At 72.4% G+C, this 55326-nt stretch carries 55 protein-coding genes (2 of these 55 running past the window's edge); 26 read left to right on the top strand and 29 right to left on the bottom strand.

Features of this window, described 5'->3' with window-relative positions; genetic code table 11:
* From ACGFYQ_RS22165 to ACGFYQ_RS22155, 3 genes are all read right to left on the bottom strand, one after another.
* Positions 1 to 559, bottom strand: the 5' end (the start) of a protein-coding gene (locus ACGFYQ_RS22165; RefSeq protein ID WP_393746416.1) for an ROK family transcriptional regulator. The gene continues 599 nt to the left of window position 1, outside the view; only the first 559 of its 1158 coding nucleotides appear in the window; the start codon lies at positions 557 to 559; its stop codon lies off the left edge, out of view.
* A 101-nt stretch (positions 560 to 660) separates the two neighbouring features.
* The gene (locus tag ACGFYQ_RS22160; protein ID WP_393746414.1) at positions 661 to 1311 is read right to left on the bottom strand and encodes a response regulator; all 651 of its coding nucleotides are present in this window, start codon (positions 1309 to 1311) and stop codon (positions 661 to 663) included.
* A gap of 4 nt (positions 1312 to 1315) precedes the next feature.
* Complete coding sequence (locus ACGFYQ_RS22155) at positions 1316 to 2494, bottom strand: sensor histidine kinase (protein ID WP_393746412.1); 1179 nt, start codon at positions 2492 to 2494, stop codon at positions 1316 to 1318.
* A gap of 108 nt (positions 2495 to 2602) precedes the next feature.
* On the opposite strand from ACGFYQ_RS22155, the gene ACGFYQ_RS22150 reads away from it, so the two are divergent.
* Genes ACGFYQ_RS22150 through ACGFYQ_RS22140 form a run of 3 tightly spaced genes read left to right on the top strand, consistent with a single transcriptional unit; the run spans position 2603 to position 4775 of the window.
* Positions 2603 to 3514, top strand: a complete 912-nt coding sequence (locus ACGFYQ_RS22150; RefSeq protein WP_393746410.1) for an ATP-binding cassette domain-containing protein — start codon at positions 2603 to 2605, stop codon at positions 3512 to 3514.
* Between the two features lie 30 nt (positions 3515 to 3544).
* On the top strand, positions 3545 to 4297 hold the full coding sequence (locus tag ACGFYQ_RS22145) for an ABC transporter permease (RefSeq protein WP_393746408.1): 753 nt from the start codon (positions 3545 to 3547) through the stop codon (positions 4295 to 4297).
* A gap of 40 nt (positions 4298 to 4337) precedes the next feature.
* Positions 4338 to 4775, top strand: coding sequence for a hypothetical protein (locus tag ACGFYQ_RS22140; protein ID WP_393746406.1), 438 nt, complete (start codon positions 4338 to 4340; stop codon positions 4773 to 4775).
* On the opposite strand, the gene mug is transcribed toward ACGFYQ_RS22140, so the two are convergent.
* The 5 genes from mug to ACGFYQ_RS22115 form a co-directional block, all read right to left on the bottom strand.
* On the bottom strand, positions 4772 to 5320 hold the full coding sequence (gene mug / locus ACGFYQ_RS22135; protein WP_393746553.1) for a G/U mismatch-specific DNA glycosylase: 549 nt from the start codon (positions 5318 to 5320) through the stop codon (positions 4772 to 4774). The genes ACGFYQ_RS22140 and mug overlap by 4 nt on opposite strands.
* Positions 5317 to 6750 (bottom strand): adenylosuccinate lyase, encoded by a 1434-nt coding sequence (gene purB / locus ACGFYQ_RS22130; protein WP_393746404.1) that lies wholly within the window; start codon positions 6748 to 6750, stop codon positions 5317 to 5319. The genes mug and purB overlap by 4 nt, the downstream gene beginning before the upstream one ends.
* A 71-nt stretch (positions 6751 to 6821) precedes the next feature.
* A complete protein-coding gene (locus ACGFYQ_RS22125; RefSeq protein ID WP_393746402.1) occupies positions 6822 to 7613 on the bottom strand; it encodes an SGNH/GDSL hydrolase family protein in 792 nt (263 codons plus the stop codon).
* 72 nt (positions 7614 to 7685) lie between these two features.
* Positions 7686 to 8711, bottom strand: coding sequence for a hemolysin family protein (locus tag ACGFYQ_RS22120; protein ID WP_393746400.1), 1026 nt, complete (start codon positions 8709 to 8711; stop codon positions 7686 to 7688).
* A complete protein-coding gene (locus tag ACGFYQ_RS22115; protein WP_393746398.1) occupies positions 8708 to 10156 on the bottom strand; it encodes a hemolysin family protein in 1449 nt (482 codons plus the stop codon). The genes ACGFYQ_RS22120 and ACGFYQ_RS22115 overlap by 4 nt, the downstream gene beginning before the upstream one ends.
* 215 nt (positions 10157 to 10371) lie before the next feature.
* Between ACGFYQ_RS22115 and ACGFYQ_RS22110 the strand changes: the two genes are divergently transcribed.
* Positions 10372 to 10806 carry a GNAT family N-acetyltransferase gene (locus ACGFYQ_RS22110; protein ID WP_393746396.1) on the top strand — a complete coding sequence of 145 codons (435 nt, stop codon included), beginning with the start codon at positions 10372 to 10374 and terminating at the stop codon, positions 10804 to 10806.
* On the opposite strand, the gene ACGFYQ_RS22105 is transcribed toward ACGFYQ_RS22110, so the two are convergent.
* The 4 genes from ACGFYQ_RS22105 to bioB all read right to left on the bottom strand — a co-directional run bounded on the left by ACGFYQ_RS22105 (position 10778) and on the right by bioB (position 15227).
* Positions 10778 to 11449 carry a class I SAM-dependent methyltransferase gene (locus tag ACGFYQ_RS22105; protein WP_393746551.1) on the bottom strand — a complete coding sequence of 224 codons (672 nt, stop codon included), beginning with the start codon at positions 11447 to 11449 and terminating at the stop codon, positions 10778 to 10780. The two genes, ACGFYQ_RS22110 and ACGFYQ_RS22105, sit on opposite strands and share 29 nt — an antisense overlap.
* Positions 11450 to 11821: 372 nt before the next feature.
* Positions 11822 to 12655, bottom strand: coding sequence for a dethiobiotin synthase (bioD, locus tag ACGFYQ_RS22100; RefSeq protein ID WP_393746394.1), 834 nt, complete (start codon positions 12653 to 12655; stop codon positions 11822 to 11824).
* A gap of 9 nt (positions 12656 to 12664) precedes the next feature.
* On the bottom strand, positions 12665 to 13987 hold the full coding sequence (locus ACGFYQ_RS22095; RefSeq protein ID WP_393746392.1) for an adenosylmethionine--8-amino-7-oxononanoate transaminase: 1323 nt from the start codon (positions 13985 to 13987) through the stop codon (positions 12665 to 12667).
* Entirely contained in the window at positions 13980 to 15227 is a 1248-nt protein-coding gene (gene bioB, locus ACGFYQ_RS22090; RefSeq protein ID WP_393746390.1) for a biotin synthase BioB, read from the bottom strand. The genes ACGFYQ_RS22095 and bioB overlap by 8 nt, the downstream gene beginning before the upstream one ends.
* Positions 15228 to 15383: 156 nt before the next feature.
* Between bioB and ACGFYQ_RS22085 the strand changes: the two genes are divergently transcribed.
* On the top strand, positions 15384 to 16556 hold the full coding sequence (locus ACGFYQ_RS22085) for an 8-amino-7-oxononanoate synthase (RefSeq protein WP_393746388.1): 1173 nt from the start codon (positions 15384 to 15386) through the stop codon (positions 16554 to 16556).
* 6 nt (positions 16557 to 16562) lie between these two features.
* Here the strand turns inward: ACGFYQ_RS22085 and ACGFYQ_RS22080 are convergent, their stop codons facing one another.
* The gene (locus ACGFYQ_RS22080; protein WP_393746386.1) at positions 16563 to 16784 is read right to left on the bottom strand and encodes a DUF397 domain-containing protein; all 222 of its coding nucleotides are present in this window, start codon (positions 16782 to 16784) and stop codon (positions 16563 to 16565) included.
* Between the two features lie 12 nt (positions 16785 to 16796).
* Positions 16797 to 17681: a helix-turn-helix domain-containing protein gene (locus tag ACGFYQ_RS22075; RefSeq protein WP_393746384.1), complete on the bottom strand. Its 885-nt coding sequence runs from the start codon at positions 17679 to 17681 to the stop codon at positions 16797 to 16799.
* Positions 17682 to 17878: 197 nt separating this feature from the next.
* Between ACGFYQ_RS22075 and ACGFYQ_RS22070 the strand changes: the two genes are divergently transcribed.
* The 8 genes from ACGFYQ_RS22070 (at position 17879) to ACGFYQ_RS22035 (ending at position 25137) form a co-directional block, all read left to right on the top strand.
* Positions 17879 to 18328: an ATP-binding protein gene (locus tag ACGFYQ_RS22070; protein WP_393746382.1), complete on the top strand. Its 450-nt coding sequence runs from the start codon at positions 17879 to 17881 to the stop codon at positions 18326 to 18328.
* 317 nt (positions 18329 to 18645) lie between these two features.
* Positions 18646 to 18948 carry an urease subunit gamma gene (locus ACGFYQ_RS22065; protein WP_100580260.1) on the top strand — a complete coding sequence of 101 codons (303 nt, stop codon included), beginning with the start codon at positions 18646 to 18648 and terminating at the stop codon, positions 18946 to 18948.
* A 14-nt stretch (positions 18949 to 18962) separates the two neighbouring features.
* Complete coding sequence (locus ACGFYQ_RS22060) at positions 18963 to 19274, top strand: urease subunit beta (protein WP_393746379.1); 312 nt, start codon at positions 18963 to 18965, stop codon at positions 19272 to 19274.
* Complete coding sequence (locus ACGFYQ_RS22055) at positions 19267 to 20988, top strand: urease subunit alpha (protein WP_393746377.1); 1722 nt, start codon at positions 19267 to 19269, stop codon at positions 20986 to 20988. The genes ACGFYQ_RS22060 and ACGFYQ_RS22055 overlap by 8 nt, the downstream gene beginning before the upstream one ends.
* Positions 20989 to 21004: 16 nt before the next feature.
* A complete protein-coding gene (locus ACGFYQ_RS22050; RefSeq protein WP_393746375.1) occupies positions 21005 to 21679 on the top strand; it encodes an urease accessory protein UreF in 675 nt (224 codons plus the stop codon).
* Between the two features lie 120 nt (positions 21680 to 21799).
* Positions 21800 to 22495 (top strand): urease accessory protein UreG, encoded by a 696-nt coding sequence (gene ureG / locus ACGFYQ_RS22045; RefSeq protein ID WP_393746374.1) that lies wholly within the window; start codon positions 21800 to 21802, stop codon positions 22493 to 22495.
* Positions 22492 to 23289 (top strand): urease accessory protein UreD, encoded by a 798-nt coding sequence (locus ACGFYQ_RS22040; RefSeq protein WP_393746372.1) that lies wholly within the window; start codon positions 22492 to 22494, stop codon positions 23287 to 23289. Before ureG ends, ACGFYQ_RS22040 begins: the two co-directional genes overlap by 4 nt.
* A gap of 249 nt (positions 23290 to 23538) precedes the next feature.
* Positions 23539 to 25137, top strand: a complete 1599-nt coding sequence (locus ACGFYQ_RS22035) for an alpha/beta hydrolase (RefSeq protein WP_393746549.1) — start codon at positions 23539 to 23541, stop codon at positions 25135 to 25137.
* Positions 25138 to 25217: 80 nt separating this feature from the next.
* Here the strand turns inward: ACGFYQ_RS22035 and ACGFYQ_RS22030 are convergent, their stop codons facing one another.
* The 6 genes from ACGFYQ_RS22030 to ACGFYQ_RS22005 all read right to left on the bottom strand — a co-directional run bounded on the left by ACGFYQ_RS22030 (position 25218) and on the right by ACGFYQ_RS22005 (position 30505).
* Positions 25218 to 25928, bottom strand: coding sequence for a lysophospholipid acyltransferase family protein (locus tag ACGFYQ_RS22030; RefSeq protein ID WP_393746370.1), 711 nt, complete (start codon positions 25926 to 25928; stop codon positions 25218 to 25220).
* 115 nt (positions 25929 to 26043) lie between these two features.
* Positions 26044 to 26202 (bottom strand): hypothetical protein, encoded by a 159-nt coding sequence (locus ACGFYQ_RS22025; protein WP_393746368.1) that lies wholly within the window; start codon positions 26200 to 26202, stop codon positions 26044 to 26046.
* 32 nt (positions 26203 to 26234) lie between these two features.
* The gene (locus ACGFYQ_RS22020) at positions 26235 to 27191 is read right to left on the bottom strand and encodes a cytochrome c oxidase assembly protein (protein ID WP_393746366.1); all 957 of its coding nucleotides are present in this window, start codon (positions 27189 to 27191) and stop codon (positions 26235 to 26237) included.
* Positions 27192 to 27280: 89 nt separating this feature from the next.
* Positions 27281 to 28306, bottom strand: coding sequence for a 6-phosphofructokinase (locus ACGFYQ_RS22015; RefSeq protein ID WP_362399809.1), 1026 nt, complete (start codon positions 28304 to 28306; stop codon positions 27281 to 27283).
* A 201-nt stretch (positions 28307 to 28507) separates the two neighbouring features.
* Positions 28508 to 29236 carry a type 1 glutamine amidotransferase gene (locus tag ACGFYQ_RS22010; protein WP_393746364.1) on the bottom strand — a complete coding sequence of 243 codons (729 nt, stop codon included), beginning with the start codon at positions 29234 to 29236 and terminating at the stop codon, positions 28508 to 28510.
* Positions 29237 to 29266: 30 nt separating this feature from the next.
* Complete coding sequence (locus ACGFYQ_RS22005) at positions 29267 to 30505, bottom strand: MurT ligase domain-containing protein (protein WP_362399803.1); 1239 nt, start codon at positions 30503 to 30505, stop codon at positions 29267 to 29269.
* 123 nt (positions 30506 to 30628) lie between these two features.
* Between ACGFYQ_RS22005 and def the strand changes: the two genes are divergently transcribed.
* The gene (gene def, locus ACGFYQ_RS22000) at positions 30629 to 31183 is read left to right on the top strand and encodes a peptide deformylase (protein WP_393746361.1); all 555 of its coding nucleotides are present in this window, start codon (positions 30629 to 30631) and stop codon (positions 31181 to 31183) included.
* Positions 31184 to 31348: 165 nt separating this feature from the next.
* On the opposite strand, the gene ACGFYQ_RS21995 is transcribed toward def, so the two are convergent.
* A complete protein-coding gene (locus tag ACGFYQ_RS21995) occupies positions 31349 to 31993 on the bottom strand; it encodes a TetR family transcriptional regulator (protein ID WP_393746359.1) in 645 nt (214 codons plus the stop codon).
* A gap of 206 nt (positions 31994 to 32199) precedes the next feature.
* On the opposite strand from ACGFYQ_RS21995, the gene ACGFYQ_RS21990 reads away from it, so the two are divergent.
* Complete coding sequence (locus tag ACGFYQ_RS21990) at positions 32200 to 33432, top strand: acyl-CoA dehydrogenase family protein (RefSeq protein ID WP_393746357.1); 1233 nt, start codon at positions 32200 to 32202, stop codon at positions 33430 to 33432.
* Positions 33433 to 33475: 43 nt separating this feature from the next.
* On the opposite strand, the gene ACGFYQ_RS21985 is transcribed toward ACGFYQ_RS21990, so the two are convergent.
* Both ACGFYQ_RS21985 and ACGFYQ_RS21980 read right to left on the bottom strand, forming a co-directional pair.
* Entirely contained in the window at positions 33476 to 34228 is a 753-nt protein-coding gene (locus tag ACGFYQ_RS21985; protein ID WP_393746356.1) for a hypothetical protein, read from the bottom strand.
* Positions 34229 to 34295: 67 nt separating this feature from the next.
* The gene (locus ACGFYQ_RS21980; protein ID WP_393746355.1) at positions 34296 to 34733 is read right to left on the bottom strand and encodes an SRPBCC family protein; all 438 of its coding nucleotides are present in this window, start codon (positions 34731 to 34733) and stop codon (positions 34296 to 34298) included.
* Between the two features lie 156 nt (positions 34734 to 34889).
* Here ACGFYQ_RS21980 and ACGFYQ_RS21975 point away from each other — a divergent pair, with 156 nt between their 5' ends.
* On the top strand, positions 34890 to 35075 hold the full coding sequence (locus ACGFYQ_RS21975; protein WP_393746353.1) for a DUF5999 family protein: 186 nt from the start codon (positions 34890 to 34892) through the stop codon (positions 35073 to 35075).
* Between the two features lie 146 nt (positions 35076 to 35221).
* Here the strand turns inward: ACGFYQ_RS21975 and ACGFYQ_RS21970 are convergent, their stop codons facing one another.
* Together ACGFYQ_RS21970 and ACGFYQ_RS21965 are read right to left on the bottom strand one after the other, a co-directional pair.
* Entirely contained in the window at positions 35222 to 37321 is a 2100-nt protein-coding gene (locus ACGFYQ_RS21970) for an ATP-binding protein (protein WP_393746351.1), read from the bottom strand.
* 62 nt (positions 37322 to 37383) lie between these two features.
* On the bottom strand, positions 37384 to 38331 hold the full coding sequence (locus tag ACGFYQ_RS21965) for a fibronectin type III domain-containing protein (protein ID WP_393746349.1): 948 nt from the start codon (positions 38329 to 38331) through the stop codon (positions 37384 to 37386).
* Between the two features lie 166 nt (positions 38332 to 38497).
* Between ACGFYQ_RS21965 and ACGFYQ_RS21960 the strand changes: the two genes are divergently transcribed.
* The 7 genes from ACGFYQ_RS21960 to ACGFYQ_RS21930 all read left to right on the top strand — a co-directional run bounded on the left by ACGFYQ_RS21960 (position 38498) and on the right by ACGFYQ_RS21930 (position 45693).
* Positions 38498 to 40096: an ABC transporter substrate-binding protein gene (locus ACGFYQ_RS21960; protein ID WP_393746347.1), complete on the top strand. Its 1599-nt coding sequence runs from the start codon at positions 38498 to 38500 to the stop codon at positions 40094 to 40096.
* Between the two features lie 11 nt (positions 40097 to 40107).
* Positions 40108 to 41076 carry an ABC transporter permease gene (locus ACGFYQ_RS21955; RefSeq protein WP_393746345.1) on the top strand — a complete coding sequence of 323 codons (969 nt, stop codon included), beginning with the start codon at positions 40108 to 40110 and terminating at the stop codon, positions 41074 to 41076.
* Positions 41069 to 41944 carry an ABC transporter permease gene (locus ACGFYQ_RS21950; RefSeq protein ID WP_393746343.1) on the top strand — a complete coding sequence of 292 codons (876 nt, stop codon included), beginning with the start codon at positions 41069 to 41071 and terminating at the stop codon, positions 41942 to 41944. Before ACGFYQ_RS21955 ends, ACGFYQ_RS21950 begins: the two co-directional genes overlap by 8 nt.
* 104 nt (positions 41945 to 42048) lie before the next feature.
* Positions 42049 to 43050 (top strand): ABC transporter ATP-binding protein, encoded by a 1002-nt coding sequence (locus ACGFYQ_RS21945; protein WP_393746547.1) that lies wholly within the window; start codon positions 42049 to 42051, stop codon positions 43048 to 43050.
* Positions 43043 to 43702 (top strand): ABC transporter ATP-binding protein, encoded by a 660-nt coding sequence (locus tag ACGFYQ_RS21940; protein ID WP_393746341.1) that lies wholly within the window; start codon positions 43043 to 43045, stop codon positions 43700 to 43702. Before ACGFYQ_RS21945 ends, ACGFYQ_RS21940 begins: the two co-directional genes overlap by 8 nt.
* A 98-nt stretch (positions 43703 to 43800) precedes the next feature.
* Positions 43801 to 43995 (top strand): hypothetical protein, encoded by a 195-nt coding sequence (locus tag ACGFYQ_RS21935; protein WP_393746339.1) that lies wholly within the window; start codon positions 43801 to 43803, stop codon positions 43993 to 43995.
* Between the two features lie 129 nt (positions 43996 to 44124).
* Positions 44125 to 45693, top strand: coding sequence for a hypothetical protein (locus ACGFYQ_RS21930; RefSeq protein WP_393746337.1), 1569 nt, complete (start codon positions 44125 to 44127; stop codon positions 45691 to 45693).
* 84 nt (positions 45694 to 45777) lie between these two features.
* Here ACGFYQ_RS21930 and ACGFYQ_RS21925 read toward each other — a convergent pair whose 3' ends face one another.
* Together ACGFYQ_RS21925 and ACGFYQ_RS21920 are read right to left on the bottom strand one after the other, a co-directional pair.
* Positions 45778 to 49593 carry a helix-turn-helix domain-containing protein gene (locus tag ACGFYQ_RS21925; protein WP_393746335.1) on the bottom strand — a complete coding sequence of 1272 codons (3816 nt, stop codon included), beginning with the start codon at positions 49591 to 49593 and terminating at the stop codon, positions 45778 to 45780.
* Between the two features lie 55 nt (positions 49594 to 49648).
* Positions 49649 to 49882 carry a hypothetical protein gene (locus ACGFYQ_RS21920; protein WP_393746333.1) on the bottom strand — a complete coding sequence of 78 codons (234 nt, stop codon included), beginning with the start codon at positions 49880 to 49882 and terminating at the stop codon, positions 49649 to 49651.
* 182 nt (positions 49883 to 50064) lie between these two features.
* On the opposite strand from ACGFYQ_RS21920, the gene ACGFYQ_RS21915 reads away from it, so the two are divergent.
* Both ACGFYQ_RS21915 and ACGFYQ_RS21910 read left to right on the top strand, forming a co-directional pair.
* Complete coding sequence (locus ACGFYQ_RS21915; RefSeq protein ID WP_393746331.1) at positions 50065 to 51126, top strand: nitrous oxide reductase family maturation protein NosD; 1062 nt, start codon at positions 50065 to 50067, stop codon at positions 51124 to 51126.
* Positions 51127 to 51161: 35 nt separating this feature from the next.
* Entirely contained in the window at positions 51162 to 52238 is a 1077-nt protein-coding gene (locus tag ACGFYQ_RS21910; RefSeq protein ID WP_393746329.1) for a methyltransferase, read from the top strand.
* An 86-nt stretch (positions 52239 to 52324) separates the two neighbouring features.
* Here ACGFYQ_RS21910 and ACGFYQ_RS21905 read toward each other — a convergent pair whose 3' ends face one another.
* A complete protein-coding gene (locus ACGFYQ_RS21905) occupies positions 52325 to 52582 on the bottom strand; it encodes an acyl carrier protein (RefSeq protein ID WP_393746327.1) in 258 nt (85 codons plus the stop codon).
* A 12-nt stretch (positions 52583 to 52594) separates the two neighbouring features.
* Positions 52595 to 53719, bottom strand: a complete 1125-nt coding sequence (locus tag ACGFYQ_RS21900) for a SchA/CurD-like domain-containing protein (RefSeq protein WP_393746325.1) — start codon at positions 53717 to 53719, stop codon at positions 52595 to 52597.
* A 148-nt stretch (positions 53720 to 53867) separates the two neighbouring features.
* Here ACGFYQ_RS21900 and ACGFYQ_RS21895 point away from each other — a divergent pair, with 148 nt between their 5' ends.
* Positions 53868 to 55326 carry the 5' portion of an FAD-dependent oxidoreductase gene (locus tag ACGFYQ_RS21895; RefSeq protein WP_393746323.1) on the top strand. Its footprint extends 182 nt past the window's final position, so 1459 of the gene's 1641 nt are visible here — the first part of the coding sequence; its start codon is at positions 53868 to 53870; the stop codon falls past the right edge of the window.

Raw genomic sequence — 55326 nt, 5'->3', positions numbered from 1 at the left:
GGAACGAGCGCCGCAGCCGTTCCCCGAGTGGCAACCCGGTCCAGCCGGGCAGCGCCGTGCCGAGGCGGACCGTGCCGTCCGCCTCCACGATGCCGGGGCTGCCCACCCCGACCGCCCGCAGGGAGTCCCGCGGCACGCCGGTCCGGCGCAGCAGGTCCGCGACCGCCGCCCGTACGCGCTCCAGCCGCTCGTCGGCCGAGGCCGCCTCGGTGACGTCCTTGGTACCGGCGCCGATGACCCTGCCGTCCAGCCCGGACAGCAGGACCGCGATCCGGTGCGAGCCGATCTCGATGCCCAGCAGGTGTCCCGCCTCGGCCCGGAACCGGAACCTTCGCGCGGGGCGCCCCTGCCGTCGCGCGCCCTCCTCGGCATCGGCCTCGACGACGAGTCCGGTCCCCATGAGTCCCTCGACGACCCCCTCGACGGTCGGCCTGGAGAGCCCGGTCACCCGTGTGAGATCGGTGAGGGTCGGCGATTCGGCCGCCCGCAGTGCCCGGAGCACCACGGCGGAATTGATCCGCCGGAGCAGAGAGGGGTCCCCGCCGGTCAGCTGCCCCAACGTGTGTCCTCCCAGGTAGCGAGCTTGTCAGCCGGATCGTACTGCCCACCCGCCGCGACGGCGAGAAGCAGCCCCCCGACGGCCGGAATCAGCCGCTCCCCTCAGGCCGGGGCGACGAAGCCCGACTCGTACGCTGTGATCACCGCCTGGGTCCGGTCCCGCGCCCCCAGCTTCGCCAGGATCGCGCTGACATGGGACTTCACCGTCTCGGCGCCGATGATCAGCTCGCCGGCGATCTCCACATTGGTCAGCCCCCGGGCCATGAGCCGCAGCACCGACTCCTCCCGCTCGGTCAGGGCGGCCCGCTCCAGCACTGCCTTGGCCTGTCGGTTGCCGTACTCCGCTGCCAGCGCCCGCACGGCGGCCGGGAAGAGCAGCGTCTCGCCCTCCGCCACCAGCCGTACCGCGTGCACGATTTCCGAGGGCCGCGCCCGCTTGAGCAGGAACCCGTCCGCACCGGCCCGCAGCGCCTGGTAGACGTACTCGTCGTTCTCGAAGGTGGTCACCACGAGGATCTTCGGCGGGGAGTCCACCGACCGCAGGACCGCCCGGGTCGCCTCGATCCCGTCGAGCAGCGGCATCCGCACGTCCATCGCCACCACGTCGGGCCGCAGTTGGCGCACGAGCGGGACGACCGAGGCCCCGTCGGCGGCCTCACCCACCACTTCGATGTCGGGCTGGGCCTCAAGGACGGCGCGCAGACCCGCGCGCACCAGGGGTTCGTCATCGACGAGCAGTACGGTAACCGGCATCCGGTCAGCGTATTCGCTCCAGCGGAAGCCGCGCGCGCACCCTCCAACTGCCCTCGTACGGACCGGTCTCGGCCTCGCCTCCCAGCAGTGCGGCACGCTCCCGCATACCGCGGAGCCCGCTGCCCGTGCCCGTCATCAGCGCGGGACCGTCCGGCAGCGGATTGACGACCTCCAGATCCAGTCGCCCCACGGCCGCCTCGATCCGTACCCGGACCGGCACCGGGCCGCAGTGCCGCAGCACATTGGTCAGCGCCTCCTGCAGGATCCGGTACCCCTCGCGCGTGACGGGCCCGGGCAACTGCTCAAGCGGACCAGAAAGTTCGGCGTCGACCGTGGACCCGGAGGCCCGCGCCGAGTTCAACAGCCGGTCCGCGTCCGCCAGGGTGGGCCGCTGCGAAGGAGGCTGGGCGGACTCCCGGAGCACCAGCAGCACCCGCTCCAGATCCTCCAGCGCGGCCCGGCCGGTCTCCTCGATCGCGCACAGCGCGCGCTCGGTGAACTCCGCGTTCCCCGCCGCCCGGGCGGCTCCCGCCTGGACCACCGCGACGGTGAGCGCGTGCCCGATGGAGTCGTGCAACTCCCTCGCGATCCGCGTCCGTTCCAGCAGCTGCTCGGTACGCGCCTCCAGGGCGGTGAGGCGCTCGGCAGCCGAAGGCCCCAGCAGCCTGGCGGCGATGGCCGTGACGGCTTCGCCGAGCAGGACCACCACGACCAGCAGCAGGAGCAGCGGTACGGGCACGAGGAGGACGGCGGCCCAGCGCGGCGGGATGAACGGCAGGATCACATCATCCCCGCCAAGAGACTTCCCCGCCCCGGTGAACACGAGCTCCAGTGTCATGACCGGCAGCCACACAGTGGCCACCATCGCCACTCCGGCGAGCAGGAGACGTATCTCCAGCCAGGCGACCGTCCGCCAGCGGTCCCCCCACCGGGCCGAGGGCGCGGTGCTTATGGATCCGTCGTGGTCGCCGCGCTCGTGCGGGGTCAGCAGGAACTGGGCTTGCAACCCCTCGGCCAGCCGCACCCAGGGGATGAGCCCGAACGGCGCGACGATCAGGGCGGGCATCCATGGCCATGCCGGCTCTATGAACAGCCAGATGGACACGATCAGGATCGGGACGAGCAGATGCAGCCAGCGGGTGTACGTGACCCCGCGAAGGGGCGCACGGAGCAATCGGTACATGTCCTCATCCTGGCAGTCGGCCGTGGGGTGGCGTCTCCCCCACGCGGGGGAGACGATCCCCCCGCGTGGGGGAGGGCAGGGGGTGGGGCCGGCGGCGAATCTTGAGTCATGAACACGATCGAGATCCGAGACCTCACCAAGGAGTACGGCACCCACCGTGCGGTGGACGGCCTCACCTTCGATGTCCTGCCCGGGCGGGTCACCGGATTCCTGGGCCCCAACGGCGCCGGGAAGTCCACCACGATGCGCCTGCTGATGGGCCTGGACCGGGCCACATCGGGTACGGCCACCATCGGTGGCCGGAGCTACGTGGACTTCCCCGACCCGCTGCACCGGGTCGGCGCCCTCCTGGACGCGCAGGCGGCGCACGGAGGGCGCACCGCCCGGGACCACCTCCGTCTTCTCGCCGCGGCCGGCCGTGTGCCGATGCGCCGGGTGGACGAGGTCCTGGAGCAGGCCGGGATAGCCTCCGTGGCCAAGCGGCGGATCAAGTCCTTCTCGCTCGGCATGCGCCAGCGCCTGGGCATAGCCGCAGCGTTGCTGGGCGACCCCGGAGTGCTCCTGCTGGACGAGCCGACCAACGGCCTCGACCCCGAGGGCATCATCTGGATCCGCGAGTTGATGCGCGGTTTCGCCGCCGAAGGCCGCACCGTCCTGGTCTCCAGCCACCTGATGTCGGAGACCTCGGCGCTCGCCGACCACCTGGTCGTGCTCGGCAACGGCACGCTGCTGGCCGATACCTCGATGAAGGAGTTCATCGACGCCCGCAGCACCCAGAGGGTGCGCCTGCGCACCTCCGACCCGATCCGCCTGCGGGCAGCCCTGGCCCGGGACGGCTTCGAGCTGGTGAATGCGGACGACGGGCGCTGGACCGTCGAAGGCATGCGGGCCGAACAACTCGGCGGCCTGGCCGCCCGCGAAGGCATCCCCATGCTGGAACTCTCCGACGAGCGCGCCTCACTGGAGCAGGCCTACCTCGACCTCACTGCCGATCACGCGCAGTTCACCGCAACCCGCTGAGATACCGACCCCTTGTCCGGAGGCTTTGCCATGAGCGTCGCTCTGCCCACCCTGCCCGTGCTGCACTCCGAATGGATCAAGATCAGATCGCTTCGCGGTACGTTCGGCGCCCTGATAGCGATCCTCGTCACCACCGTCGGCATCCAGGCGTTCACCGCCTGGGCGATCGGGACGGCGGAGGAAGGGAGCATGGGCGACGATCCACTCTTCGCTGCGTACTACGCCATCAACTTCGGCCAGATAGCAGCCATCGCCTTCGGGGCCAATGCCTTCTCCGCCGAATTCCACAACGGAGCCCTGCGCACCAGCTTCGCCGCGGTGCCGAACCGTACGCGGTTCTATCTGTCCAAGATGGCCGTGGTCGGCGGACTCGCCTTCCTGGCGGGCCAGGTGACGGGGCTGCTCACCTTTGTTGCCGGGCAGGCGTTCATGGGTCAGTACGCCCTGGAGCTTGGTGCCCCGGGCACCGTGCGGTCCATCGTCGGATGCGGTCTCTATTTGACGGTCATCACGTTGTTCGCGGCCGGCCTGGCAGCGATATTGCGTAGTGGTGTCGCCGTGCTCAGCATCCTCGTCCCCTTCGTTCTGCTGGTCTCCTTCGTCATCAGCGGAGCCGCCAGCGACATCGGTCAGTTCATGCCGGACAAGGCCGGGCAGATGGTGCTGCGGAGCGAGTCGATCGGCGGCGTGCTCGGCCCGTGGACCGGGATGGGAGTGGCGATGCTGTGGGCCGCGGCTGCGGTGTTCGGCGGCTGGCTGGCGGTGCGGCGCCGGGACGCGTGACTGCGGGCCAGTTGTCAGTGGGGGTCGGGATACTGACGGTATGACCACGGCAGAGCATCTCGACACGATCGACCGGCTCCGGGCGCGGGAGTTCCCGGCCGAGCCGGTCCGGTCCGGCGGGCAGAGCAGCGGCCCGGGTTACCACTTGGTCCGGGTCGGCCGGACCGCGGACTTCTGGGAGGACGACGGTTCGGGGCGGGTCGAGGCGGCCGACCAGATCAACGCCGAATACGGGGCGCTCACCCAGGCCCTGACCGACCGGTGGGGGGAGGCGCAGATCTTCAGCCTCGTGTCGCTGCTGGACCGAGGGCTCGACGGGGAGGAGATACCGGAGCCGTGGGACGAGATGAGCAACACCACCGACCACGTGCACCTGTGGCGGGCCGAGGAGCAGTGGCTGGTGGCCTATGTGGCGCAGTGGGACTCGGAGGACCCCTACCTGCTGATGGCAGGGGTCACCGTGATCGACCCGCCCTAGGGTCCGTCGGGGGATTCGGCGGCCGCGCGAAGGCGGGCGTACTCCTGGGCCATGGACTCGGCGGTCCAGTGGGCATTGAGGCCGCTGGGGTTGGGGAGGGCCCAGACGCGGGTGGAGCCGATGGTCCGCTCCTGGGGGCCGATCTGGGCCTTCCGCTCGCCGAAGGCGGTGCGGTAGGCCGTGACGCCGACCACCGCCAGCCATTGGGGGCGGAGCAGTTCCACCTTGGCCGTCAGGATGCGGCCGCCCTCGCGGAACTCCTCGGCGCTCAGCTCGTCGGCGCGGGCCGTGGCACGGGCCACGACGTTGGTGATGCCGAGGCGGTAGGTCAGCAGTTCTTCCTGCTCCGCGGGGTCCAGGCGCCGCGGGGTGAAGCCCGACAGGTGCAGGACGGGCCAGAAACGGTTGCCGGGGCGGGCGAAGTGGTGGCCCGTCGCGGCGGAGAGGAGACCCGGGTTGATGCCGCAGAAGAGCACACGCAGACCGCCCGCGACCACGTCCGGGAGGACGCGGTCACGGGCGGCGTTCAGCTCGTCGGGGGTCAGAGGATCGACCCCGGCGCGTACCCGGCGGCCTCCGGGTGCTGCTTGGCGATCGCCTCGATACGCGAGACCACCGCCGCGACCTGGTCACCCGCGGCGCCGGTGAAGGACAGCTTGTCGGCCATGAGGGCGTCGAGCTGGGCCCGGTCCAGCGGCATCCGCTCGTCGGCGGCCAGCTTGTCCAGCAGCTCGTTGCGCTCGGCACCCTGCTCGCGCATGGCGAGCGCGGAGGCCACCGCGTGCTCCTTGATGACCTCGTGGGCTGCCTCGCGGCCCACCCCGGCCCGCACCGCGCCCATCAGGACCTTGGTGGTCGCGAGGAACGGCAGGTAGCGGTCCAGCTCGCGGGCGACGACCGCCGGGAAGGCGCCGAACTCGTCCAGGACCGTCAGGAAGGTCTCCAGCAGGCCGTCGAAGGCGAAGAAGGCGTCCGGCAGGGCCACGCGGCGCACCACGGAGCAGGAGACGTCGCCCTCGTTCCACTGGTCGCCGGCCAGCTCGCCGGTCATCGAGGCGTAGCCGCGCAGGATGACCATCAGGCCGTTCACGCGCTCGCAGGAGCGGGTGTTCATCTTGTGCGGCATCGCGGAGGAGCCGACCTGGCCGGGCTTGAAGCCCTCGGTGACCAGCTCGTGGCCGGCCATCAGGCGGATCGTCTTGGCGATCGACGACGGAGCGGCGGCCAGCTGCACCAGGGCGGTGACCACGTCGTAGTCGAGCGAGCGCGGGTAGACCTGGCCGACCGAGGTGAAGGCCTGGGCGAAGCCGAGGTGGGCGGCGATCCGCTGCTCCAGGTCGGCGAGCTTGGCCGCGTCGCCGCCGAGCAGGTCGAGCATGTCCTGGGCGGTGCCGACCGGGCCCTTGATGCCGCGCAGCGGGTAGCGGCCCAGCAGGTTCTCGAGGCGGTCGTAGGCGACCAGCAGCTCGTCGGCCGCGGTCGCGAAGCGCTTGCCCAGCGTGGTCGCCTGCGCGGCGACGTTGTGGGAGCGGCCGGCCATGACCAGCTCGGCGTGCTCGCCGGCCAGCTTGCCGAGGCGGGCCAGGACGGCGACCGTGCGGTCACGGGCCAGTTCCAGCGAGAGCCGGATCTGCAGCTGCTCGACGTTCTCGGTGAGGTCGCGGGAGGTCATGCCCTTGTGGACGTGCTCGTGACCGGCGAGGGCGTTGAACTCCTCGATACGGGCCTTCACGTCGTGCCGGGTGACCTTCTCGCGCTCCGCGATGGAGGCGAGGTCGACCGTTTCGAGGACGCGCTCGTAGTCGGCGAGGGCCGCGTCGGGGACCTCGATGCCGAGGTCCTTCTGGGCGCGCAGCACGGCGAGCCACAGCCGCCGCTCCAGCGTCACCTTGTACTCGGGGGACCACAGGACGGCGAGCTCCGCGGAGGCGTAGCGGCCGGCCAGGACATTGGGGATGCGGGGCTTGGCAGTCACGTGGAGGGATTCTACTTGGGCTGCCGCTGTGTGTTTACGCAGGTAGGGACCCCAACCCCGATTGTGCCTTGCTACGAGAGCAGATCGCCCGCGGCCGGCTCGTACGGGAGCAGCTCCGGGCGCTTGGCCGGGCGGCCGTCCCCGGAGGAGCGGCCCGTCAGGCGACGGCCGACCCAGGGGAGCAGGTGCTGCCGGGCGAAGCTCAGGTCCTGGGACCGGCGTACCGCCCAGCCCGGGGGGACCGCGGCGGGCAGTTCGGTGCGCCAGTCCTGCTCGGCGGGCAGCCCCAGGGTCTGCCAGACGGCCTCCGCCACCCGGCGGTGGCCTTCGGCAGTCAGGTGCAGCCGGTCCACGTCCCACATCCCGGGGTCGGCGAGCGCCGGCGCCCCGTACAGGTCCACCACCAGGGCGCCGTGCCGTTCCGCGAGCTCCTCGATGATCGCGAAGAGCTCTTCCATCCGGGGCCGGAAACGGTCCATCACCGGCCCGTTGCGCCCCGGGGAGCGCATGAGGACGAGGTGTTTGCAGGAGGGGGCGAGGAGTTCCACGGCCGCCTCCAGGTGGCCCCGGACGCGGCCCATGTCCACCTTGGGGCGCAGCGCGTCGTTCAGCCCGCCGACCAGGGTCACCACGTCGGCGCCCATGGCCGCGGCCGCCGCAGCCTGCTCCTCGGCGATCTGCCCGATGAGCTTCCCGCGGACCGCGAGGTTCGCGTAGCGGAAGCCCGGCTCGCGCGCCGCGAGGCGGGCGGCCAGCAGGTCGGCCCAGCCCCGGTAGGAGCCGTCCGGCAGCAGGTCGGACATGCCCTCGGTGAAGGAGTCACCGACCGCGACAAAACTGTTGTACGACGCATTCATATCCATGGCGGGAGCGATGTTACCGCGCGGTACCCCGGCCCCGCAGGGCCGGGGACCGTCCCGCTCCCGGCCGACGCGCTACGCGGAGGCCGGGCGGCCGAACAGCTCGCGCAGGACGTCCTCCATCGTCACCAGACCTGTCATGGCGCCGTCCGGCCCCAGCACCGCGGCCAGGTGCGTACGGCTGCGCCGCATGGCGGTCAGCACGTCGTCCAGCGGGGTCTCCGCCCGTACCTGGGCGATCAGCCGCAGCGCCGACACCGGGAACGGCTCGTCCCGCGCCTCCGCGTCCGCGTCCAGGGCGTCCTTGACGTGCAGGTAGCCCAGGATCCGGTGCTGGGCGTCGATCACCGGGAACCGGGAGTACCCGGTCTCGGCCGACAGCTGCTCCAGTCCCGCCGGAGTGATCCCCTCCCGGGCCGAGACCACCCGGTCCGCCGACAGCACCACGTCGGTGACCGGCCGGCGGCCCAGCTCCAGGGCGTCGTGCAGCCGCTCGCTCGCCCGGTCGTCGAGGAGCCCCGCGTCACTGGAGTCCTTGACCATCCGCGCCAGCTCGTCGTCCGTGAAGGTCGCCGCGACCTCGTCCTTCACCTCCACCCGCAGCAGGAGCAGCAGGGCGTTGGCGAAGGCGTTGATGGCGAAGATCACCGGACGCAGGGCCCGCGCCAGGGTCACCAGCGGGGGCCCCAGCAGCAGCGCGGTGCGCACCGGTTCGGCCAGCGCCACGTTCTTCGGCACCATCTCGCCGAAGAGCATGTGCAGGTACGTCGCCAGCGCCAGCGCCACCGCGAAGGAGATCGCGTGCGTGAGGGCGACCGGCACCCCGAACAGTTCGAACAGCGGGGTGAGCAGGTGCGCGATCGCCGGTTCGGCCACCACGCCCAGGACCAGGGTGCACAGGGTGATGCCGAGCTGGGCCGCCGCCATCAGGGCCGATACGTGCTCCAGACCCCACAGGACCGCGCGGGCCCGCCGGTCGCCCTGTTCGGCGTACGGCTCGATCTGGCTGCGCCGGACCGAGATCAGCGCGAACTCCGCGCCGACGAAGAAGGCGTTGACGACCAGGGTCGCCAGGCCGATCAGCAATTGGATCGCGGTCATCGGCCCTCCTCCCCGTCGCTGCGCCTGCGCTTGTCCTTATGTCTGTCCCTGTGTCTGATCTTGTGCTTGTCCCCGTGCTTGTCCCTGGGCTTGTCTCCGTGCTCGTGCCAGCGGGCGTCCCCGCCCCCGTCGTCACCCGGTTCAGCCGGCACGTGCAGCAGCACGCGCGCGGCCCGCCGCCCGCCGGCGTCCACCACCTCCAGCTGCCAGCCGTCCAGCTCCAGGCTGTCGCCGACGGCCGGAATCCGGCCCAGTTCGGTCGCTATCAGACCGGCCAGGGTCTCGTACGGGCCGTCCGGCACGCGCAGTCCGATCCGCTGGAGCTGGTCGGTGCGCGCGGCGCCGTCGGCCGAGTACAGACGGCGTCCGGCATCGTCCGTACCGGCCGGGGCCAGGTCCGGGGTCTCGTGCGGGTCGTGCTCGTCGCGGACCTCGCCGACCACCTCCTCGACGATGTCCTCCAGCGTGGCCACACCGGCCGTGCCGCCGTACTCGTCGATGACCACGGCCATGGTCTGCTTCCCGGACAGCCGGTCCAGGAGCCGGTCCACGGTCAGGGACTCCGGTACGAGCAGGGGCTCGCGCAGCACCTGCGACACCGGGGTCCGGCGCCGCTCCTCGGCGGAGAGCGCCAGTACGTCCTTGATGTGGACGGTGCCTACGACGGAGTCGAGGCTGCCCCGGTAGACCGGGAAGCGGGACAGGCCGGTGGCCAGCGTCGCGTTCGCCACGTCCTCGGCGGTGGTCTGCAGGTCGAGGGCGGTGACCTGGACGCGCGGGGTCATCACGTTCTCCGCGGTCAGGTCGGCGAGGTTCAGGGTCCGCACGAACAGCTCGGCGGTGTCCTTCTCCAGCGCACCCGCCTTCGCCGAGTGCCGCGCGAGGGCGACCAGCTCCTGCGGGGTGCGCGCGGAGGCCAGCTCCTCGGCCGGTTCCATGCCGAGGCGGCGGACCATGTGGTTCGCGGTGGTGTTGAGATGGCTGATCAGGGGCTTGAAGGCCCGGCTGAAGACCCGCTGCATCGTCGCCACGCGCTTGGCGATCGCCAGCGGGGAGGAGATCGCCCAGTTCTTGGGCACCAGCTCGCCGACGACCATCAGGACGACGGTCGACACGACGGTGCCGAGGACCAGTGCGGTGGAGGAGGCGGCGCCGGCCGACATCCCCAGGGACTGGAGCGGGTCCTGGAGCAGGGCGGCGATCGACGGCTTCGAGATCATGCCGATGACCAGGCCGGTCACGGTGATGCCGAGCTGGGCGCCGGAGAGCTGGAACGTGAGCGTCCGGACGGCCGCCAGGGCGCTCTCGGCCCCGGCCTCGCCGCGGTCGACGGCTTGCTCGAGCTCGCTGCGTTCGACGGTGGTCAGCGAGAACTCGGCCGCGACGAAGGCTCCGCAGGCAATGCAGAGCAGCAGTGCCACGACGAGCAGGATCACCTCGGTCATCGGTCGATCACCTCCGTTCCATGATCGGCCAGGAGGCGGGGCATCGCGCGATGTCGCGAGGGAGAACAGCGGAAATGTCGTGGACTGGGAGGCTCGCCCATGGGCGGACGCTCACACCTTTCACTCAGGAGGAACCTTTGCCCACAGGGTAAAGGAGGGGCAAAGAGAACGGATCATTCTTTTGGCGGAGTGTGGCCGGATGATGGGATCCGGACATGAACGATCTTCACATCGGTCCTGCCGCGGCGGCCGATCTCAGCGCCGTCCTGGACTTCTGGAAGACCGCCGCCGAGGGAACGAGTATCAGCGACGATCTCGCGGGGGTCGAGCGGCTCCACGCGCGCGACCCGCAGGCACTGCTGCTCGCCCGGCGCGGCGGGGAGCTCGTCGGCACGGTGATCGCCGGCTTCGACGGCTGGCGGTGCCATCTTTACCGGCTCGCCGTGCACCCCGGGCACCGCAGGCAGGGCATCGGGGGCGCGCTGCTGGCCGCCGCCGAGGAGCGCTTCGTCGCCCTCGGCGGGCGGCGCGGGGACGCCATGGTGCTCGACCGCAACGAGCGGGCCCACCGGGTGTGGGACGCGGCCGGGTACGGGCCCGAGGAGCAGTGGACGCGCTGGGTCAAGCCACTCGGCGGGCCGACCCGATGACGCAGTAGGAGGTGGGGAGGGCCGGGCCGCGCTCGGGCAGCCGGAAGCCGCGCTGCGAGACGATCCGGAAACCGGCCGCCTCGACCGCGGCGAGCGGGTCGCGCGCGGTGTGACAGCCGCCGAAGAGGAACGGCCAGACGGTACGGTCCAAGGCGCGCTGGACGGCGGCCATGCCCGGGCCGGGGGCCAGGCCGTGCTCGAAGAAGCGCAGCTCGGCGTCGGGGCGGAGCACGCGGTGCAGCTCCGCGAGGGAGCGGGGCAGGTCCCGTACGGTGCACAGCACCAGCGAGGTGACGGCGGCGTCGAAGGCCTCGCTCTTGACCGGGAGGGCCTCGGCGGCGCCGGGCACGATGTCCACGGGGACCTCGGCGCGCAGGGCGGCCGTGGCCGCGCGGCGGCGGAGGGTGCGCTCCGGTTCGACGGCTACGACCTCGGATACGGCGCGGGGGTAGTGCGCGAAGTTCAGGCCGTTCCCGGCGCCGATCTCGATGACCCGGCCGGTCACTCCGTGGAGGAGCTCGGTGCGGAGGGCGGCGATGCCGCCGCGGGTCTCGGCGGTTTCGCTGGCGCGGGCGTAGACGCGGGCGAAGAGGGGGTGGTGGACGGGGTCGTGGGGCGGGGCGGTGCGGCGGCGCGGCAGCATGGCGGACCTCCGGGGCGGGGGCGGCGTACGGAGCCGTACCTCCAGCGTGCCCGGTTCGCCGGCGCTCATCCCTGGCCGTAGGGTGCGGAGCCGCCGCTTCGCTCCGCCTCGGACTCCGCGCCTCAAACGCCGGCGGGGCTTGAAGATCGGGGCTCCGCCCCGCGCCCCGCGCCTCAAACGCCGGCGGGGCTGGGTGGTGCCCGGTGGGGCTTAGAGATCGGGGCTCCGCCCCGGACCCCGCGCCTCAAACGCCGGCGGGGCTGGGTGGTGCTCGGTGGGGCTTAGAGGTCGGGGCTCCGCCTCGGACTCCGCGCCTCAAACGCCGGCGGGGCTGGGTGGTGCCCGGTGGGGCTGGGTGGTGCCCGGCGGGGCTTAGAGATCGGGGCTCCGCCCCGGACCCCGCGCCTCAAACGCCGGCGGGGCTGGTTGGTGCCCGGCAGGAGTGGGTGGTGCGGCAGGGGTGGGTGATGCGGTGGGGATGAACGGGGGTGGGGACCAGGTGGTCAGGAAGGAGTCCGGGGACCAGGTGCCCGCGAGGGTGGGGGCGAGCCAGGTGGGGGACGTGGTGCGGAAGAGGGGCGGGGGGAGGGTGCCCGAGCCGGCCGGGATCGCACCCAGGAGGGGGAGGCCCGAGGACTTCGGGAGGTCCGCCAGGTTGCAGCGGCAGGCCAGGTCCGGGGTGTCCGGCCAGCTGCCGACCACCACGCCCAGCGCGGTCAGGTCCCGGGCCCGGAGGGCTTCCGCAGACAGGACGGTGGAGTTGAGGGTGCCCAGTCCCGCCGGGGCGACGAGCAGGGTCGGGGCGTCGAGCAGGCGGGCCGCGTCGGCCAGGGTGTGGCCCGCCTCGTCGAAGCGGACGAGCAGCCCGCCCGCGCCCTCCACCAGGACCAGGTCGTGCGACAGGGCGAGCCGGTTCGCCGCCTCCGCGACGGCGGCCGGGGAGACCGTGGGCAGGCCCGCGCGACGGGCGGCCGTGTCCGGGGCCAACGGCTCCGGGTAGCGGGCCAGTTCCACCGCCGTGACGGAGGGGCCGGCCAGCCGGACCACCTCCGCGGCGTCCCCCGGCTCGTCCGGGCCGACGCCCGTCTGGGCGGGCTTCAGCACCGCGACCGAGCGGCCGGCCGCCACGGCGGCGGCCGCGATCGCCGCCGTGACCACGGTCTTGCCGATCTCCGTGCCCGTGCCGGACACGATCAGTACGGACATGTCGGTTTTTCAGCCTTCCTGCGCCGCCGCGACCACCGCGCGGCAGATCCGGGCCACATCGGTGTCGCCCGTGACGAACGGCGGCATGGTGTAGATCAGGTCGCGGAACGGGCGCAGCCACACGCCCTCGCGCACCGCCGCCCGGGTGGCGGCCGCGACGTCGACCTCGTGGTCCAGCTGGACCACGCCGATCGCGCCGAAGACGCGTACGTCCCGTACGCCGGGGATCGAGGCGGCGACCGCGAGACCTTCGCGCAGGCCCGCCTCGATCCGTTTGACCTCGGTCGCCCAGTCCTGGCCGAGGAGGAGGTCGATCGACGCGAGCGCCACGGCGGTGGCGAGGGGGTTCCCCATGAAGGTCGGCCCGTGCGCCAGCACCGGGACCTCGCCCTGGGAGATCCCGTCGGCGACCCGCGCCGTGCAGAGGGTCGCGGCGAGGGTGAGGTAACCGCCCGTCAGGGATTTGCCCAGGCAGATCACGTCCGGGGTGATCCCCGCGTGGTCCGCGGCGAAGAGGGCGCCGGTGCGGCCGAAGCCCGTCGCGATCTCGTCCAGGATGAGGAGGACGTCGTACTCGTCGCACAGGTCGCGCAGCACCCGCAGGTACGCCGGGTTGTGGAAGCGCATGCCGCCCGCGCCCTGCACCACCGGCTCCACGATGACGGCGGCCAGCTCGTCGGCGTGCGCTGCGATCAGGGAGCGCAGGTGGTCGGCGTACGCCGGGTCCACCAGGGTATCGAAGCCGCCGGGCGGCGCGTCCGCGAAGACCTGCCGCGGCAGGTGACCCTGCCACAGCTCGTGCATGCCGCCCTCGGGGTCGCAGACGGCCATCGGCTGCCAGGTGTCCCCGTGGTAGCCGCCGCGCCAGGTCAGCAGCCGGGTCTTGCCCGTCCGCCCCAGCGAACGCCAGTACTGCAGGCACATCTTGACCGCGACCTCGACGGACACCGAGCCCGAGTCGCAGAGGAAGACGTGCTCCAGTCCCGGCGGGGTGATCTCGACGAGCTTCGCCGCGAGCCGCACGGCGGGCTCATGGGTGAGCCCCCCGAACATCACGTGTGACATGTGGCCCAGCTGCGCGGTCGCGGCCTCGTTCAGCACCGGGTGGTTGTAGCCGTGGATCGCCGACCACCAGGAGGACATGCCGTCCACCAGCTCGTCGTGGCCCTGCCCCTGGGACGGGTCGGCGAGCCGCAGCCGCACCCCCGAGGCGGACGCGATGACCAGCGGATCCTGCCGCCCGGGCATCGGACCGTACGGGTGCCACACGTGCTGCCGGTCCAGCGCGAGCAGTTCCGCGCCGGCCGACAGGGGGTGGAGCCGATCAGGCATTGGGGGCGACGTCCGTTCCCGCGCCGCGGCGGCGGACCGCCACCAGGTCCGAGCGGACCTCACCGGCGTCCGCCTGCGCCGGAACGGGTGCGGCCTCCGCGTGCCCGGAGCAACCGCCGCAGGCCGAGCCGCAGCCGGCGTCCCCGGCGGTGTCGCCGGAGCCCGCGGTACCGCAGACCGAGCCGGCGCCGGCGTGCGAACCGCAACCTCCGCCGGTGGCCGCGGCCGCCACGTCGGAGCGGTGCGCGGGCAGGGTCGTCGTACCGGCGCCCTCCACCTCGAAACCGGCGTCCGCGATCATGTCGAGGTCGGCCTGCCCGGCCTGGCCCTCACTGGTCAGGTAGTCGCCCAGGAAGATCGAGTTGACCAGGTGCAGGGCCAGCGGCTGCATGGAGCGCAGGTGCACCTCGCGCCCGCCCGCGAGCCGGACCTCGACGTCGGGGCAGACGAAGCGCACCATCGCGAGGATCCGCAGGGCGCGCTGCGGGGTGAGGTTCCACTCCTTGGCGAGCGGGGTGCCCTCGAAGGGGATCAGGAAGTTGACCGGCACCGAGTCCGGGTCCAGCTCGCGCAGCGAGTAGACGACGTCGACGAGGTCCTCGTCGCTCTCGCCCATGCCCGCGATCAGACCGGAGCAGGCCGACAGGCCGGCGGCGTGCGCCTTCTGCACCGTGTCGACCCGGTCCGCGTAGGTGTGGGTCTTGGTGATCTGTCCGTACGTGGCCTCGGAGGTGTTGAGGTTGTGGTTGTACGCGTCCGCGCCCGCGTCGCGCAGCCGCTCCGCCTGGCCGTCCGAGAGCAGACCCAGGCAGGCGCAGACCTCGACGCCCTCGTTCTGCTCCTTGATCGCGGCGATCGTCTTGCCGACGCGGTCCACGTCCCGGTCCGTCGGCCCGCGGCCGCTCGCGACCAGGCAGACCCGCTTCGCGCCGCCCGCGACACCGGCGGCCGCGGCCTGGGAGGCCTCCTCCGGCTTCAGCCACGTGTACTTGAGGATCTCGGCCTTGGAACCCAGGCGCTGGGAACAGTAGGAGCAGTCCTCGGGGCACAGGCCCGACTTCAGGTTGACCAGGTAGTTCAGCTTGACTCGACGCCCGAACCACTGGCGGCGCACCTTGCCGGCCGCGGCCACCACGTCGAGCAGTTCGTCGTCAGAAGTCGCCAGTACGGCGAGCGCTTCTTCGCGGGTCGGCAGCTCGCGCCGCAGCCCCTTGTCCACCAGGGTGTTCAGCAGGTCCATGCATCCGATCCTGTCCCACACGACCACTCCCGGCCAAGGAGAGATCGCACAACATGGCCGGATGGGTGTGTGTGTATCGCCACACCTGACGCACAAGTCACGGCAGCTAGGGTCGGGCAGGTCTGTGGACTGCCGACAAAACACGAGGACCTGCCGATGCCCCAGCACTCTCCCGATCCTGTGGACGTCTTCTCCTGGATCGATGCCGCGGAAAGCGCCCGTGAACAGGCCGGACTGGTCCGTACACTGCGCCCGCGGCCGGCGTCCTCGCCGCTGCTGGACCTCGCGAGCAACGACTACCTCGGTCTGACCCGGCACCCCGAGACGATCCGGGGCGCGCAGGAGGCGGCCGAGCGATGGGGAGGCGGAGCCACCGGTTCCCGCCTCGTGACGGGCACGACCGAGCTTCACGCGGAGCTCGAGCGGGAGCTCGCGGCCTTCTGCGGATTCGAGGCCGCGCTCGTCCTGTCCTCCGGGTACGCGGCCAACCTCGCCGCCGTCACCGCGCTCAGCGACCGGGGCACTCTGGTCGTCTCCGACGCCGGGAACCACGCCTCGATCGTCGACGGCTGCCGCCTCTCGCGCGCCGAGACCGCCGTGGTCCCGCACTCCGACCCGGACTCCGCGCGCAAGACGCTCGCCACGCACGAGGGCCGGGCGCTGCTGGTCACCGACTCGGTGTTCTCCGTGGACGGCGACGCCGCGCCGCTCGCCGGCTACGCCGCCGCCTGCCGGGACGAGGGCGCGGCCCTGGTCGTGGACGACGCGCACGGCCTGGGCGTGCTGGGGGAGGGGGGCCGCGGTGCGCTGCACGCCGCCGGACTCGCGGGGGCGCCCGGCGTGGTCGCCACCCTCACCCTCTCGAAGTCGATGGGCAGCCAGGGCGGCGCGGTACTCGGTCCGGCCAAGGTGATCCGGCACCTGATCAACACCGCGCGGACCTTCATCTTCGACACCGGGCTGGCCCCGGCCGCCGCGGGCGCGGCGCTGGCGAGCCTGCGGCTGCTCCAGCGGGAACCGGAACGCGCCGCCCGCGCCCGCGAGGTGGCCGCCCAGCTGTACGAGCGGCTCACCGCGTCCGGCCTGACCGCGGCCCGGCCGGACGCGGCCGTGGTGTCGGTACGGGCCCCGTCGGCTTCGGCGGCACTGCGCTGGGCCGCCGACTGCCGCGAGGCAGGTCTGTCCGTGGGGTGTTTCCGGCCGCCGTCCGTGCCGGACGGCATCTCCCGGCTGCGGTTGACCGCACGGGCCGATCTCACGGGGGACGAGATCAACCGGGCTGTCGGGACGATCCTTGCGACCGCACCCGCCGGAGCCACGGACCGGTAGGCGGAGTTACGGGAGCTGGTCCGCCCGGACGGAGGCGAGGAAGCCGTCCCAGGCCGGCCCGGTGAAGAGCACGGCCGGGCCGTCCGTCCGCTTGGAGTCGCGGACGGCCAGCAGACCGCCGCCGAGGGCGGCCGCTTCCACGCAGTTGTTCATTCCGGTACTGCGGCTGCTCCGCCGCCACCGCGCGCTGATCAGAAGTCCGCTGGTGGATAAGGGGGTTGCGGACACGGGGGTGCCTCCTTACGCGTCGTCAGCGAGTGAGCTGATGAGATCCGACGAGTCCTGGGGCGGGAGGGCGTGCGCCTGAATGGTGCGGAACGCGGCGCTGTACGCCTCAAGGTCTTCCTTCCGCTCCAGATAGAGGCTACTCGTCAAATGGTCGAGTACCACCACATCCAGATCGGCGATGTTCGGAAATGAGAAGATGACGAAGGGTCCGGTGAGGCCGAGATGGCCCCCCACGCTGAACGGCAGCACCTGTAGCCGTACTTGAGGCAACCGCCCCACCCGAACCAGGTGCCGCAACTGCTCCGCCATCACCCCGGGCCCGCCGATCTGCCGGCGCAGCACCGCCTCGTCCAGTACGGCGCTCAGCTCCAGCGGCGGATCGGCCCGCAGCACCGCCTGCCGTGCCAGCCGTACCTCGACCAGCGCGTCCACCTTCGGCTCCGGCAGCCCGCCCAGCGCGGCCCGCGTCACCGCCCGCGCGTACTCCGCCGTCTGCAACAGCCCGGGAACCACGGACAGTTCCACCGTGCGCGCCGCCCGGGCGCCCGCCTCCAGGCTGATGAAGTCCCGGTACTCCTGCGGCAGCAGCCCCCGGTAGTCGTGCCACCACTGGCGGCCCCGCCCGGTGCCGCCCCCCGGGCCCGGTCCCGCCGCCGAGGCCGACAGCGCCTCCAGCAGCGCGCGCTGCTCGGGGCTCACGATGTCCCCGTAGGCGTCGAGGAGCAGCCGGATGTCCTCCGGCTTGACCCCGCTGCGCCCCGTCTCTATGCGGCTGATTTTCGACTGGTGCCATCCCACGATCCGGGCGGCCTCACCACTGGTGAGTCCGGTCCGGTCACGCAGGGCACGCAGTTCCTCGCCGAGCTTGCGCCGACGCACCGCGGGACCGTGCTGCACACCCGCCTCCTTCCACCGGCACAGCTCGCACCAGTCTGCCGTCCAAATACGCTCTTCCGTAGCAGAGTTCACCGCATTGAGCGACAGATATATGCACATCTTGGGGGATCGGCGCAAACGGCGGCACGATGGGTGGCACTCTGGCGTCCAGCACAGATCCGGGGCGGCTCGACCCCGGTGGGAAAGGGATCGTCGCCATGGCAGACCACCAGGAAGCATCCGTCACTCTGCCGAGCGATCCCGCCTCGGTCGCCACCGCCCGTCGCTATGTGGCGGAGGTGCTGGGTGAATGGGGACTGCCCGACGACGCCGACACCGCCGACAGCGTCCGGCTGATCGTGTCGGAGCTCGCCACCAACGCCGTACAGCACACTTTCGGCCAGTCGCCCACCTTCACCGTCGACGTCAGGCTGGAGCGCGAGGAGTGGCTGCGTGTCGGCGTGACCGACAGTCACCCGCGCTGGCCCAAGAGGCTCCCGGCGGCGGTCCAGCAGGACAACGGCCGGGGCATGGTCATCATCCGCTGGCTCACCGCCGAAGCGGGGGGCCGGCTGTCGGTCACCCCCACCGAGGACGGGGGCAAGACGGTCTGGATCGCGCTGCCCTGGACGGTCGGCGCCCCGGCCAAGAGCGTCACCGGCTGCTGAGCCGTATCGCCGCTGAGCCGTATCCGGCCGCTGAGCCGTATACGGAACCAGGATCCCGGGGCCCGTGAGTTGAACCGGGTGCCTTCCCGAAACGTGGGTTAACGCGACGGAAAAGCGCGGCGCCTAGCGTGGCACCACGTTCGTCCGCCAATGATCACCCATGATCCGGTAAAGCGGCGGTGGTCGGGACGGAAAGCCTTTCTCTGCGTTGGGCAAGACTCGCTTGGCTCGGATATGTGCAGGTCAACAAAGTGTTGACGGCCAGTAGGGTCGCCCCGGCGCGCTGTTGATCTTGTCCCGGAAACTTGGTGATACCTGTGCAACTGACACCGCACGAGCAGGAGAGACTGCTCATCCACGTGGCGGCCGACGTGGCCGAGAAGCGAAAAGCGCGCGGGGTACGCCTCAACCATCCCGAGGCGATCGCCCTGATCACCTCGCACATCCTCGAAGGCGCCCGCGACGGGCGGACCGTGGCCGAGCTCATGGCCTCCGGCCGCACCGTGCTGGGCCGCGAGGACGTCATGGAGGGGATCCCGGAGATGATCCACGACGTCCAGGTCGAGGCCACCTTCCCGGACGGCACCAAACTCGTCACCGTCCACGACCCGATCGTCTGAAGGGGAGTGCCCGCATGATCCCCGGCGAAATCGCCTACGGGGACGGCCCGGTGCTCCTCAACGAGGGCCGCCCCGTCACCCGCCTCACCGTGCTCAACGCCGCTGACCGGCCCGTCCAGGTCGGCTCCCACTACCACTTCGCCGAGGCCAACCCCGGCCTCGACTTCGACCGCTCCGCCGCCCGCGGACTCCGGCTCAACATCGCCGCGGGCACCGCCGTGCGCTTCGAGCCGGGCATCCCGGTCGCGGTGGAACTCGTACCGCTCGGGGGCTCGCGCACCGTACCGGGGCTGCGCGGGGAGACCGGAGGGCCGCTCGATGGCTGAGATCTCCCGCCGGGTCTACGCCGACCTCTTCGGGCCAACCGCGGGTGACCGGATCCGGCTGGCCGACACCGACCTCTTCGTCGAGATCGAGCAGGACCTCAGCGGCGGCCCCGGCCGCGCGGGCGACGAGGCCGTCTTCGGCGGCGGCAAGGTGATCCGCGAATCCATGGGGCAGGCCCGCACCACCCGGGCCGAGGGCGCTCCCGACACCGTGATCACCGGGGTGGTCGTCCTCGACCACTGGGGCATCGTCAAGGCCGACGTCGGCATCCGCGACGGCCGGATCTGCGGCATCGGCAAGGCCGGCAACCCCGACACCATGGACGGGGTGGAGCCGACCCTGGTCATCGGCCCCGAGACCGAGATCATCGCGGGCAACGGGAAGATCGTCACGGCCGGTGCCATAGACGCCCACGTGCACTTCATCTCGCCGACGGTCATCGAAGAGGCCCTCGCCTCCGGCATCACCACCCTCGTCGGCGGCGGCACCGGACCCGCCGAGGGCACCAAGGCCACCACCGTCACCCCCGGACCCTGGCACCTGGCCCGGATGTTCGCGTCGCTGGAGGCCTACCCCGTCAACATCGGCCTGCTCGGCAAGGGCAACACCATGTCCCGCGAGGCCATGCACTCCCAACTGCGCGGCGGCGCCCTCGGCTTCAAGATCCACGAGGACTGGGGGTCCACCCCCGCCGTCATCGACGCCTGCCTGAGCGTCTGCGACGAGACCGGCGCCCAGGTCGCCATCCACACCGACACCCTCAACGAGGCCGGATTCGTCGGCGACACCCTCGCCGCCATCGCCGGGCGGACCATCCACTCGTACCACACCGAAGGCGCGGGCGGCGGGCACGCCCCCGACATCATCACCGTGGTCTCCGAGCCGAACATCCTGCCCAGCTCCACCAACCCGACCCGGCCGCACACCGTCAACACCGTCGAGGAACACCTCGACATGCTGATGGTCTGCCACCACCTCAACCCGGCCGTCCCCGAGGACCTCGCCTTCGCCGAGTCCCGGATCCGGCCCTCGACCATCGCCGCCGAGGACGTCCTGCACGACCTCGGAGCCATCTCGATCATCTCCTCCGACTCCCAGGCCATGGGCCGGGTCGGCGAGGTCGTCCTGCGCACCTGGCAGACCGCCCACGTGATGAAGAAGCGGCGCGGCTTCCTCCCCGGCGACGGGCCCGCCGACAACCACCGCGCCCGCCGCTACGTCGCCAAGTACACGATCAACCCCGCGGTCGCCCAGGGCCTCGCCCGCGAGATCGGCTCCGTCGAGACCGGCAAACTCGCCGACCTGGTGCTGTGGAGCCCCGCCTTCTTCGGGGTCAAGCCCGAACTGGTCATCAAGGGCGGCCAGATCGCCTACGCGCAGATGGGCGACGCCAACGCCTCCATCCCCACCCCGCAGCCGGTGCTGCCCCGCCCGATGTTCGGCAGCCACGGCCGCGCGCCCGCCCTGAACTCGCTGAACTTCACCGCGCAGGCCGCGCTGGACGACGGACTGCCCGACCGGCTCGGCCTCGGCAAGGCCTTCGTGGCCATCGAGAACACCCGCAAGGTCGGCAAGGCGGACATGCGCAACAACGACGCCATGCCCAGGGTCGAGGTGGACGCCGACAGCTTCACGGTCACCATCGACGGCGAGGCCGTGGAACCGGCGCCGGCGGCCGAACTGCCCATGGCACAGAGATACTTCCTCTTCTGATGAGGGGTCTCTTCCGATGAGCCTCGCCGCGCTGCTCGTCCTCGCCGACGGCCGCTTCCCCGCCGGGGGCCACGCGCACTCCGGCGGGGCCGAGGCCGCTTGCAAAGCGGGCCGGATCCACGACGCCGTCACCCTGGAGGACTTCTGCAGGGGCCGCTTGCACACCGCCGGACTCACCGCCGCCGCCCTCGCCGCGGCCGCCGCCCTCGGGCTCGACCCGGCGGAGCTCGACGCCGCCGCCGACGCCCGCACCCCCTCGCCGGCCCTGCGCACCGCCGCGCGGCGCCTGGGCCGCCAGCTGCTGCGCGCCGCCCGGGCCACCTGGCCCGCCCCCGAACTGGAGGCACTGGCCGCCGCGTTCCCGCGCGGCGCCCACCAGCCCGTGGTGCTCGGCCTCACCGCCCGGGCGGCCGGGCTCGGGCCGTCCGACGCCGCGCACGTGGCGGCGTACGAGGCCGTCGGCGGCCCGGCGACCGCGACCGTGCGGCTGCTGGGCCTGGACCCCTTCGAGGCGAGCGGGGTCCTGGCCCGCCTCGCCCCCGAACTCGACGCCGTCGCGGCCCGGGCGGCCGAGGCCGCGCGGCGGGCCCTCACGGAGGGCGTGGACGCGCTGCCCGCGGCCTCCTCGCCCCTGCTGGAGATCGCGGCCGAGGTCCATGCCGACTGGCCGGTACGCCTCTTCGCGTCCTAGGGGGTGTCTTGCCGATCGGGCCGGATCAGGGCGCGGTGCCAGACACCGCGAGCCCGGCCTGATCGGCAAGACACCCCCTAGGCCCGACCGGCCATCCAGACCACCCCAAGGAGAACCCCCATGCATCTCGACCACGGCGTGACCTACCCCCACCGGCACACCCACGGCGCCGCCCCGGTACGCGCCGACGGCACCCGGCGCGCCCTGCGCATCGGACTCGGCGGACCCGTCGGTTCCGGCAAGACCGCCACCGTCGCCGCCCTGTGCCGCGCCCTGCGCGCCGAACTCTCCATGGCCGTCGTCACCAACGACATCTACACGCGCGAGGACGCCGAGTTCCTGCTCCGTGAGGCCGTCCTGCCGCCCGAGCGGATCGCCGCCGTCGAGACCGGGGCCTGTCCGCACACCGCCATCCGCGACGACATCTCCGCCAACCTGGAGGCCGTCGAGGAACTGGAGGACGCCTTCCGGCAGAGCGGCCCGCTCGACCTGATCCTCGTCGAGTCGGGCGGGGACAACCTCACCGCCACCTTCTCCCGGGGGCTCGTCGACGCCCAGATCTTCGTCATCGACGTGGCCGGCGGGGACGACATCCCGCGCAAGGGCGGCCCCGGCGTCACCACCGCCGACCTCCTCGTCGTCAACAAGACCGACCTCGCCCCCCACGTCGGCTCCGACCTCGGCCGGATGGCCCGCGACGCCGCCGAGCAGCGCGGTGAACTGCCCGTCGCCTTCCAGTCGCTGCGCAGTCCCGAGGGCGTGGCCCCGGTGGCCGCCTGGGTGCGCGAGCGGATCGCCGCCTGGGTCGTACGGTGACCGGCGCGGCCCCCGTCACCCTGCCCCCGGCCGGCCTGCGGGCCACCGCCCGCATCCGCGCCGAGGCCGACGGGCGGGGTGGCACCGCGCTGCCGCTGCTCGCCGGGGAAGGGCCGCTCGCCCTGCGCCGCACCCGGGGGACCGCCGCCGAGGCCGGGGTCATGCTGGTCGGCGCCATGAGCGCCCCGCTGGGCGGGGACCACCTCACCGTCGAGGCCGCCGCCGGACCCGGAGCGCACCTCGCCCTCGCCTCGGCGGCGGCGACCCTCGCCCTGCCCGGCCGGGGCGGTGAGCCCGCGCGGTACGACGTACACCTGACCCTGGAGGACGGCGCGTCGGTGCGGTGGCTGCCGGAGCCGCTGGTCTCCGTGCGCGGCAGCGACCTGCGGGTGCGCACGCGGGTCCAACTGGCCCCGACGGCCCGGCTGGTGCTGCGCGAGGAACAGGTACTGGGCCGCTGCGGGGAGGTCCCGGGCCTGCTGCGCAGCCGGCTCACCGCCACCCGCGGCGGCCGCCCGCTCCTGGACCAGGAGCTCGCCTGCGGACCCGGCGCGCCCGGCGGCTGGGACGGACCGGCGGGACTCGCCGGGCACCGGGCGCTCGGCCAACTCCTCGTCGTCGACCCGGCCTTCGCCCAGGCCCCGCCCTCGGCGGCGGTGCTGGGGGAGTTCGCCGTGGTCACGCCGCTGGCCGGCCCGGCCGTCCTCGTGACGGCCCTGGCCCCGGACGCCCTGCGGCTGCGGGAGCTGCTGGACGAGGCCGCCCGTACCTACGGCCCGCCGCCGCAGGGGTAGTTCCGGGACGAATCAGACACCGCTCAGCGGTACTCACGTCTCCGGTTATCGGGTTGGCAAAGAAGTCGACCCTGCTCTGTTGCCCGGTCCAGGTCAGGCGCAAGGATCCCCCTGCACGCCGACGACCGAATCGGACCGAATCCGGCCGCCCACGGCGGCGACTGACGCAGGGGGAACAACCACGTGATACGCAACGCGGCGCTGGGGAGCGCCGCCACACTGATCACCGGCACGCTGGCGGCGGGCCTGATGCTCGCGCCGTCCGCCTCGGCGGCCTCGGCCGGCCGTGACAACGGGGCCGCGGAGGCGGTGGGCGTCCAGATCGCCGCCGCCCGCGCCGCCCGCACCGGGATCGAGTGGAAGGACTGTCCCGCGGACTGGGGCTTCGAAAAGCCCATCCAGTGCGGCTGGGTGAAGGTCCCGCTCGACTACACCAAGCCGTTCGGCAAGACCATCGAGCTCGCTGTCGACCGCATCGGCAGCACGGGCACCAAGGAGGAGCGCCAGGGCGCCCTCGTCTACAACCCCGGCGGCCCCGGCGGCTCCGGCATGCGCTTCCCGCGCCGGGTCACCACCAAGAGCCCGCTGTGGGTCAACGCCTCCAAGGCGTACGACTTCGTGGGCTTCGACCCCCGCGGCGTCGGCCACTCCGCGCCCATCTCCTGCATCGACCCGCAGGAGTTCGTCAAGGCTCCCAAGGCCGACCCGGTCCCGGACAGCGAGGCCGACAAGCGCGCCCAGCGCAAGCTCGCCGCCGAGTACGCGGACGGCTGCAAGGAGCGCAGCGGCGAGATGCTGCCGCACATGACCACGCCGAACACCGCGCGCGACCTCGACGTCATCCGCGCCGCCCTCGGCGAGCAGAAGCTGAACTTCCTCGGCGTCTCCTACGGCACCTACATCGGCGGGGTCTACGCGACCCTGTTCCCGACCCACGTGCGCCGCATGATCGTCGACAGCGTGGTCAACCCGGCGCAGGACAACATCTGGTACGAGGCCAACCTCGGCCAGGACGTCGCCTTCCAGACCCGCTGGAACGACTGGCAGGACTGGGTCGCCAAGAACGACGCGGTCTTCCACCTCGGCGACACCCGCGCCAAGGTCGAGGCCAAGTACCAGGAGCTGCGCGCCAAGGCCAAGGCCAACCCGATCGGCGGGGTCGTCGGCCCGGCCGAGCTCATCGGCTTCTTCCAGGGCGCTCCGTACTACGACTCCTCCTGGGTGCCCGTCGCCCAGACCTTCGCCGCCTGGGCGGCCGGTGACGAGCAGGCGCTCGTCGACGCCATCGCCCCGGACATGTCGGACACCAAGGGCAACGCGGCGTCCGAGAACGGCAACGCCGTCTACACCGCGGTCGAGTGCGCCGACGCCAAGTGGCCCACCAGCTGGGCCAAGTGGGACCGGGACAACACCAAGCTGCACCAGAAGTACCCGTTCCTGACCTGGTCCAACGCGTGGATGAACCTGCCCTGCGCGACCTGGAAGTCCAAGCAGAGCACCCCGATCGAGGTCGGTGCCAAGCGCGGTCTGGCGCCGGTGCTGATCGTCCAGTCCGAGCGGGACGCGGCCACGCCGTACGACGGCGCGGTCGAGCTGCACCGCCGCCTCGCCGGTTCGCGTCTGATCACCGAGCAGAACGCCGGCTCGCACGGCGTCACCAGCCTGGTGAACCCCTGCATCAACACGCGGGTCGACACCTACCTGCTGACCGGCAAGGTCGACGCCAAGGACGTGAAGTGCGCCCCGCACGCCACTCCGGTCGCCCCCGCCCCGGTCGCCGCGAAGTCCCTCGCCGAGGTCCCGGGCGCCGGGCTCCCGGCGCTTGAGGAGCTGCCGGCCGTCCGCTAGGGAGTGTCGTCAAAGTGCCACCAGCCAGACGGGACTTTGACGACACGACCTAGGACCCCGGGGACGTGACAGGAGAAGGCTCAGCGCGATCGGCGCCGGGCCTTCTTCCGTTCCTCCTCTTCCTCGGCCTTCACCTCGGCCGCGTACCGGTCGACGTACTCCTGGCCGGACAGTCCGAGGATCGCGTACATGATCTCGTCGGTGACGGCCCGCAGGACGGCCCGCTCGCCCTCCAGCCCCGCGTACCGGGAGAAGTCCATCGGCTCGCCGAAGCGGATCGTCACCCGCCGGATCTTCGGGATCTTCTTCCCGGGAGGCTGGATCTCGAAGGTGCCGACCATCGCGCACGGTACGACGGGCACCCCGGCCCCCAGGGCCATCGCGGCCACGCCCACCTTCCCCTTGTACAGCCGCCCGTCGTGCGAGCGCGTGCCCTCCGGGTAGATGCCCAGCAGCTCGTCCTTGGCGAGCACCCCGAGCCCCTCGCGCAGGGCCGCCTGGCCGGCGTTCTTCCCGGAGCGGTCCACGGGGATCTGCCCCGCGCTGCGGAAGAAGGCGGCGGTGAGCCGCCCCTTGAGCCCGGGGCCGGTGAAGTACTCGGCCTTGGCGAGGAAGGTGATCCGCCGCTTGAGGATCGCGGGCATCAGGAAGTGGTCGGAGAAGGACAGGTGGTTGCCCGCGATGATCGCGGCCCCCTCCGCCGGGATGTTCTCCAGACCCTCGATCCGCGGCCTGAACAGCAGCCTGAGCAGCGGACCGAGCAGTACGTACTTGAGCAAGTGGTAGAACACCAGGCCGCTCCCGTCGATGTCCCGTTGTCACGGCCATCGTACGGACAGTCAGGGCCGGTCCGGCAGATCGAGGACGGCCTTGATCACACACTGTCTTGATCGAACACCGTCTCGATCAAGAGCTGCGGGAGGCGGCCATCCCGGCGGTCAGCAGCCCCAGCACGACCCAGCCGAACCACAGCCAGCCGTTGCTGCCGAGGACCACGGAATACGTGCCGACGGCCACGAGGGCGGCGAAGGTCATCACTGCCATCGCCTTTACGGATCCGGTCATGCCCCATGGTGACGCGCGAAGGCGGTACTCCGCTACTGGCCACGCGCTCGGAGTGAGGCGAGATACGCGTTGTACGCCTGCAGCTCCTGGTCGCCGTTGCGATCCTCGGCCCGGTCGGAGCGCCGCGCCGCCCGCTGCTCGGAGTGGTACCACTGGTAGACGAGGGCGATCAGCACCAGCACCGACGGGATCTCGCTGAAGGCCCAGGCGATGCCGCCGCCCCACTGCTGGTCGAGCAGCGCGTCGATGCGGAGGGAGGCCGGCGGGTTCCCGTACGTCTTGATCATCGGCTCGCTGGCCATCATCAGGGCGATGCCGAAGAAGGCGTGGAAGGGCATGCCGGCGAAGAGCTCCAGCATCCGCATCACGTAGCCGGGGCGGTGCGGGCCCGGGTCCACGCCCATGATCGGCCAGAAGAAGATCAGGCCGACGGCGAGGAAGTGCACCATCATCGCGATGTGTCCGGCCCTGGACTCCATGAGGAAGTCGAAGAGCGGGGTGAAGTACAGGCCGTAGAGGCTGGCGATGAACATGGGGATCGTGAAGGCCGGATGGGTGACGATCCGCATGTAGCGGCTCTGCAGCAGCATCAGCAGCAGCTCGCGCGGCCCCTTGTGACCGCGCGCGGCGGGCGGCAGCGCGCGCAGCGCCAGGGTCACCGGGGCGCCGAGGAGCAGCAGGATCGGGGTGATCATGCTGATCACCATGTGCTGGACCATGTGCACGCTGAACATGACCATGCCGTAGTCGTTCAGCTTGGTGCACATCACCAGGACCACGGTCAGCACACCCGCCGTGAAGGCGACGGTCCGGCCCGGCGGCCAGGCGTCCCCGCGCCGCCGCAGCCGCAGCACGCCCCACCCGTACAGGGCGAGCCCCAGCAGGGAGCCGAAGAGGAAGAAGGCGTCGAAGGAGAACTCCAGCCCGCGTCCGAGAGTGAACGGCGGCAGGTCCATGTTCATGTCCATGCCGTGCCCGCTGTGATCCATCTGTTCACTCCCTTGACTGTGGTGCCCCACCACAGTAGTGCCGCCCCCGCTCGCTCCTGCGCGCGGGGGCGGCCGTAACGGGCATACGGCTACAGAACCGTCTGGGCCTCGTCGTAGCGCTCGGCCGGGACCGTCTTGAGGGTCGAGGTCGCCTCGGCGAGCGGCACCATCACGATGTCCGTGCCGCGCAGCGCGGTCAGCATGCCGAACTCGCCCCGGTGGGCGGCCTCCACGGCGTGCCAGCCGAAGCGGGTCGCCAGGACCCGGTCGTACGCGGTGGGCGTGCCGCCGCGCTGGACGTGGCCCAGGATCACCGGCCGGGCCTCCTTGCCCAGGCGGTTCTCCAGCTCCACGGCGAGCGTGTTGCCGATGCCGGCGAACCGCTCGTGGCCGTACATGTCGGTGCCGCCCTCCTGGAAGTCCATCGAGCCGGGGCGCGGCTTGGCGCCCTCGGCGACCACGACGATCGCGAACCGCTTGCCCGCGGAGAACCGCTCGCCGACGATCGCCGTCAGCTCGTCGATGTCGAAGGGACGTTCCGGTACGACGATCGCGTGCGCGCCGGCCGCCATGCCCGAGTGCAGGGCGATCCACCCGGTGTGGCGGCCCATGACCTCCACGACCATCACGCGCTGGTGGGACTCGGCGGTGGTCTTCAGCCGGTCGAGCGCCTCCGTGGCGACCCCGACGGCGGTGTCGAAGCCGAAGGTGACGTCGGTGGAGGCGATGTCGTTGTCGATGGTCTTGGGGACACCGACGATCGGCAGACCGGCCTGCGAGAGCAGGTTCGCCGCCTTCAGGGTGCCCTCGCCGCCGATCGGGATGATCGCGTCGAGACCGAGGTCCGCGACGTGGCCGCGGGCGCGCTCCACGCCGTCGCGCAGGTGCGCGGGCTGGACCCGGGAGGAGCCGAGGATGGTGCCGCCGCGGGCGAGGATGCCGCCGACGGCGTCGAGGTCGAGCTTGCGGTAGTCCGCCTCCAGCAGGCCCTTCCAGCCGTCGTGGAAGCCGATCACCTCGTCGCCGTGGTCGACGACGGCGCGGTGCACGACGGAGCGGATGACGGCATTCAGGCCGGGGCAGTCGCCACCGGAAGTGAGCACACCTATGCGCATGGCAGGAAAGACCTTTGCAACGTGGCCGACGACCGGACCACGTCGTCCGGTGGGAACTACACGTCACCCTACAAGCGGAAGGAGGGTCGGCTGAACCATCCTCCACATGCTGGTCCCGCAGGCGGTACGAACGCACGTCGGCCCGGTTCCCACCAGGGGAATCCGGGCCGAACGTCTGGTGCCGGGGCTGCCGGCGCCGCCTTACGCGGGCTGCGTCGCCGCCGCGATGCGCTCGGCGCGCAGCGCCTCGTACCACCGGTCGTCTATGGCCGGCAGCGCGTTGACGTCGAGGGCCAGCTTCAGCAGCAGGTCCGCGATCTGCGGGTTGCGGGCCATCACGGGGCCGTGCATGTAGGTGCCGAACACGGTGTCGTTGTACGCGCCTTCGGTGCCGTCGCCGGTGCCGTTGCCGCGGCCCATGCTCACCCGGGCGAACGGCCGCGCCGTCGGGCCGAGGTGGGTGACGCCCTGGTGGTTCTCGAAGCCCGTCAGCTGCGGCAGGCCCAGGCGCGGGTCGATGTCGGCGAGGACGTCGCCGACGCACCGCTCGCCCTCGCCGCGCACGGTGACGACGTCCAGCAGGCCCAGGCCCTCCTGGCGCTGGCCCATGTCGTTGACGAACTCCTGGCCGAGGATCTGGTACCCGGCGCAGACGGAGAAGACGATCGCCCCGTTCGAGACGGCCCGCTCCAGACCGCCGTCGCGCAGCAGGCGCTCGGCCGCCAGCCGCTGCGGCCGGTCCTCACCGCCGCCGATCAGGTAGATGTCGCCCGAGGTGGGGATCGGCTGGTCGCTGCGCACGTCCACGCGCTGCACGTCCAGGCCGCGCTGGCGCGCCCGGCGCTCCACCACGAGGGCGTTGCCCTGGTCTCCGTACGTGCTGAGCAGGTCGGGGTAGACCCACACCAGACGCAGGCTGTTGTCGCTCATGCTCTTGTCCTCTGCGGTTCTGACGGGGGGCTAGTTGCCGACGCGGCGGCGCACGTCCTGGAAGGCGGTGTAGTTCGCGATCAGCTCGATCTGTCCGGGCGGCGCGAGCTGCACGGCCTCGTCGAGGGTCTCGCACACCCGGAAGTCCAGGCCCGCGACCTCCAGGCGGACCGCGAGGTCCAGCTTGCGGTCACCGATCACGAAGATCGGGTGGCCGGCCAGGCGCGGGTAGTCCACGTCCCACAGCCAGGAGGTGTCGGTGCCGTCGGCGCCGCGCGCGTTCACCGAGAGGATCACCGGGGTGGGCGGCGGGTCGATCAGCGAAAACGTTTCGAGCCAGCCCGCCGGGTTCTTCGCGAGCAGCAGCCGCAGCTCACGGCCCTGGAAGTTCACGACGTCGTAGCGGCCGGCGACGGCCTGCACCTGGTACATCCGCTCCAGGGCGACCTGCGGCGGGACGCCGAAGACGGCGGCCACGGCGGCCGAGGTGGCGGCGTTGGCCTTGTTGGCGCGGCCCGGCAGCTGGAGGTGGATCGGCCAGGCCGATCCGTGCGGGTCCAGGACGTGGTCGCCGGAGAGCACCCAGCTGGGGGTGGGGCGGCGGAAGCCGCACTCGCCGCAGAACCAGTCGTCGCCCGGGCGCTGCATGACACCGCCGCAGGAGGGGCACGACCAGGCGTCGTCCTTCCACTCCTGGCCGGCCGCGACCCACACCACGTTCTGGGAGGAGGAGGCGGACCAGACGATCAGCGGGTCGTCGCAGTTCGCGACGATGACCGCCTTGGAGCCCGACAGGCCCTCGCGCCACTTCTCCGCGAGCATGCGGGTCTCGGCGGCGCGGTCCAGCTGGTCGCGGGAGAGGTTCAGCAGGGCGATCACCTTGGGGGTGACGTCCCGGGCCACCCCGGCCAGGTACTTCTCGTCGACCTCGATGACGCCGTACTTGGCGTCCGAGCCGCCCGCCAGCGCCGAGGTGATGCCCGCGGGCATGTTCGCGCCGAGGGCGTTGGAGACGACCGGACCGCTGGCCCGCAGGGCCTCCGCGATCAGCCGGGTCGTCGTGGTCTTGCCGTTCGTCGCGGAGACGAGGACGACGTCGAGATGCTGCGCGAGCGCTCCGAGAAGATCGGGGTCGAGTTTGAGTGCGACCTTGCCACCGATCACCGATCCGCTTCCGCGTCCCGCGGCCCGCGACACCGCCGCCGCGGCCTTGCCCGCCGTCACGGCCAGCTTGGCCCGCGGCGAAAGCGGCTCCGTGTTGCCTGCCATCGTCCCTTGTCCTCCTTGCGTCGGTCGGCCCCAGCCTATCCAGTACCGGCCGGGGCCTTGACCGCGGCGCCCCCACGCCACGGCAGATCTCCTCATATATTCGCCCGTCGTACCCTTACGGCCATGCGACAGCGCCCCATCCCCGGTACCACCGGCCTCGTCCGCACCATGAGCCTGCTGGGCGATCCGGTGCTCCATTCCGCTTGCGCGGAGGTCACCGAGTTCGGTCCGGCCCTCGACCGGCTCATCGAGGACATGTTCGCGACGATGTACGCCGCCGAGGGCGTCGGCCTCGCCGCGAACCAGATCGGCGTCGGGCAGCGGGTGTTCGTCTACGACTGCCCCGACGACGAGGACGTCCGGCATGTCGGGCACATCGTCAACCCGCGGCTGGTTTCCGCCGACGGGGACGAGTTCGTCGGTCCCGAGGGCTGTCTGTCCCTGCCGGGGCTGGAGGCGGGTACCGCGCGCTTCGACCGGGCGGTCGTCGAGGGGGTCACCTCCGACGGCGCGGCCGTACGGATCGAGGGGACCGGGTTCTTCGCGCGGTGCCTGCAGCACGAGTGCGATCACCTTGCCGGCACCGTTTATGCGGACCGGGTTACGGGGTTCCGTGCGCGCAGGCTCCGCCGGGCGATCCGCAAGACCCCGTGGGGAGCCGGGTCGCTGCGCGGCTAGCCGTTCGGCCTCGGCGAGGCCGAACCCGGCTCCGCCGGGCACCGGGCTCCGCCCGGACCCGCGCCTCAAACGCCGGCGAGGCTGGGTCTGGCTCCGCCGAGGCCGGGTTTGCCCCGGCGGGGCTGGGTTCGGTTCGGGGTTCGGCCTCGGTGGGAGTGGGGCGGGTCAGAAGCCCGGGCCGTCCGCGCGGTTGCCCGCTGTGCCCAGGCGGCCCCAGAGGAGGTCGGTCAGGCCGGCGACGAGTTCCGCGCGCTCGCAGGGGCGTTCGCCGAGCCACCAGTCGCCGGCCGCGTGCATCATGCCGACGATGCCGTGCCCCCAGACGCGGGCCAGGCGTTCGCCGCCCGGGCCCAGGTCCACGCGCTCTCCGATCACCTCGGCCAGCTCCTCGCCGAGGCGGCGCAGCAGCGGGGCCGAGTGCAGGCCGACGTCGAAGCCGCGCTCCGGGCTCTGGGAGTCCTCGGCCGGGTGCATCAGGAAGCGGTAGACCTGCGGGCGGGCCTCGATGGCGGCGAGGTAGGTGTCGAGGGTGGCCTCCACCCGTCGGCGCCGCTCGGCCGGGGCGTCGAGCGCGGCCCGCAGCGAGTCGAGCAGGGCGTCGGTGTGCCGGACGGCGAGCGCCTGGTAGAGGCCCGCCTTGTCGCCGAAGTGCCGGTAGAGGATCGGCTTCGTGATGCCGGCCTCCGCCGCGATGGCGTTCATGGAGGCCTTGGGGCCGTCCCTGAGCACGACCCGGTCGGCGGCTTCGAGCAGCTCCCGGCGCCGTCGCTCGGCCCCTCCCGGCTCGCCTGTCTGCTGCGTGGTCTCCATGATGTGTTTTCTCTCCCCGCCCTTGCGATGTGCGTGACGCCCACGCAACGTAACACCCCGCACACCCGGGTGATCGAAGCGGCGGTGGCCTCCGCGGCCGCACCGCCCGCGCTTGACACTGCTTACTGACCGGTAACAGACTGTGGCCTCGTGTTGGTTACCGCTAGTAACCTGCGCATGGACCAGTACAGACAGGTGGAGGGGACATGGCGGAGTTCACCATGGAGCTCAACGACGACCAGAAGCAGGTACGGGACTGGATCCACGGCTTCGCCGCCGACGTGATCCGGCCCGCGGCCGCCGAATGGGACGAGCGCGAAGAGACTCCCTGGCCCGTCATCCAGGAGGCCGCGAAGGTCGGCATCTACTCGCTGGACTTCTACGCCCAGCAGTTCTTCGACCCGACCGGCCTCGGTGTCCCGATGGCGATGGAGGAGCTCTTCTGGGGCGACGCGGGCATCGCCCTGTCGATCGTCGGCACCGGGCTCGCCGCGATCGGCGTCCTCGCCAACGGCACCGAGGAGCAGATCGGCACCTGGATCCCGCAGATGTACGGCGACCAGAACGACGTGAAGGTCGCCGCCTTCTGTTCCTCCGAGCCGGACGCGGGCTCCGACGTCGGCGCCATGCGCACCCGGGCCGTCTACGACCAGGCCAAGGACGAGTGGGTGCTCAACGGCACCAAGACCTGGGCGACCAACGGCGGCATTGCCAACGTCCACATCGTGGTCGCCGTCGTCGACCCCGAGCTCGGTACCAAGGGACACGCCTCCTTCATCGTGCCGCCCAACACCCCGGGTCTGAGCCAGGGCCAGAAGTTCAAGAAGCACGGCATCCGTGCCTCGCACACCGCCGAGGTGGTGCTGGAGGACGTACGGGTGCCCGGTTCCTGTCTGCTCGGCGGCAAGGAGAAGCTGGACGAGCGGCTCGCGCGGGCCCATGAGCGGGCGCGCAGCGGCGGTGCGGGCGAGCGCGTGAAGAACGCGGCCATGGCCACCTTCGAGGCGTCCCGTCCGGCGGTCGGCGCCATGGCGGTCGGCACGGCGCGGGCCGCGTACGAGGTCGCCCTCGACTACGCCAAGACGCGCACGCAGTTCGGCCGCCCGATCATCGACAACCAGGGCGTGGCCTTCCAGCTCGCCGACATGCGGACGCAGATCGACGCGGCCCGGCTGCTGGTGTGGCGGGCGTCCTGGATGGCGGTCGCGGGCCGGCCCTTCACCTCGGCGGAGGGCTCGATGTCGAAGCTCTACGCGAGCGAGGTCGCGAAGAAGGTGACCGCCCAGGCGCTCCAGATCCTCGGCGGCAACGGCTTCACCCGCGAGTACCCGGTGGAGCGCATGCACCGCGACAGTGCCATCTACACCATCTTCGAGGGAACCAGCGAGATCCAGCGGCTGGTGATCGCCCGCACGATCTCCGACATGCCGATCCGCTAGGCGCTGTGCCTCGCACCGTGGTGCGGGGGGCCCGGGACGGGCCTCAGCGCCACGGTGCGAGGCAGAGGGGCGCGGCCTCCAGGCTGCGCTCGGAGACGCTGATCAGCTCGCCCTCCGCACAGGTCGCGCCGGGGGTGTCCAGCCGCTTGGTGATCCGGTACTTGGCCAGCGCGGAATCGCAGCCCTCCACGACCAGCTTCTCGGTGCGGAAGCGGTCCGCGTCCTGCACGCACGTGCCCACGGACAGCTCCCTCGGCCCGCTGTCGTCGCCCACCACCAGGCCGATCACGAGCAGGGCCGGGAACGCGAGGATCACGGCGAGCAGCGGGACGAGGCCGGCCAGCGCCGGGGGGCGCCGCCACAGCGGCTTGCCCGGGTCGAGCGGGGGCATGGCGCCGCCCACCGGCGGACCGAGCTTGCGCAGCCTGCCCCACGGGCCGAGGTTGGTCAGCAGGGTGACCGGCGTGATGAGCACCGACAGCGGGCCCCACCAGCCCTGCCAGAGGGTCTTCGCGGACATGTCGCGGACGACGGCGAGCCCGCAGTCGCGGCAGAACGGCCCCTTGCGGCTGAGGAAGCGCATCAGCACGATCATCCCCTGATGACCGTGGACGGTCGTGTCCGCGACGGGCAGCGCCCCGCAGACCCGGCAGCCGTACGCGCCCTGCTCCGGCGTGAGGGGGGCGTACGGGCCCGGTCCCGGGGGCTGGTGCGGAACGTACGGGCCGGCGTGCCAGGGCGGCTGCTGCTGCCAGGAGTACGGGCCCTGGTGCTGCGGCGGTGGCGGGGTGGCCACGGGAGATCCCCCTCGTGCTCGCGGTGATCACCGGTCGTGGTGACGGGTCGAACCCTAACCCCGCCTCCTACGGGCGCAGAATGCCGTGCAGGGCGCGGGAGAAGACGAACCGGCCGGCCGCCGCGACCACCGGGTCGAGCAGGCGGGGGAGCCCGCGCAGACGCAGCTCCTCGGTCCAGACGATCTCCGAGCCGCCCGCCGGAAGGGGACGGATCGCGATCTCCGCCCAGCCCAGGATCACGCGGCCGTGCTTGACGACCTTCACGAGTCCCTCCGAGAGCCCCTCGGGCGGCCGCCAGAGCACGACCTCCATCGGGTCGTCGAATGTGATCCTGGCCACGCCCGTGCGTGCCGTGAAGAGCGTTCCGACGCGTGTCGGAGGCTCCGTCGCGATGATCGTCCGGGTGAAGGGGACCTGCGCGCCGTGGCGCTCCCAGTCCGTCAGCCTCAGCCAGGCCTCGGAGGCCGGCAGGTGCGTACGGTGAACGAACCGGATAGCGGGCATGAGCGCATGGTAATCGGGCATACACACCCTGAACTGGACCGCGAATATGGGTTCCGTCCGGGGGTGGCGATCAGCAATACTCACCGCCACCGTGGATCGCGGATTCGACCGGGTGACCACCGGCCCTCCCGCCCCACTTTGCGAGGAGGTGCGCCGATGTGCTCCCACCAGCCCCCCTGCCCTGCCGTAGACAGCGCAGACCGCGATGCCGCCCGTACGGTGGCCTTCCACCCCGAACAGGGCTGGAGCCTGCTGTGCAACGGCGCCGTCGTCTTCGACGACACCGGTGAACTGCTCCCCGACGGCCGCGCGGTGGAACCCCGCCGCCCGGCCCTGGTCTGAGCGAGGAGGCAGCATGCGCCAGCAGCTGATCCGCAAGCCCGTCCCCAAGCCAGCCCCCCGAGACCTGGACCTGCGCACACCGTCGGGCAGACCCCTCCCGTACTGACGGGAGCCCAGGACTTACGAGGACGTCCACCGGCTGCCGGTCAGCCGGTGGACGCCGCGGCGCCGCCCCGGAACGCCGCCTCGAACGCGGCGTCGCCGATCGCCGCCCTGGCCGTCCGCTCGCCCTGGTCCCGCAGGGCCGTCAGCGAGGGCGAGCCGCCCATCTGCGGCCGGCCGACCGTGCGCCACCAGGCGTGCCCGGTGCCCAGCAGCCGAGCCGCCAGCTCCCCGTCGCCCAGTCCCGCCACCGCCGCGGCCAGCAGGTCCAGGCCCAGCGCGATGCCGAAGCGGTCGCCCAGCAGCCGTTTGCCGGACAGCATGGCCCGCACGTGCCGGGCCGCCTCCCCGTGGTCGCCCAGGCCCAGCGCGGCCACCGCCAGGACGTAGTCGGCGTACGCCCGCAGCCAGCGCTCGCCCAGCTCCGCGCAGGACTCCCGCAGGTCCCGCGCCTCCTCGGTGGCCTCGTCGAAGCGCCGCAGATCGCACAGGGCGTAGCTGGTGGCCAGCTTGCACAGGAGCCAGCCCGGAGCGCTGGTCCGCCCGCCGTGGCCTGCCCGCGCCCGCGGACCGGCCAGCGCGAGGGCCCGTACGGGGTCGCCCGGCATCAGCACCGACACGGCGTGCAGGTAGGCCGCGCGCAGCTCCCGCTCGGGGTCCGCGAGCAGGGCCGCCGCCCGGGTGCACTCCTCGCCGGTCCGGCGTGCCGTGTCCATGTCGCCCTGGAGCAGCGCGGTGAGTCCGAGGGCCCACAGGGCCTGGTGGTGGGCGGCTCCCGTGGCCGGGGCGGCGCGCAGCGCCCGTTCCAGGAAGCCGCGGCCCTCGTGCACGTGCCCGCACGCGAACCAGTAGAACCACAGCGCCCCGGCCATCTCCAGCGCCGCCGTCGGGTCGGAGCCCAGCAGATGCTCCAGGGCCGTACGCAGCTGCGCGTGCTCGGCGGTCATCCTGCGGTACCAGTCCACCTGCCCGGGGCCCAGCCAGCCCCGGTCGGCGGCCTGGGAGAGCGCCCCGTACCAGTGGGCGTGCCGGTCGGCGACGATCCGCGTCTCGCCGAGCTCGTCCAGCCAGTCGTGCCCGTACTCGCGGATCGTGTCCAGCATCCGGTAGCGGGATCCGGCGCCCCGCTCCTCGGTGCGCCGGACGACCGACTTGGCGACCAGGCCCGCCAGTACCCGCTCGACCCGGGAGGCGGGCAGCGGGCCGCCCGCGCACACGGCGCGCGCGGCGGCGACGTCGAAGTCCCCGGTGAAGACCGAGAGCCGGGCCCACAGCAGCCGTTCCAGCGGCTCGCACAGCTCGTGGCTCCAGCCGATCGTGGTCCGCATCGTCCGGTGCCGGGGCAGCAGGACGGCCCGGGTGTCGGCGAGCACGTCGAAGCGCTCGCCGATCCGCGCGGCCATCTGCTCCAGCGTCCACAACCGCATCCGGGCGCCGGCCAGTTCCAGGGCGAGCGGGATCCCGTCGAGGCGGCGGCAGAGCTCGGCCGCGACCGCGGTCCGGCCGGCGTCCTCGAAGGCGGCCGACGCCTGCGGGGTGGCGGCGAGGGCTCGGGCGCGGAAGAGGGCGAGGGCGTCGCTGTCGGGCCCTTCGCAGGGCAGCGGGCGGATCTCGACGACCTCCTCGCAGGGGGAGCCGAGCGGCTCCCGGGAAGTGATCAGAACCGTCAGCCCGGGTGCGGACTGCAGGAGTTCACCCACCAGGTGCCGGCAGTCGGTCACCAGGTGCTCGCAGGTGTCGAGCACGAGAAGGAGGTCCTTGTCGGCCATCCACGCGCACAACTCCTCGTCGAGGGAGCGTGCGGAGTGGTCGGCGAGGCCGACGGCGTGGGCGACGGTCGTGGCGAGCAGAGCGGGGTCGCGCAGCGGCGACAGCTCCACCCACCAGACGCCGTCGCGCCGTGCGCGGCCGGCCGCGGTGGTGGCCCGCAGGGCGAGCCGGGACTTGCCGACACCGCCCACCCCGGTGAGCGTGACCAGCCTGCGCTCGCGCAACAGGCCGTCGAGGAGGCGGAGTTCGCGTTCCCGGCCGACGAAGCTCGCCGATTCCGGCGGCAGGTTTCCCGGCGCGGCGCCAGAGTCCGGCGCAGCACCGCCGCCCGCGGAATCTGCCTGATTGTTGTTGACCGAGTACTCACCGAACACGGATGTATTGTGCGTGATCTTCTTTCACGCCAATGCCGTTCAGGCCAGATCGCTGCCTGATTTCACGCTTTGAGGGTGACTGTCCGCTCCGCCGAGAAAGCTCCCCAGTTGCCGTCGGGCAGCCGGGCGCGCAGTTTCACCGCCCATACCGTACCGGCCGGCTCGGTCACCGCGATCCGGTGCTCCGCCCGTCCGCTGGGTACCGCGCCGGCGCCGAACTGGATGACGGTGGTGGGCCGTCCGTTGACGTACAGCTCGTACTCGCTGGTCTCGCGGCCGGTGTCCGGGGCGGTCCAGGAGAGGGTGACCGTGCCGGGTGAGGCGGTCGCCGTGAACTCGGCGGGTGCGGTGCCCGGTCCGTCGCCGGAGGCGGGCGGGGTGGTCACGTCCACCGCCGGGCCGTCGGGGGAGGAGTTGTCGGCCCCGTCGCGGGCCCGCACGGTGAACGTGTAGACGGTGTCCGGCCGGAGGCCGCTCAGGGCGGTGGAGGTCTCCCCGGGGCCGACGGTGTGGATCCGGACACCGCCCTGGTAGACGTCGTACGCCGTCACGCCCGTGTCGTCCGTCGCGGCGGACCAGGACAGCCCGGCGGCCCGGGGTCCGGTGGCCCGGCCCGTGGTGGCGGCCGGGGCGGTGGGCGCCCGGCGGTCCTCGGCGGTGGCGGCCGGGGTGGTCGCCGAGGCGGCCGGACCCGTCCCGGAGAGGTTCCCGGCGGCGTCCTCGGCGCGGACCGTGAAGGCGTAGGCGGTCTGCGGGGTGAGGCCGGTGATGTCCACCATGCTCTTGTCGGCCGGGAGTTCGCGGACCAGGCGGCCCGCTTCGAAGACCTGGTAGCCGGTCACCCCGTCGCGCTCCGCGGCCGCCTCCCACATGACGTGCACGGTGGTGGCGCTGCCGGCCTGTGCGGTGAGCCCCGCGGGTGCGGGCGGGGGCTCGGTGTCGGGCGCGGTGCACGCCGCCGGGCCGGCGAGGGCCAGGCACAGGGCGAGGGTCGGGGCGGTGCGTCGCACGGGGTGCCATCCTCCGCTTCCTCGTAAAGGTCTAGACATATATGGCACGGGGGCCGGAGGCCGGGCAAGACCCCTGCCGTGCCCGGTTCGTCTTCTTCTGATCACGTCTGGCATTATTGCGAGCTCTTTGCAATAACAATTGATCGCGAACAAGGATGTGCACTGCATGACGGCCCGGACAGCACGGGGAGTGGCCGCCGCGACGCTGGCCGCCGCACTCATCACGGGCACGGCGGCCTGTTCCCACCCCGCAGCCGCAGGCGCGGACTCCGCCGTGGTCGGCATCGCGACCGAGCCCGAGAGCCTCAGCCCGCTGCTGGGCTACGGCAAGGACGGCAACTCCAAGATCTTCGACGGGCTGCTCACGCACGACGCGGACATGAGGCTCAAGCCAGCGCTGGCCGAGGCCCTGCCGGAGGTCTCGGCGGACGGGCTCACCTACACCTACACGCTGCGCCGGGGCGTGAAGTTCAGCGACGGAGCGCCCTTCTCGGCCGAGGACGTCGCCTTCACCTACCGGACGATCCTCGACGCGAAGACGAACAACGCCTCCAAGACCGAGCTGGACGCGATCGCGGGCGTCGAGGCGCGCGGCGGGGACACGGTCGTCTTCACCCTCAAGTACCCCTACGCGCCGTTCGCCGAGCGGACCGTGCTGCCGATCGCCCCCGAGCACATCGCGGGCAGGCAGGACGTCAACAGCGGCGACTTCACCACCCGGCCCGTCGGCACCGGCCCGTACCTGCTGACCGGCTGGTCCAAGGGCGAGAAGCTCAGCTTCACGGCCAACCCCGGCTACTGGGGCGGCGAGCCCGCGGTGAAGAAGTTCACCATGGCCGTCATCAAGGACGACGACGTCCGCGCCACCCGGCTGCGGTCGGGCGAGCTGGACGCGGCGATCCTGCCGCCGAACCTGGCCAGGGCCCTCGGCGATCAGCACGGCACGGGCGACAAGGCGCGCCGGACGTACGCGGCCAAGACCTTCGACTACCGCACCGTGACCCTGCCGACGCACCACGCGGTCACCGGCGACGTGGCGGTCCGTCAGGCGCTCGACATCGCCGTCGACCGGGGCGCCATGGTCGACAAGCTCCTGGACGGCGCGGGCAAGCCCGCCTACGGCCCGGTCCCTACCGGCAGCCCCTGGTTCGCGGCGGGCACGGAGCGCCCGTACGACCTCGACCGGGCGAAGAGGATCCTCGACGACGCCGGCTGGAAGGCGGGCGAGGACGGCATCCGCGTCAAGGACGGCGTCCGCGCCTCCTTCCCGCTCTGGTACACCTCCGGCGACAAGATCCGCCAGGACCACGCGCTCGCCTTCGCCTCCGACGCCAAGAAGGCCGGCATCGAGGTCAAGGCCGAGGCCGGGACCTGGGAGGTCATCGAGCCGCGGATGAAGACCGAGGCCGTCCTCGCGGGCGGCGGCTCCCCGGCCGACCCGGACTTCGACCAGTACCAGCTGCTCACCTCCGCGCTCGGCGGCGACGGCTTCAACAACATGGCCCGGTACGCAAACCCGGCCGTGGACAGCGCCCTCGTCGACGGGCGGCGGAGCGGTGACCAGGCCGCGCGCAGGGCCGCGTACGACACGGTGCAGCGCGAACTCGTGAAGAACCCGGGCTACGTCTTCCTCACCCACATCGACCACGTGTACGTCGTCGACGACAGGTGGGAGGGGCTCACCACCCAGGTCGAGCCGCACGACCACGGCCTCGGCTCCGGCCCCTGGTGGAACGTCGAGAGCTGGAAGCCGAAGCAGAAGTGAGCCGAGCCGCGATGACGGCGCGCATGGCGGGGCGGCGGACCCTGTTCGCCGCCCCGGTCCTGCTCGCCGTCACCTTCGGGGTCTTCGCCATCGCCGCGCTGTCCCCCTTCGACCCCGTCAAGGCCTACGCCGGCACCGCGGGCCTCACGGCCTCGCAGGCCCGGCTCGACCAGCTGCGGACCAACCTCGGCGTGGACCGGCCGCTGGTCGCCCGGTGGTGGGACTGGCTGACCTCCGCGCTCACCGGCGACCTCGGCACGTCCTCGGTCATGCGCCGGCCCGTCGCCGACGTCATCGTGGAGCGGGTGGGCTGGTCGGCGCTGCTCGCGGGCTGCGCCTTCGCGGTCGCGGTGCTCGCGGGCGCGGTGCTCGGAGTGCTCGCCGCGCGCCGGCCGGGCGGCCCGCTGGACCGGTGCGTGTCCGCGCTCGCCTACACCCTGGAGGCCGCCCCGGCCTTCTGGCTGGGGCTGCTGGCCATCTGGTTCTTCTCCGTGCGCCTCGGCCTGCTGCCCTCGGGCGGTCTGACGGACGCGGGCAGCGAAACGGTCACCTTCGGCCAGGTCGTCCCGCACCTGGTGCTCCCCGCGCTGGTGCTCGGGATGTCCCAACTCCCGTGGTTCTTCCTGTACGTCCGCCAGGGCGTGGCCGACGCGCTGGCGGAGGATCCCGTCCGCGGGGCCCGCGCGCGGGGGCTGGCGGAGCGGCGCGTCCTGCTCGGGCACGGCCTGCGCTCCGGCATGCTGCCGGTGCTGACGCTCATCGGCTCCCGGGTGCCTGAACTGATCACCGGCGCGCTGCTGGTGGAGACCGTCTTCAGCTGGCCGGGGATCGCGGCGGCGACCGTACAGGCGGCCACCTCGGTGGACTTCCCGCTGCTGGCGGCGCTGGCAGTGCTGGCCACGGCGGCGGTGCTGGCCGGGAACCTGCTGTCCGACGTGCTGTACGGGCTCGCGGACCCGAGGGTGGGCTTCGATGGCTGACGTGGCTGACACGGTGTGGAGGCCCGTCGGGCGGGCCCGGCGCGGTGCGCGCACGCTGCGCGTGCGTGCCTCGGCCGTGACCGTGGCGCTGATCGTGCTCGCGGTGCTGCTGGTTCCGCCGCTGGCCCAACTGGACCAGCAGGCGATCGACTTGTCGGCAAGGCTCCGAGCGCCCTCGTGGTCCCATCCCTTCGGTACCGACGACGTGGGACGCGACCTGCTGCTGCGCTGTGTGTACGGGTTGCGGGTCTCCCTGCTGGTCGGCCTGGTGGCGGCGCTGGCCGCCACGGTGATCGGCACGGCGGTGGGCGCGGCCGCGGGGGCGCTGGGCGGCTGGACGGACCGGCTGGTGATGCGGGCCGTGGACACGCTGTCCTCGATCCCGCACCTGCTGCTGGGCGTCTTCATCGTGGCGATGTTCCGCCCCGGGGTCTGGCCCGTGGTCGCCTCCGTGGCCGTCACCCACTGGCTGTCGACGGCCCGCATCGTCCGCGCGGAAGTACTGTCCCTGCGCGGCCGCCCGTACGTGGACGCGGCGATCTCGGGCGGCGCCTCGCGATGGCGGGTCGCCGTACGGCACCTGGTGCCCGGCGTCCTCCCGCAGGCGGGCCTCGCCGCGGTGCTGATGATCCCGCACGCGATGTGGCACGAGTCGGCCCTGTCCTTCCTGGGCCTGGGCCTGCCGTCCCACCAGGCCAGCCTGGGCGGCCTCGTGCAGACCGCGCGCGGCTCGCTGCTCGCCGGGGACTGGTGGCCCACGCTCTTCCCCGGCCTCCTCCTGATCATTCCCACACTGGCGATCGCCGGTCTCGCGGGCGCCTGGCGGGACCACCAGAACCCCCGGCGCCGCTCGGAGCTGACCCTGTGACACCCCCGGCCCCCGTCCCCGCCCGCTCCGCCGGAGCCGACGGCCCCCGCCCCGGCCCCGCCGAGGCCGTCCTACGCGTCGAGAACCTCTCCGTCCGCTTCCGCATGCCCGCGGGCCGGTACGTCGAGGCCGTCACCGGTGCCGGCTTCTCCCTCGCCCCCGGCGAGTGCCTCGCCCTCGTCGGCGAGAGCGGCTGCGGCAAGTCCGTCCTCGCCTCCGCCCTGCTCGGCCTGCTCCCCGGCAACGCCGAGACCGCCGGGTCGGCCCGGCTCGCCGACGGGCTGGACGTGCTCGCCGCCGACGAGCGGACCCTCGCCCGGGCCGTACGGGGCCGCCGCATCGGCCTGGTCCCGCAGAGCCCGGCCGCGCACCTCACCCCGGTCCGCACCATCCGGGCCCACCTGGAGGAGACCGTCCGCGAACTGGCCGGCGGCGGCGCCGGCCGCGCGAGCCCGGCCACGGCGACCGGACCGCGGCTGCCGGGCGCGGCCGGCCAGGGCGCCGGCCCCGACGGGGCCGACCGGCCCGCCCCCCGGAAACGACTCGGCAAGGCCGCCCTGCGCTTCGCGGCGGAGGCGGCGGCCCAGCGAGCCGCCTTCCCCGCCTCCCACCTCGACCGCTACCCGCACCAGCTCTCCGGCGGGCTCGCCCAGCGCGCCGCCACCGCCCTCGCCCTCATCGGTGACGCGCCGCTGCTCCTCGCCGACGAGCCGACCACCGGGCTGGACCGCGACCTCGTCCACCGCACCGTCGACGAGCTGCGCGCCCACACCCGCGACGCCGGCCGGGCGCTGCTGATGATCACGCACGACCTCGTGGCGGCCGAGCGGATCGCCGACACCGTCGCCGTCATGTACGCCGGCCGGATCGTCGAACTGACGTCGGCCGAGGCCTTCTTCGGCAGGTCCGGCCCCCGCCACCCCTACGCCCGGCGTCTGCTCGACGCCCTCCCCGAGCGCGCCTTCACCCCCATTCCCGGCTTCCCGCCCGAACTCGGCGCCCTCCCGGCCGGCTGCGCCTTCGCCGCCCGCTGCGTAGCCGCGGACCGGGTCTGCCGCGCGGAGCGGCCCGTGCTCACCGAAGGGGTGGCCTGCCACCATGCTTGAGCTCAAGGACATCACCGCGGGCTACGACCGCCGCACCCCCGTCGTCCGCGGCGCGCACCTCACCCTGCGCCCCGGCGAGTCCCTCGGCCTGCTGGGGCCCAGCGGCTGCGGCAAGTCCACCCTCGCCCGGGTCGCCGCCCTGCTGCACCGCCCCGACCGCGGGACCGTCGCCCTCGACGGCCACACCGTGACCGGCTTCGCCCATCGGGCCCAGCGCTCCCTGCGCACCAGCGTCGGCCTCGTCTTCCAGCAGCCCCGGCCGGCCGCGGACCCCCGCCTCAGGCTGCGCGACCTCGTCGCCGAACCGCTCCGGGCGACGGGCCGTCGTACGGAAGTGGAAGCGCGCGTCGCCGAGTTGACGGAACGTGTCGGCCTCGGCGGAGATCTGCTCACCCGCCGCCCCCACGAGGTCAGCGACGGCCAGCTGCAACGCGCCTGTCTGGCCCGGGCCCTGGTGCTGCGGCCGCGCTGGCTGGTCTGCGACGAGATGACCGCGATGCTGGACGCCTCCACCGCGGCCGCGCTGGTCACCGTGGTCGAGGAGTACCGGGCCGAGACCGGCGCGGGCCTCCTCGCCGTCGGCCACGATCCGGTGCTGTTGGGGCGCTGGTGCGACCGTACGGCCCACTGGAACGAGATCGTCAAGGACTGACCGTCCGTCACGGACGGTCAACACCCGTACGGCGGACACGTCTTTCGCCCGTCGGCACCCCTGACTGCGCCACCATGGCGCCGAGTAAGGAGGTTTCGATGGTGATTTCCCTCTCGGTGGTCGTCCTGCTCCTCATCCTCGCCTGGATCTTCGTGCGCAGCGGCGGGCTCAAGTTCTCGCACGCCGTCATCTGCGTGCTGCTCGGCTTCTACCTCGCGAGCAGCAGCATGGCCGCGACCATCCACGACGGTCTGACGGCCACCGCGAACGTGGTCTCCAGCCTCAATCCTTGATCGACTGTTGCGCCTTCGTGAATCATCCGGCTCCTCCATGGACTCCTCGGGCAGTGCGATCTAGCGTCTGGCGGCGGCGCGATGTCAGACGTGATGTCAACAGAACTGAAGAGAAACGGAGGAGCCCGGATGTTCCGAAGAGCGCTGAACTGCGCTGTGGTCCCGGTCGTCGCCGCGTTCACGGTGATGTACGGAGTCCCGTCGGCCCAGGCCGACGAGATACCCAAGGCCCCCGGCCACCGCCTGATCAGCCACTACGACGGCAGCCCCGCGGCCGCCGCACCGCTGCCCGGCGAGGCTCCGCCGCAGCACCCCTTCCTCGCGCCCAACGGCCGCAGCGGCATGCACTCCGACGCGGCCGGCAGCGCCACGTCCCCCTGGTCCGGGCCGCTCGGCAGGAACCCGCGGGTGACCAGCGAGAAGATCGCCGCCCTCGGCGGGGAGTGCGCCACCGCCACCTTCGACGCGGGCGGCCGGCTCGTCACGGTGTGCGGCACCTTCTCGGGCTTCAAGGTCAAGCTCCTGGAACCCCGCACGCTCGCCACGCTCGCGGAGTACCAGCTCCCGCAGCGTTCCTCGACGGTCGAGGCGATCACCTCGCTGGACTTCTCGAAGATCTTCAAGGACACCTCGGGCGGCGCCTACTTCTACCTGGACGACCAGGACCGGGCGGTGCTGGCCGACTCCCGCCAGCACATCCTGCGGCTCGCCCACGCGCAGAACCCCGACGGCAGCTGGAGGTTCACCGTCGAGGACGACTGGGACCTCACCGGCCAGGTCCCGCATGACTGCGTCAGCTGGGCCAACCTGTGGCCCAGCGGCACCTGTGACCCCGTCACCTCCGTCATGCCCGACTGGGACGGCCGCATCTGGTGGGTCACCCGCCAGGGCCGCGTCGGCACCGTGGATCCGGCGACCTCGGAGATCCGCTCCGTCCGGCTCGACGGCGAGGAGATCCAGAACTCGTTCTCGGTCGCCGAGGACGGCGTCTCCATCGTCACCGACCACGCGCTCTACAGCTTCCGCGCCGCCGCCGACGGCACCCCCGAGGCGCAGTGGCGCCAGACGTACGACCGCGGCACCGGGACGAAGCCCGGCTCCGTGAACCAGGGCTCGGGCACCACCCCGGACCTCTTCGGCAACGGCTACGTCGCCATCACCGACAACGCCGACGACCGGATGAACGTCCTGGTCTACAGGCGTGGCGCGGACGTCCCCGCGGACCGGCGGCTGGTCTGCAAGGTGCCGGTGTTCGGCTCCGGCGCCTCGACCACCGACAACTCCCTGATCACCTGGGGCAACAGCATCGTCGTCGAGAACAACTACGGCTACGAGAACCCCACCACGCTGCTGCTGGGCAAGTCCGTCGTCGGCGGCGCGGCCCGCATCGACGTCCGCGCCGACGGCAGCGGCTGCGACACGGTGTGGGAGAGCGCGATCCGCTCGCCCTCCGTCGTTCCGAAGCTCTCCACCGGGAACGGGCTGCTCTACTTCTACGAGAAGGAGCCCAACTTCTGGGGCGTCGACGCCTGGTACCTCACCGCGGTGGACTTCCGCACCGGTGAGCGCCGCTGGCGGCAGCTGACGGGCACCGGCGCGCTGTACGACAACAACTGGGCCCCGATCACCCTCGGCCCCGACGGCACCGCGTACGTCGGCGTCTTCAACGGCATCGTCGCGGTCCGCGACGGCGGCTGACCCCGCCTGTCGGAGCCGGCCGGCACGAGACCCGTGTCCGGCCGGATCGGGGGCCGGCGGCCCCCGCCGCCCGCACCCTCCTCGTCATCGCCGGGGGATCCTGGAGATCTCCGCGAGCCGGGCCCCGACGTCCAGACTCCAGAGCCGTACGGTTCCGTCCGTGCTGCTGCTGGCCACCGTCCGCCCGTCGGGGGCGAAGGAGACCCCCCACACCGCGCTGGCGTGACCGCTCAGCGCGGCCACCGGACGGCGCCCGGCCACGTCCCACAGCCGCACCGTACGGTCGTTGCCGCTGCTGGCCAGGGTCCGGCCGTCGGGGGAGAAGGCGATGCCCCGCGCGGAGCCGGTGTGCCCGGTGAGCGCCGCCTCGAAGCGCCGGCGGCGGGCGTCCCACAGGCGCACGGTCCCGTCGTTGCCGCTGCTGGCGAGGGTCCGCCCGTCCGGACTGAAGGCCACGCCCCGGACGGCGCCCGTATGGCCGGTGAGCGCGGCCAGTTGACGGACTCCACCCGCACCGCGCGCCGAGACGTCCCACAGCCGTACGGTCAGATCGTCGCCGGCGCTCGCCAGGGTGCGCCCGTCGGGACTGAAGACCACGTCGTTGGCGAAGTCCGTGTGACCGGTGAGCACGGCCAGTTGGCGGCGTGCCGGGACGTCCCACAGCCGCACCGTGCCGTCCGCGCCGGCAGCGGCGAGCGTCCGTCCGTCGGGGGCGTAGGCCACCGAGAACACGGTCCCGCCCCGGCCGGTGAGGGTGGCCGCCGGTGCGTGAGCGGCCACGTCCCAGAGCCGGACCGTGCCGTCGGAGCCCGCCGAGGCCAGGGTCCGCCCGTCGGGGGCGAAGGCCACCGCGAACACGGTCTCGGTGTGCCCCTCGAACGTGGCCACGATCCGTCGCTCCGCCACGTCCCACACGCGCACCGCGTGATCCGCCTCGGCGGTGGCCAGCAGTCTGCCGTCGGGGCTGTACGCGGCGTGCCAGACCTCCGTGAACGGCCGCGACGCCAGCACCGGGCCGCGCAGGTCCCACAGCACCACCGACTGGTCGAACCCGGCGGTGGCCAGTACCGCGCCGGCGGAGTCCACCGCCACACCGAGCACGTAGTCGGTGTGCCCGGCGAGCGTCGCCGTCAGCCGGCCGCCGCGCACGTCCCACAGCCGGGTCGTCCCGTCGCCGTCGGCGCTGACGACCGTCGTCCCGTCCGGCGTGTAGGCCACGCCGTTGACGTCGTCGCTGTGCCCGGTCAGCGTCGCGGTGATCCGGCGCCCGGCCACGTCCCACAGCCGGACGGTCCGGTCGACGCCCCCGGTGGCGACGGACTGCCCGTCCGGAGCGAACGCCGCCCCCAGCACCTCGTCCGTGTGCCCGGCGAGGACGGCCAGCGGGAGGCCCTCCACCGGGTCCCACAGCCGTACGGTCCGGTCCGAGCCGGCCGAGACCAGCGTCCGGCCGTCCGGCGCGTACGCCAGGGCGTTGACCCGGCCGGTGTGGCCGTCGAGGGAGGCCACGGCCCGGTGCTCCCCGGCGGCCTCCCACAGCCGGACGCTCCCGTCGGCGCACGCCACGGCGAGCGTCCGCCCGTCCGGCGCGAAGGCCACGGCCCGGGCGCCGGTGGTGCTCGCCGCGAGGACCGCCGCCGTACGCCCGCCCGCGAGGTCCCAGAGCTGCGCGGGGCCGTCCGTGGAGGCGGCCGCGAGCGTCCGGCCGTCGGGGCTGAAGGCGACGGCGCGGACCCGGCCGGGCATGGTGAAGGCAGCCGTCGTGCGGCGGTCGGCCACCCGCCGCAGCGTCACCGTCCCGTCCGAACTGGCCGTCGCCAGCGTGCCGTTCCCCGGTGCGAAGGCCACCGCGTTGACCGGCCCGCCGTGCCCGCCGAGCCGGGCGATGAACGGCTGCGACTGGGTGCTCAGCAGGGCTCCGCGCGCCTCGGTGGTCGCCGCCGTCCGGTACGCCTCCCCGGCGAGCCGCATCGACGCCTCCGGCTGGCCCGCGGCCAGCGACGCGGACTGCAGGGCGAGCGCCCGTGACCGCGCGACGCGCTCCTGGCCGAGCGCGCCCGCGCGCTGCTGGTACGCCAGCCCGCCGGCGCCCACGGCGAGGGCCAGCAGGACCACGAGCGTGGCCAGCGTCCACTGCCGCAGGCGCACCTGACGCCGGGCCTGCCGCTCCCGGCCGTCCTGCGCGGCCTGGCCCGCCCGCAGGAAGGCCTCCTCCCGCGGCCCGAGCCGGCCGCGGCCGTCGAGCTCGTCGGCCCACGCGCGGGCGGTGTCCAGCCGGGTCCCGCGGTAGAGCGCCGACGGATCGCGGCCCTCGCGTTCCCATTCGGCGGCGGCGTGGGCCAGTTGCTGGTGGATCAGCAGGCCCGAGCGGTCGGCGTGGATCCAGCCGCGCAGCCGCGGCCAGGCGTGCAGCAGGGCCTCGTGGGTGATCTCGACGGTGTCGCGGTCCATGGTGATCAGCCGGGCCCGGACGAAGGTGTCGAGCGCCGCCGCGGCCCGGTCCGCGTCGATCAGCTGTTCCATCAGGGCGGTACGGCTCATCCGGCGGCGGGTCGCGCCCGCGCCGTCGGCGACGTGGACCAGGCGCACCAGGACGCGGCGGATCGTCCGCTGCTCGGCCGGGTACAGGCGGGCGAAGACGGTCTCGGCGGTCCGTGCGATCGCGCCCTGGATGCCGCCGGTCCGCTCGTACCCGGCGACGGTCAGGGTGGCTCCCCGGCGCTGCTGCCAGGTGGCCATCAGCGCGTGGGAGACCAGGGGCAGCGCGCCGGACGGGGTGTGGCCGGGGGTGTCCTCGCCTTCCTCGCGCAGACCGGCGTCGCGCAGCAGCAGGGGGACCAGGCCCGGTTCGAGGGTGACCCCGGCGAGCTCCGCCGGACGCGTGATCGACTCCCGCAGCTCCGCCAGGGTCATCGCAGGCAGGACGAACAGCCCCGCCGTGAAGACCGGGGCCAGCTCCGGCAGGTCCAGGCAGTTCCCGGAGAAGTCGGCCCGTACGCCGAGCACCACCACGGCGGGGTCCGGCCCGGCCACCGCGGGCCCGGAGGTGGACAGGGCCGACAGCACCCGTACGAAGGCGTGCCGCTCCTCCTCGTCGCAGCAGAGGGTGAACAGCTCCTCGAACTGATCGATGATCAGCACGGGCCGGACGGGCGGAGACCGGCGGCCTTGGTCCGACAGCCGGTGGACGGCTTCGAGCAGCACCTGGGGCCGGTCCCGCAGTTCCCGCGCGGTGATGCCGGGATCGCTGCCCAGGACCTTCGCGGTGCGGTCCAGCAGTTCCTCCAGCGGATGCGCGGTGGGAGTGAACCGCACCACCGGCCATGCGGCGGCGCCCGGCATCGGGAAGCCGCCCCGGCGCCGCAGAGCCGGTACGAGACCGGCGTTCAGCAGGGACGACTTGCCGGCGCCCGACGGGGCGACCAGCATCAGCGGGCCGCTCCCGACGCGCTCGAAGACGCGCTCGACCAGCTCGGCCGTCGCCCGCTCCCGGCCGAAGAACCACCCCGCGTCCCGGGCCGTGAAGGCCGAGAGGCCGCGGTAGGGACACTCGCCGTCCGACTGCTGCCCGGTTTCCGACCCGGTCCCGGCGTCCGCATCGGCTCCGGTACCGGGCGGTCCCGTCTCCCGTACCATCCGCAGCAGTTCGCCCCCGGCCCCCAGTACCTCGTCACAGCGGCGCGCCACGTCGGCGGTCACCCGCTTCGAGCCGGTCTCGATCTTGCTGAGATAGCCCTTGCTGTAGTGCGTCCGACGGGCCAGGTCGGCGAGGGACAGTCCGCGTTGCACACGCAGACGCCTCAGCTGTGCGGGAAACGGCGGTGTGGTCTGGTCGTCGGCTGATTCGTGCTGGTGATCGGATTTCCGTCGGCGGTCCGGATCCCCCAAGACATCCCCCATGGCGTGCCCGGGCAGTGAGATGACACTGCCCAGGCTACAGCCGGGGTCGGACCGATTACGGCCGGTTGAGGCGGATCGAGTTGATGGGCGTCAGGTCGGCGTGGACACCGGTCATGGCGGCGATCGGGCTGCCGCAGCCGCCCCCGTTGCTGGCGGTGCACAGGTTTGCGGTCGCACCGCCGTACTGGTTGTTGAGCGCCCAGTGGTTCCCGTACCGGTTGCTCAGCCGTCGGGGGTGCGACCGGGAGACCCCCGGTGACCAGCAGGGCCGCGCGCCGGAGGTCGACACGCCCGTCCAGGTGTCCGCGACGGCGTGTTCCGTGGTCGGGTCGCGGGCGGGTCGCGGGCCACCAAGGCGACGCGCGGGCGGCCACTCGTCCGGACCTCAAAATGAGGCCGTTTGCCCACGGGTTGTGTCCTTCCGCTTGTCCAGTGTGGCGAATTGCCCGGATCGCCCATAACTTCGGCTTCGTGACGAATCGACAGCTCACGGTCCTCGCATGCATCTCAGTCGTCATGGCCGCAGGCCTCGGCGTGGCGGCGCCGCCCGCCGAGGCGGCCACGCACGTGGTGCATCCGGGCGAATCGATCCAGCAAGCGGTGGATGCCGCACAGCCGGGAGACCGCATCCGCGTGCTGCCCGGCACCTACCACGAGAGCGTGAACATCACGAAGTCCCTGAGTCTGCGCGGGTCGGGGCCGGACACCGTGATCACGCCGCCGGTCGCGCCCGCGCGCGCCGAGAACGCCTGCGCGCAGAGCGGCAACGGTATCTGCGTCATAGGAGCCGCGGAGAAGACCGTGGACCGGGTGAGCATCCGGTCGCTGACGCTGACGGGCTTCAAGAAGAGCGGTATCTGGGCCACCCGCACCGACCGGTTGAGGGTCGAGCGCGTGATCGCCGAGCGCAACGGCACCTGGGGCATCGCCCAGGAGCGGTCCACCCGGGGGGTGTTCCGGAACAACATCGCGCGCGACAACGCCGAGTCCGGCATCTTCGTCGCCAACACCATCGACCGCGAGGGCGGCGCCACCGACACCGGCGGTGCCGTGATCCGCAACAACACGCTGACCGGCAACCGGATCGGGGTCACGGTCAGGCGGGTCCGGAACCTCGCCGTCAACGACAACATCCTCACGGGCAACTGCGGCGGGATCTTCGTCGTCGGCGACGAGGGCAAGCCGGGCGCCGGGGCCATGACCATCCGGGGCAACTGGATCTTCGAGAACAACAAGTTCTGCAAGGGCAACACCCGCCTCCCCGACATCCAGGGCGTCGGCATCGTCCTCACCGGAGCCGAGGAGACGGTCGTCCGTTCGAACTCCATCCGCGGCAACGTGGGCGCCTCGCCGCTGTCCGGCGGCATCCTCCTGTTCAAGAGCTTCGTGGGCGCCCGGAACACCGACAACGTCATCAAGGACAACTACGTGAGGGGCAACCAGCCGGCGGACCTGGCCAACCAGGGGACGGGATCCGGCAACACGTTCGTCGGCAACCGGTGCGGGACCTCCCAGCCCGCGGGGATGTGCTGACCCGTGATCCCCCTCATCAGCGGAATCGAGGCCGTATGACCACGGTGAGCACCACCCCCACCCACACCCCCACCTCCACCTCCACTCCCACAGCCACCCCCGCCCCCCAGTCGGCCATGCGGCTGCGCGAGCTCGTCTTCGGCGCGGCGATCGCCGCCGCCGTGCGCGCGGCGGCCCGGCTCGGCGTCGCCGACGCACTCGGGGAGTCGCCGGCCACCGCGGCCGAGCTCGCGTCGGCGGTGGACTGCGAGGCCAAGCCGCTGCACCGGTTGCTCCGCGCCCTCTCCTGCTACGGCGTCTTCGCGGAGACGCAGGACGGCAAGTTCGTCCACACGGAGATGTCACGCCTGCTGCGCGAGGACGATCCGCACAGCCTGCGCTACATCTCCCTGTGGTGCACGGAGCCCTGGACCTGGCAGGCCTGGCCCCTGCTCGACGAGGCGGTGCGCTCCGGCGGGAGCGTCTTCCACGACCTGTTCGGCAAGGGGTTCTTCGACTACCTGCACCAGGACGCGCACGAGTCGGCCCACGTGTTCAACCGGGCCATGACCACCTCCAGCATGCAGTCGGCGCTGGACGTCGCGGAACTCCTCGACCTCACCGGGGTCTCGGTGGTCGCGGACATCGGCGGCGGCCAGGGCCACGTACTGGCGAGCCTGCTGGAGAAACACCCGTCCGTACGAGGGGTCCTGCTCGACCTGCCAGGAGTGGCGGCGAAGGCGGATCCCCGGCTCCGCGAGGGCGGTCCGCTCGCCGAGCGGACCGCCATCGTCCCCGGAGACTGCCGCGAGGCGATCCCGGTGCAGGCCGACCTGTACATCATCAAGAACATCCTGGAGTGGGACGACGACAGCACCCGCAGGACCCTGCGGAACGTCATCGCGGCGGCCCGCCCCGGGGCCAGGGTCGTCATCATCGAGAACCTGGTCGACGACACCCCGTCGATGAAGTTCACCACCGCCATGGACCTGATGCTGCTGCTCAACGTGGGAGGCGCGAAGCACACCAAGAACAGCCTCGTCACGCGGATGGCGGACGCCGGCCTGGAGATCGGCGAGATCCGTCCGGTCAACCCGTACCTGCACGCGTTCGAGTGCACCGTACCCGGGTGACGGCGGCCGACGCGTCGACGCCCCCGGGACCGGCACGGAGCCGGTCCCGGGGGCGCGGGTACCTCTGATCGCGCGGAACTCCCGCGTCACGCGCCGGTCATCAGCGCGTTGTTGACGAGATCCAGGAACTCCCGCGGTGACTTGCACCGGTCCGCGTCGGGGGGCAGGGGCCGGCCGTGCCGGTTCTCCAGCTCCCCGACGATGCCGAGCAGCCCCAGGGAATCGAGCCCCCACTCCTCGAAGTCCGCCTCGGGACGGCTCGCCATCGCGGCGGGGTCGACGGTGACCCCCGCGCCCTTGTGCATCAGGGCGGCCAGTTCTTCCATCGTCAGTCGAGCGGTCATGGCGACCTCTCCTCAGGCTCGCGCCGGCGGACGCCGGTCGGTGATCAGACGCATTTCGGAGCGTCGCAGGAAGCAGGAGATCTCCTCGTCGGTCGTGGGGACGCCGTCCTTGGCGCTGTCGAGCAGCCGGGCGAGCACGGCCGCCTTGTGGTCGCCCTCGACACCGAGCGCCAGAGCCGGCCGGGCGTCGAGCTTGCCCTGCAGGTCCAGGAGCCGGACGACGAAGTCGTCGCGCTGGAAGACGGTGCTGCTCACTATGGGGCTCGCCGGGTCGCCCACGGCGGCCTCGTCCTGGCCGGACAGCAGCCGCGCGAGCGCCATGCCGCACCCGTCCTTGGCGGGATAGAACAGCGCGTGCCGCCGGACGCCTTCGGGCTCGGGCCCGCCGGACGCCACGTGGTGTACGGCGGGGAGCGCCGCCCGGGTGAAGAACATCCGGGCGGAACCGGGGTCGCTGAGGTCCCGGTCCTGTTCCAGGTACGGATTGAGCGCTGCCTCCAGAGCCCTGACCTCGGGCTGCTCGGCCACATGGCGCAAGGCCGCCAGGAGGTCGCCCTCCACCTCGACGGCCCGTACGACCCGGTTGCCGTGCATGAAGAGGGACGTGCGGCGCAGCCGGGTCTTGTCGTCCACCCGGGCCTGCGGGGAGGTGTACCCGGCCAGCAGCTCGGCGACGACGGCCTCGCTGCCCGGCTTGACGGTGAAGGTGAGCGCATGGCGTACGACGCCGTCACCCCGCCGGGGAGCGGAGGCTGCGATCGGGCCGGGCTCGGCGGGTCTGCCCGGTGCGGAGGACCTGACGGTCTCCCGCATCACGCTGAACCGCAGCGAGCGGGTGTCGCGTACGCAGTCGTGCAGCGGCTTGACCATCGTGACGTGCTCCTCGCTGTTCAGCCAGGACAGGAAGCGCGGTGCGCTCTCCCATTCGCTGGTGATGAGCCATTGCGAGGGATTCTCGATGGACTGGCACAACTCGTCGCTGATGTGTCCTGGGACGGACGACACCTGCCGGCGCATGTGCTCGTAGACCTCGAGGAACTGATTCTGAGCCCCGTCGTACAGGTCCAGCAGCAGCACGACGCGAAGCCTCGCGCCGTCGAAGGCGGACTGGGATATCCGTTCCGACAAGGTCGTCATCGTTCACACTCCTTCGAGACATCGCGGTCGCCACGGGGCGGCGCCACCCGAACCGATCGTGGTCCGGTACTGCCATCGGCGCGACAGGAGAGAACCAAGCGGGTGAACGGGCGAGGGAACGCCCCTCGCACAGGGCATGAGAAGAGCCATGAAGGAAAACGTCGACCACCGCGTCCCGGTCCTCATCGTGGGCGGCTCGCTGGTGGGCCTGTGCACCTCGCTTTTTCTGGGCCGGCACGGCATCAGGCACATGCTGGTCGAGAAGCATGCGGGTACCTCGAAGCACCCGCGCGGACGCGGTATCAACGTACGGACCATGGAGCTGTTCCGAGTAGCCGGCGTGGAGGACCGGATTCGTGAGGCCGCCTCGGTCCTGGCGGACAATCACGGCATCATGCAGGGCGGCTCACTGACCGGCGACGACCTGGAGTGGCTGTTCGAGGAGATCGACCCCGGGGGTGCGCTCGCCCGCTTCAGCCCGGCGGCGTGGTGCCTGTGCAGCCAGAACGACATCGAGCCGGTACTGATGTCCGTGACCCCCGAACTCGGCGCGGACCTGCGGTTCTCCACCGAACTCCTCTCCTTCGACCCCGACGACACCGGTGTGACCGCCATCGTGAAGAACCGGGAGACCGGGGAGCACAGCACCGTGCGCGCCGACTACCTCGTCGCCGCGGACGGGCCCCGCAGCCCCGTCCGGGAGCAGCTCGGCATCGGTCAGAGCGGCCACGGAGACCTGTTCCACAACGTGAGCGTCACCTTCCGGTCCCGCGGACTCGCGGACGTGGTCGGCGACCGGCGCTTCATCGTGTGCTACCTGACCAAGCCCGGCGCGGACGGGGCCCTGCTCCCCGTCGACAACCGCGAACGGTGGGTCTTCCACGCGCCGTGGCACCCCGACCGGGGCGAGACCATGGACGACTTCACCGACGAGCGCTGCGCGGAGCACATCCGGCGGGCCGTCGGCGCGCCCGGCCTGGACGTCGAGATCACCGGAAAGGCCCCGTGGCACGCCGCCGAGCGCGTCGCCGAACGGTACGGGACCGGACGGGTCTTCCTCGCCGGCGATTCCGCCCACGAGATGTCCCCCACCGGGGCGTTCGGCTCGAACACCGGTATCCAGGACGCGCACAACCTCGCCTGGAAGCTCGCCGCCGTGCTGAACGGCGCGGCGGGTCCGCGACTGCTGCAGACCTACGAGGCCGAGCGGCTGCCCGTCGCGCGGGCGACGAGCGAGCGCGCCTCGGCCCGCTCGGCGGAGCACAGCCACCCGGGGTACGAGCCCGAGCCCGCCCGCGCGCCGGCCGGCGGCCGCCGGCCGGGCGGGGTCCTCTCCGTCGCCATGGGCTACCGCTACAACCTGGGCGCCGTCCTGGGCACCGACCCGGAACTGCCCGTCGTGCCCGAACGGATGAGGCTGAACGGCGAGCCGGGTACGCGCGCGCCGCACATGTGGCTGCGGGGCCCCGGGGGCCGGACGTCCACGGTGGACCTCTACGAGCGGTCCTTCGTGCTGCTCAGCTCCGAGGGCACCCCGTGGCGGGCGGCGGCACGGTCCGCGTCCGCGCAGTTGGGGGTCGGCCTGGACGCGTACGCGATCGGCACCA

Source organism: Streptomyces sp. NPDC048258 (genome assembly GCF_043201995.1).
Lineage (GTDB): Bacteria > Actinomycetota > Actinomycetes > Streptomycetales > Streptomycetaceae > Streptomyces.
Note: the sequence above shows the minus strand (reverse complement) of the source record. Positions and strands in the feature narration are given on the sequence as shown.

Bases quoted from the DNA above. Each gene is read 5' to 3' on its own strand.
- ACGFYQ_RS22160 (WP_393746414.1), bottom strand. From the start codon at position 1,311: ATGCCGGTTACCGTACTGCTCGTCGATGACGAACCCCTGGTGCGCGCG.
- ACGFYQ_RS22155 (WP_393746412.1), bottom strand. From the start codon at position 2,494: ATGTACCGATTGCTCCGTGCGCCCCTTCGCGGGGTCACGTACACCCGC.
- ACGFYQ_RS22150 (WP_393746410.1), top strand. From the start codon at position 2,603: ATGAACACGATCGAGATCCGAGACCTCACCAAGGAGTACGGCACCCAC.
- ACGFYQ_RS22145 (WP_393746408.1), top strand. From the start codon at position 3,545: ATGAGCGTCGCTCTGCCCACCCTGCCCGTGCTGCACTCCGAATGGATC.
- ACGFYQ_RS22140 (WP_393746406.1), top strand. From the start codon at position 4,338: ATGACCACGGCAGAGCATCTCGACACGATCGACCGGCTCCGGGCGCGG.
- ACGFYQ_RS22125 (WP_393746402.1), bottom strand. From the start codon at position 7,613: ATGGATATGAATGCGTCGTACAACAGTTTTGTCGCGGTCGGTGACTCC.
- ACGFYQ_RS22120 (WP_393746400.1), bottom strand. From the start codon at position 8,711: ATGACCGCGATCCAATTGCTGATCGGCCTGGCGACCCTGGTCGTCAAC.
- ACGFYQ_RS22115 (WP_393746398.1), bottom strand. From the start codon at position 10,156: ATGACCGAGGTGATCCTGCTCGTCGTGGCACTGCTGCTCTGCATTGCC.
- ACGFYQ_RS22110 (WP_393746396.1), top strand. From the start codon at position 10,372: ATGAACGATCTTCACATCGGTCCTGCCGCGGCGGCCGATCTCAGCGCC.
- ACGFYQ_RS22105 (WP_393746551.1), bottom strand. From the start codon at position 11,449: ATGCTGCCGCGCCGCCGCACCGCCCCGCCCCACGACCCCGTCCACCAC.
- bioD (WP_393746394.1), bottom strand. From the start codon at position 12,655: ATGTCCGTACTGATCGTGTCCGGCACGGGCACGGAGATCGGCAAGACC.
- ACGFYQ_RS22095 (WP_393746392.1), bottom strand. From the start codon at position 13,987: ATGCCTGATCGGCTCCACCCCCTGTCGGCCGGCGCGGAACTGCTCGCG.
- bioB (WP_393746390.1), bottom strand. From the start codon at position 15,227: ATGGACCTGCTGAACACCCTGGTGGACAAGGGGCTGCGGCGCGAGCTG.
- ACGFYQ_RS22085 (WP_393746388.1), top strand. From the start codon at position 15,384: ATGCCCCAGCACTCTCCCGATCCTGTGGACGTCTTCTCCTGGATCGAT.
- ACGFYQ_RS22070 (WP_393746382.1), top strand. From the start codon at position 17,879: ATGGCAGACCACCAGGAAGCATCCGTCACTCTGCCGAGCGATCCCGCC.
- ACGFYQ_RS22060 (WP_393746379.1), top strand. From the start codon at position 18,963: ATGATCCCCGGCGAAATCGCCTACGGGGACGGCCCGGTGCTCCTCAAC.
- ACGFYQ_RS22055 (WP_393746377.1), top strand. From the start codon at position 19,267: ATGGCTGAGATCTCCCGCCGGGTCTACGCCGACCTCTTCGGGCCAACC.
- ACGFYQ_RS22050 (WP_393746375.1), top strand. From the start codon at position 21,005: ATGAGCCTCGCCGCGCTGCTCGTCCTCGCCGACGGCCGCTTCCCCGCC.
- ureG (WP_393746374.1), top strand. From the start codon at position 21,800: ATGCATCTCGACCACGGCGTGACCTACCCCCACCGGCACACCCACGGC.
- ACGFYQ_RS22035 (WP_393746549.1), top strand. From the start codon at position 23,539: ATGCTCGCGCCGTCCGCCTCGGCGGCCTCGGCCGGCCGTGACAACGGG.
- ACGFYQ_RS22025 (WP_393746368.1), bottom strand. From the start codon at position 26,202: ATGACCGGATCCGTAAAGGCGATGGCAGTGATGACCTTCGCCGCCCTC.
- ACGFYQ_RS22020 (WP_393746366.1), bottom strand. From the start codon at position 27,191: ATGGATCACAGCGGGCACGGCATGGACATGAACATGGACCTGCCGCCG.
- ACGFYQ_RS22015 (WP_362399809.1), bottom strand. From the start codon at position 28,306: ATGCGCATAGGTGTGCTCACTTCCGGTGGCGACTGCCCCGGCCTGAAT.
- ACGFYQ_RS22010 (WP_393746364.1), bottom strand. From the start codon at position 29,236: ATGAGCGACAACAGCCTGCGTCTGGTGTGGGTCTACCCCGACCTGCTC.
- ACGFYQ_RS22005 (WP_362399803.1), bottom strand. From the start codon at position 30,505: ATGGCAGGCAACACGGAGCCGCTTTCGCCGCGGGCCAAGCTGGCCGTG.
- def (WP_393746361.1), top strand. From the start codon at position 30,629: ATGCGACAGCGCCCCATCCCCGGTACCACCGGCCTCGTCCGCACCATG.
- ACGFYQ_RS21995 (WP_393746359.1), bottom strand. From the start codon at position 31,993: ATGGAGACCACGCAGCAGACAGGCGAGCCGGGAGGGGCCGAGCGACGG.
- ACGFYQ_RS21990 (WP_393746357.1), top strand. From the start codon at position 32,200: ATGGCGGAGTTCACCATGGAGCTCAACGACGACCAGAAGCAGGTACGG.
- ACGFYQ_RS21980 (WP_393746355.1), bottom strand. From the start codon at position 34,733: ATGCCCGCTATCCGGTTCGTTCACCGTACGCACCTGCCGGCCTCCGAG.
- ACGFYQ_RS21975 (WP_393746353.1), top strand. From the start codon at position 34,890: ATGTGCTCCCACCAGCCCCCCTGCCCTGCCGTAGACAGCGCAGACCGC.
- ACGFYQ_RS21960 (WP_393746347.1), top strand. From the start codon at position 38,498: ATGACGGCCCGGACAGCACGGGGAGTGGCCGCCGCGACGCTGGCCGCC.
- ACGFYQ_RS21955 (WP_393746345.1), top strand. From the start codon at position 40,108: ATGACGGCGCGCATGGCGGGGCGGCGGACCCTGTTCGCCGCCCCGGTC.
- ACGFYQ_RS21950 (WP_393746343.1), top strand. From the start codon at position 41,069: ATGGCTGACGTGGCTGACACGGTGTGGAGGCCCGTCGGGCGGGCCCGG.
- ACGFYQ_RS21945 (WP_393746547.1), top strand. From the start codon at position 42,049: ATGCCCGCGGGCCGGTACGTCGAGGCCGTCACCGGTGCCGGCTTCTCC.
- ACGFYQ_RS21940 (WP_393746341.1), top strand. From the start codon at position 43,043: ATGCTTGAGCTCAAGGACATCACCGCGGGCTACGACCGCCGCACCCCC.
- ACGFYQ_RS21935 (WP_393746339.1), top strand. From the start codon at position 43,801: ATGGTGATTTCCCTCTCGGTGGTCGTCCTGCTCCTCATCCTCGCCTGG.
- ACGFYQ_RS21930 (WP_393746337.1), top strand. From the start codon at position 44,125: ATGTTCCGAAGAGCGCTGAACTGCGCTGTGGTCCCGGTCGTCGCCGCG.
- ACGFYQ_RS21925 (WP_393746335.1), bottom strand. From the start codon at position 49,593: ATGGGGGATGTCTTGGGGGATCCGGACCGCCGACGGAAATCCGATCAC.
- ACGFYQ_RS21910 (WP_393746329.1), top strand. From the start codon at position 51,162: ATGACCACGGTGAGCACCACCCCCACCCACACCCCCACCTCCACCTCC.
- ACGFYQ_RS21905 (WP_393746327.1), bottom strand. From the start codon at position 52,582: ATGACCGCTCGACTGACGATGGAAGAACTGGCCGCCCTGATGCACAAG.
- ACGFYQ_RS21900 (WP_393746325.1), bottom strand. From the start codon at position 53,719: ATGACGACCTTGTCGGAACGGATATCCCAGTCCGCCTTCGACGGCGCG.